This window comes from Natronococcus jeotgali DSM 18795 (genome assembly GCF_000337695.1).
GTDB classification, from domain to species: domain Archaea; phylum Halobacteriota; class Halobacteria; order Halobacteriales; family Natrialbaceae; genus Natronococcus; species Natronococcus jeotgali.
In genome coordinates this window covers 1-57,095 of the sequence record NZ_AOIA01000126.1, presented here as the reverse complement: position 1 = coordinate 57,095, position 57,095 = coordinate 1, and the positions used below count along the sequence as shown (strand labels likewise).

Below are 57,095 nucleotides of genomic sequence, written 5' to 3'. Positions count from 1 at the left end.
GATCACCGGTGCCAGCCCCTCGGTCGGTTCGTCCAGCAGCAACACCTTCGGTCGCTGGATCAGCGCGCGCGCGACGGCGAGCATCTGTTGTTCGCCCCCGCTCATGTTCTGTCCCTGGTTCGACCGTAACGGATCGAGCACCGGGAACAGCTCGTACATCTCCTCGACCGGGCGCGGGTCGTCGGCGAGCTTGTGCGCTAACGTCAGGTTCTCCTGGACGGTCAGCGTGGGAAAGACGCGCCGATCCTCCGGAACGAGGTTGACGCCGAGTTCGTTTCTCTCGTCCGGGCTCAGTCCGTCCAGGTCGGCGCCATCGAATCTGACCGTTCCATCTCGCGGTGGCGTTACGCCCATGATCGAGCGCATGGTCGTCGTCTTCCCCGCGCCGTTTCGGCCGAGCAGGGCGACGACCTCTCCTTCAGCCAACTCGAGGGACACGTCGTGCAACACGTGACTGTTGCCGTAGTACGTGTTGATCTCGTCGAGCTCGAGAACCGTCATAGGGCCTCACTCCCCAGGTAGGCTTCCGTCACGCGTTCGTCCGCCAGCACCTCCGCGGGCTCGCCTTCGGCCAGCACGGCCCCGTCGGCGAGCACCACGATCCGGTCCGAGATGTCGGTGACGACGTCCATATCGTGTTCCGTGACGACGAACGTCGCGTCGATCTCGTCGTTCAGGCGGTGGATGAGCGACACGATCTTCCGGGTTTCCGTCGGATTCATGCCCGCGGTCGGTTCGTCGAGCAGGAACACGGTCGGTTCGATCGCGAGCGCGAGCGCGATCTCGACCTTTCGCTTCTCGCCGTGGCTGAGCTCGTCGCACTCGGTGTCGGCGTACTCGGCGAGATTCGTCAGCTCGAGGAGCCAGTCGATCTGCTCGTTCGCCGCCTCGTTGCTGCCGGCTCTGGAGCGGAAATCGAGCGTCCGCCCCTCGCGAGCGATCCGCGCGACCCGCAGGTTTTCGCGCACGGTGAGCCCCTCGAAGACGTTCGTAATCTGGTACGATCGGGAGAGTCCCCGCCGGGCGACCTCGTGGGGCGGATCGTCGGTGATCTCCCGTAACTCTCCGTCGGACCGCAGCCGGATCGCACCGGACGTCGGCTCGAGCACGCCGGTCAACAGGTTGTAGAAGGTCGTCTTCCCCGCGCCGTTCGGCCCGATGATACTCGTCACTTCCTCGTCGTCGATCTCGAGGGAAACGCCGTCGACCGCGGTTAGCTGACCGAACTGTCTCGTGAGTCCGTCCGTCTGGAGTACCACTGTCATCGTTCAACACCTCCGGTGTCGGACTCGGAGGCGTCCGAGTCTCGACGCAGTTTGTTCGTTGCGGATTCGCGAACGAATCCGACGGCGGCGTTCGCGCCGCCCCGGCGGTACGCGGCCTGAACGTCGAGCAGCCAGGTGCGGAGCATGTAGAGCCCGCCGGCTGCGCCGACCTTGAAGTACAGAACGACGAGAATGATGAGAACGCCCATAAAGAACTCCCAGTGGGCCTCGAGCGCCGGATAGCGACTGATTCCCCACCGGGCGTAGAGGTAGACGAAGGCGCCGATGATCGGTCCGGCGAAGTAGGTCGCGCCGCCGATGACCGTCGCGACGACTGCCGTCGCGCTCTCGGACCAGTGGGCGTGGTAGGGCGATGCGACGTTAGACAGTCCGGCGATCAGCACGCCGGCGATGCCGACGAACGCCGCGGAAACGATAAACGTCATCCACCGATGGAATCGAACGTCGACTCCCAGTGCCGCAGCGCGCTCGGGGCTCTCTCGAATCGACTTACAGATCGTCCCGAACGGGGAGTTCACGATCCGCCAGATACCGTACGTCGACGCGCCGACGATTCCCAGGGTGAGGTAGTAGTAGATCTGTCGGTCACCGAGTCTAAACTCCGCGCCGCCGATCTCGGTGACGCCGAGCAGAACGTTGATCCCGTCGGATCCGGCCGTCAGTCCCTGCGGGTTCTGAATGATAACCGAGTACACCAGCATTCCGAACGCAAGGGTGATCAGCGCGAAGTAGATCTCCTCCAGTCGCACGCTCAGCCAACCGATGGGAACGGCCATCGCGATCACCAGCGAGACGGCGAAGACGGCGCCGAGAACCCACGACACGAGCGGAGCCGGTCCGGCGCCGACGACGTTGGAAACGTACGGCTCGCTCTCCTGTAGGAAGATCGCCAATCCGTACGAGCCGCCGGCGAGAAACATCGCGTGACCGAACGAGAGGAGCCCGGTGTACCCGTACAGGAGGTTGAACGCGAGCGCGAACAGGGCGATGATCAGAAACTCCGTGAACAGGTAGATCTGAAACGATGGAGCGACGACGCCGAACAGGAGCAACCCGAGCGAGAGAAGGACAACGCATCGCTCCCTCGTCCATCCGTTTCGAACCGCGTCCCTGGTGAACTCGCCGATACGTGACGTGACCGAATCGTCGTGCGTACTCATTCTCCTAACCCTCCGAACAGCCCCTCCGGTCGAACCAGCAGAACGAGAACCATCGCGAGGAAGGGAATCGCGATGTGTCCGGCCGCGATGAAGCTCGGTCCGATCGCCTGCATCAGCCCGACGAACATCGCGCCGACGAACGCGCCGAACATCGATCCGAGGCCGCCGATGACGACGATGATGAACGCGTCGATGATGACCTGTTCGCCCAACGCCGGGCTGGTCGACTGAAGCGGCGCCGAGAGCGCTCCGCCGAGTCCCGCCAGGAAACTGCCCAGGAAAAACACGCCGGTGTACAACCGCGGAACGTCGACGCCGAGCATCGACGCCATCTCGCGATCGGAGGACGTCCCCCTCACGAGCGCCCCGAAGTACGTCCTCCTGATAAACAGCCAGAGGGCGGCCATCACGACGAGCGCCGCGACGATAACGAACAGTCGATAGGCGCTGAACGTGCTTCCGGACACCGACACCGAGAACGCGAGCGCGTCCGGCGCCGGGGTCGAGTACGGCTGGGATCCCCAGACGAACCGAACCACCTCGTGGATCACGAGGACGAAGCCGAACGTGACGATCAGCTGATCGAGGTCGGCTTCGACCCTGTCGTACAAGGGTCTGATCGTCCCAACTTCGATCAAAACGCCGATAACGCCGACGCCGATCGCACCGGCTACGACGCCGATCCAGAAGTTGTCGATTACCTGGGTGGTGAACGCGAGCGCGAGGTACGCGCCGATCATGTACAGTGCCCCGTGAGCGAAGTTGAGTACCCCCAGGACGCCGAAGATAAGACTCAGCCCGACGGCGATGAGGAACAATCGACTCCCGAGGCTCAGCCCGATCACCAGGTCCGATACGCTAACGAACGATAGTGTACTGATCATTGGTGGATAGGTGCGATTCGTCGTTCAGACTCCCGTCGGAAGGTCCGAGCCGGCGTCCTCGAGCGCCTGTTGCATCTCTTCGGGCGACGGGTCGGACACCTCGAGCGAGTCGAGGACGTTGCTCTCGTACTCGTCGTCGTAGCTGACTTCGCCCCAGATCGCCGGCACCGTCGCCTGATTCGTTTCCGGCGCGAACGCGTACTCGCCGACCGGGCCCGTGTGCTCGCTCTCCTCGAACGTACTCCGGATCTCGTCGGCGTTGGTACCCGCCTCCTCGATCGCGTTCCGGTACAGGTAGACCGCCCGGTACGCGCCCTCCGCGTTGTACGTCGGCAACGTGTCGTACTCCTCGACGTACGTCTCGCGGAACTCGTTGTTTTCCTCGGTATCGGGTTCGAACGGGTCGTAGCGCGTGGATGCGAGCTCTCCCTCCGGAAGCGGCGATCCGTCCGCCGGGAGGTCCGTACCCATCCCGACGCTGAACAGCGTGTACTCGATCTCGTCGAACCAACCCGACTGCTCGGCCTGTCCCAGGAACGTCGTCAGGTCCGAACCCCACAGCGGGGTAATCACGCCGTCGGGCTCCGCGTCGAGAATCGAACTGATGTAGGGACTGTAGTCGCTCTCCTCGAGCGCCGGGAACTGTTCCTCGGTGAACGCCGTGTCGACGCCGATTCCCTCGCAGTACGCCTGGAAGTAATCCCACGTCTCGTACCCGAACGCGTAGTCCGGTCCGATCGTTGCCCACTCGTCGAGTTCCAGGGTCGCGGCGACTTGCGCCGCGCCGTACATGTCGTGGCTGAGGCTATTGGAGTTGCGGAACACCCACTCGTTCCCAACCGAGTTGTCGTGTTCACCCTCGGGCGACGTCAGAAACGGCGTCGCCGCGTGGGTCGCCATCAGCGGCATCTGATACTCTTGTACCTGCGGCGCTATTGATTGAGCGACGGAACTGCTGTCGAGTCCGAAGAGTCCGTCGACGTTCTCTTCCTCGATCAGGCTCGTCATCTGCCGGATTCCCGCGTTCGGATCGCCCTCAGTGTCGCGCGAGATAATCTCGACGTCCTGTCCGTCGATCCCGCCGTCGTTGTTGATCTCCTCGACCGCGAGTTCGTACCCGCGTTCGGCCTCCTCGCCGTACAGCGATCCGAAGCCGGAAAAGATGTACAGTGCACCCAGGGAGATCGTGTCGTCGCCACCGCCGAGACACCCGGCGACGGTCGTTACCGCTGCTCCCCCCGCAGCCCCCTTCAAGAAGGTTCGTCGATCGAGTCCGTTTCGACCGTTCTGGACGTCGTCCGTGCACGGCTTGCCAGCCATGCGTGTGGTATTACCAGCCATTACGCTCTAGGCTATTAGTGAGAAGGGCACGTATATAATAATAGTGGACATTGGCGATATGTCACGTTGTCTCCGGAACGATCAGGAAGATCCGCAGTCAGGGCCGCCGCCAGCGAGATCCCCGAGACCTGCTCGAGATGTCGACGAAGAACGATCCGTGCGGTAGACGTCCCGGTACCGCTCGGTTCGACGCTCGAGCGGGGACGCCCCCGCCGATCGAACCCGATCGAGTCGGAGTCTGGACAGACATATGGTAACTGATAACAAATATCGCTCTGATGGCGATATAGTTATGTATGTATACCACATTATTATAGAGAACGAACCAAGGCAGTCAGGAACCCCATGATTTGAAAACTCGTAGTCAAAACTCGAGTCTTCAGGCAGTAATGAGCCGCCTTTACGGGTTCGGATCGATCCTCTCGGCTACCCGAAGATCGCGTAACGCGTACACGTCCGGACGACCAATAACGGCCGACAGATCGATGAATACCGCGGATCGTCCGGACACGGAACTTCCGCGTCTATTACCACGATAATTCCTAGTAGTCCCAATTCTAAACTATATTCCTGGTCGTATAGTACCCTATCATAAGCAAGATAATACGTGTCTGGCGGAGTGACGACGCTCTCTCGGCGCGACTCGAGAGGGACTCGCACCTCGAACGCGAACCTGGCGACCGTCGGGTGCCCGCGTGGAAAGGCCACGGGCCGACTGTCACGAACTGATGGCAGACGGTACTTTCAACGTGCTACTCGAAAAAGACGGGACCGAGGGTTTCTCGACGCGAGGGACACAGACGGGGTGTGTCAGAAACCGACGTGACCCGACGCGAGTCCCCCTCCGTCCCTGGGAACGTTTGGCGCCCTTCCCGTATAAGTTTCTGGTTCAACTCCGGCGATAAACCGACCGAACCCCAGAAACCACCGCACGAGCGCTCGAGACGGGCGAGCTTCCCTCGAGCGTTCCACTCGTCTTGCAGTAGCTCCGCCGCAGGCAAAACGGAGGCGAAAGGCCACCCGGAGGCGTCACTCTCTCGAACCACTCGACCCCGAGGCGATTTACGGACGTTCGATTTCGATGCGTCCGCACTGCCCCCAATCGGCGTGGATCTCGCAGACGTACTCGGCCATTCGCTCGTCCGCCTCGATCTCGAGCGACTGCGTCGCTCCCTCAGTTGCCATTAGTTCGGTTTCGTAGTCGTCGACGACCTCGCCGTTGTCGTCCCAGATCTCGACGTTGTGCGGTTGCCCGTCCGCGTTCTTCCAGGTGAGGACGTACTCTCGCCCCGGCGCGAGCACGAGCGCCGGATTTGTCTCGCCCTCGATACGCTTCGGTTCGATCCCCGTCCATCCGGCGGTCGTGGCGCTCAGCACGATCTCCTCCACGCCCGTCCACGCTTCGCCGCCGGTCGGGGTGTCGCGTTCCTCGTCCGCCTCGGTGGCGTTCGTGCGTTCCGTCTCGTTTTCGTCGCCGTCGTCGGGTCCTCCCGTCGGACCGTCGGCGTCGGGCTCTCCCGCCGGATCTTCGTCGCCGTCCCCGCTTGAGTCGCCGTCGGCTCGCTCGTCTTCGCCGCTCGTCTCGGAACCGCCGAGGCAGCCAGCGACGAGAGCAGTCGTCGCCGTTCCCGCGGTGAGCCTCAGCGTCTGGCGTCGGGAGACGTGTCCTGTGTATCTCATAATCTGAGTTTCATTCTGATTGACTATAGCTAGGAGGGAGCTAATGCGGGTTTAACCGACCGTAAATTCACGTCGCGGACCGCCCGTCGACCGTTCGGACGACGGACGAGAAGACCGACACGTACCGCGCTTCGAATCAAAACGCCTTCGTTCGGCTCTCCGAATCGTCCGGTATGCAAGCCGATCGGATCGATCCGCAGGCGAAGGAGGCCCTCGAGCGCCAGGAGCGGTTCTCGCTCCCGCGCAGTCGCCGCGGCCTGAAGGTCGTCCGACTCCTCGCTCGGGCGACGATGTGGTACCAGAACAGATCCCCGCCGAGCGTCGGGAAGACGGTGGACGGCACGATCCCCGGACCCGCGGGGGACCTCGACGTCCGACTCTACCTCCCGAACGCGGACGGTCCCTTCCCCACGGTCGTGTTCTTCCACGGCGGCGGCTACGTCCTGGGCAGCATCGCGACCCACGACTGGCTGTGCCGACGGCTCACCCGCGAGAGCGACTGTGCCGTTCTCTCCGTCGACTACCGGCTCGCCCCCGAGAACCCCTTCCCCGCGGCGGTCGAGGACGCCTACGCCGCCGTCGAGTGGACGGCCGCACACCCCGACGCGGTCGCCGGGAACGGACGGATCGCCGTCGCGGGTGACTCCGCCGGCGGAGCCCTCGCCGCCGTCGCCGCGCTCATGGCCGCCGAGCGAGACGGCCCCGAGATCGAGTATCAGGCGTTGCTGTACCCCAGCGTCGGCATCGAGGCGGACCAGCCCTCGGTTCGGGACCACGCCGGGATCGTCCTCGAGGCCGAGGACATGGAGTGGTTCCGGAGCTGCTACTACGAAAGCGACGTCCACGAGCGCAACCCGTACGCCGACCCGACGAACGCCGGGGACGTCTCGGGCGTCGCGCCCGCGACGGTCGTCACCGCGGGGTTCGACCCGCTGCGAGACGGCGGGCGGGCCTACGCCGAACAGTTCGTCGGCGACGGCGTCGCCACGCGCTACCGGAACTACGAGGCCATGATACACGGCTTCATGACGATGCGAGACGTCGATCGCGCTCGCGAGGCGATCGCTGCCGTCGGGGACGATCTCTCCGACGCCCTCGAGCACGACTGACCGATTCTCGAGCGACCGGGCGAGTACTCCGAGCGCACCCGTGGAGAACGGGTTCCGCGCTCGGTCCTCCCGCCCCGCTGGCGGCCGCTTAGCCACCGGCTAGGTTCCCCTTGGGTTCTCGTTAGATCCCCAGCGGACGCCGTCGTCTCCCTCGAGTCTGCACCGGCGTCGTCGGACGACCGCCTCGAGAGCGAACCGCGTACGCGCGATATATCGAGTCGCTGTCCCGATTGCACGCCGAAACCGCGTTCGTTCACCACAGTTGTAGAATAAGCAACGTTGATATATTCGGTCGATAGTAATGCGCCGTCCGCCGATTCGAACAGGTATGGAAAACTGGAATCGCCGCTCCGTGCTCGCGACTGGTGCGCTCTTCGCGGTCGGAACCGGGCTCGCCGCCGGGAAGCGTAAACGCACCGACGAACTGGCGTTCGTCGAGGCCGACGGCTGGTCGGCGAGCGACGGGGGGGCCCGGAACGCTCGCCGCGTCTCCGCACGCTCGATCGACGCGCCCGAGACCGTCGCCTGGCGGTACGACGGCGGCCGCGAACCGGTCGTCGTCGACGGCACCGTCTACCTCGGCGGGGAGACCGTCCGCGCGCTTGACGCGGCCACCGGGTCGCTCGAGTGGGAGACCGAAATCGACGGAACGAGCCCCGAGCTGGCCGTCGCGGGGGATACCGTCTACGCCGGGGGCGCGGAACTCGTCGCGCTCGAGGCGGGGACCGGGGACGTGCGGTGGTCGCGGTCGGTCGAGTCCGGCGAGGAGGTCGCCGCGCCGCTGCTCGGGTACGGGACCGCGTACGTCCTCGCGGCGGGCTCGCTGTACGCGTTCGACGCGAGCGACGGCACGCACCGCTGGGAGCTGGACGCAGTCAGCGTCAACGGACGGTCCATGCCGTTCCGGACGCACCCGTCCGGGATCGTCGCGGCGAACGGCGCGATCTGGGCGGTCCTCGAGGGAACCGGTTCCGACGGGCTGGCCGAGCTCGACCCCGAGACCGGCGAGACCCGGTGGAGCGGTCCGGTCGACGCCGGAACGGCCGCGCTCTCGGCGACCGAGCGGACGCTGCTGATCCAGAACAACAGCCACGAGGGAGTCTACGTCTTCGACGCCGAGACCAAGGAAACCGGAGCGCTCCTCAGCGACGCCTACGTCACCGCCGCCGCCGACGGCGTCGCGGTCACGCAGGGCCGCTACCAGGTCGGAGCGACCGCGATCGGCGGGTCGGACGCGACCGCGGGGTGGAGCCACGACGGCGCGTACACCCACGGGTTGCCCGTGATTGTCGGGGACACCGTCGTCGTCACGCACTCGACCCCGGGCCCCGAGACGGACGATGCCGTCGTCGGCTTCGACCTCGAGAACGGCGACGAGCGGTGGCGCTTCGTGTTCGACGACGGAGAGAACTGGAACGACGGCGCCGACGCCGACTACCTCGTCGTCGAGAACGACGCGATCTACGTTCCCCGTGGCACCGACCTCGTCGCGATTCGGCCGGACGACTGGGAGGGAGCCGAGCCCGAAGACGAGACCGAGACCGATCAGGAGGACTCGAGCGACGGGGAAGGGAGCGACGAATCAGACAAGGACGACGGGAACTCGAGCGACGGCGGCGCGGACGACGACGCGATCGACGGCTCCGAGGGTACCGGGAACGACACCGAAAACGAACGCGGCGACGAGAACGGATCGAGCGACGGAAACGGGACGGACGACGACGCGGGCGAGACCGGTAGCGACGGGGACGCCGACGGCACGCCCGGCTTTACGGTCGGCGCCGGGGCCGCCGGCGGCGCGCTCGGCCTCGAGTGGCTGCGCCGACGCGGACGCGCCGGGGACGACCTCGAGGAGTGATCGGCCTCCCGGACGCGGCGACGAGTCGCTGCTCCCGATCTCGAGGCCGAACGCGGGTCTCAGTCGTGTACCGAGTCGGCGTTCGCCGACGCCGGGACCTCACCGTCGTCGATCCCGTCCGCGTCCGCAGCGGTCGATTCGTCGTCGCGCTCCGGGAAGTAACACGCCGCCCGGTGACCCTCGTCGCCGGTTTCCTCGATACCCGGTTCGGCCTCCCGGCAGGCGTCTCGAGCCTTCGGACATCGCGGCGCGAACGCACAGCCCGACGGCAGATCGACCGGGTCCGGCGGTTCCCCGTCGAGCAGGACGCGCGTCCGATCGGCTGTCGGATCCTTTTCGGGCGCGGCCGAAAGCAGCGACGCCGTGTAGGGGTGTTTCGGCTGGGTCGCGATACGATCGACCTCCCCTTTCTCGATAACCCGACCCAGATACATGATCGCCAGCCGATCCGAGACCTGCATCAGACTCGCCAGATCGTGGGAGATGTAGACGATCCCGATGTCTTCCGTATCGGCCAACCCCCGAAGCAGGTTCAGCAGGTTGACCTTCAGCGAGACGTCGAGCATCGACGCGGGCTCGTCGCAGATGAGGAAATCCGGGTCGAGGACGAGCGCCTTCGCGACCGCGACGCGCTGGCGTTGGCCCCCCGAGAGTTCGTGGGGGTACTGATCGAGGAACGACTCGGCGGGGGTTAACCCCACCTTCTCGAGCGTCTCCACGATCGCTCGCTCCGTCTCGTCGGTGCGGTAGTCGTGGATCGTCAGCGGTTCGCCGACGAGCTTCCGAACCGTTTGGCGGGGATTCAGCGAATCGAACGGGTCCTGGAAGACGATCTGGACTTTGCGCCGGAACTCCTGTAGATTCCCGTTCTGATAGTGTTCGTAGGGCTCCCCGTCGAACGTCAGCTCGCCGTCGGTCGGATCCTCGAGCAGGGCGATCGTCTCGCCGAGCGTGGACTTTCCGCAGCCGCTCTCGCCGGCGACCCCGAGGATCTCCGACCGACGGACCGACAGCGAAACGCCGTCGACCGCCTTCACGTAGTCGGGTTCCTCGCCGCGGATCTTGCTCAGCAGCGAGCGACTCTGCTCGTAGTGTTTTTTCAGGCCGTCCGTCTCGAGGATGATTTCACCGCGATCGGAATCGGCGCTGCCGTCGTCGGGGATGCCCCACGTCTCCGGGTCGTCGGCCGCCTGTCGCATCTGTGCGGCCTCTTTGACGCGGTGGCAGGCCGAGCGGTGGTTCCGATTGGGGAGAGCAACCGGATCGGGGTGGGACGTCGCACACTCGTCGGTGGCGAACGGACAGCGATCCCGGAACACGCAGGACGTCGGCTCGCCGTTCAGGTTCGGCGGCGAGCCCGGGATCGCGACGGGGTCTTCGTCTTCCTCGTCGATCTCCGGGAACGAGTTCTTCAATCCCATCGTGTAGGGGTTGGTTGGATTGACCAGCACGTTGTCGACGCTACCCTGTTCCATGACCGTTCCGCCGTAGAGGATCGACAGCTCGTCACAGGTCTCGGCGATGACGCCGATCTCGTGGGTGATCAGCAACAGGGAGCTGTCCATCCGTTCCTGGATCTCGAGGATCTTGTCGATGATCTTGTCCTGGACGATGACGTCCAGCCCGGTCGTCGGCTCGTCGGCGATGATCAGGTCCGGCTCGAGAGCCAGCGCCATCGCGATGGTGACCCGCTGGCGCATCCCGCCGGAGAACTCGTGGGGGTAGTCGTCGATCCGGTCCGGGTCGAGGCCGACGATCTCGAACAGTTCCCGGACGCGGTCGCGGGCCTTCGCGTCCGTAACGTTGCGGTGCGTGTGGATCGCCTGCGCGATCTGATCGCCGGTCGACATCACGGGGTCGAGCGAGTCCATCGCGCTCTGGGGAATGTAGGCGATGTCCTCCCAGAGGACGTCCCGTCGCTCGGCCGCCGAAAGCGACGTGAGGTCCGTTCCGTTGAACTCGATCGTTCCGTGCTCGACGGTTCCGTTTCCGGGAAGCAAGCCGAGCAGCGCCTCCGCGACGGTGGATTTCCCGGACCCGGACTCGCCGGCGAGGCCGTAGTTGACGCCCTCGTCGATACTGAACGAGACGTCGTTGACCGCGTGGACTGTTTCGTCGTCGGTCGCGTACGTGACTTTGAGATCTTCGACGTTGAGTAGCGTCATTGGTCGGTCTGAATTTCGGGGTTGATGACTTCCTCGTAGGCTCGTCCGATGAGGAACACCGAGGTGGTTATCGCGGCGATACCGAGGGCCGGCGGGAGCACCCACCACCACGCGACGCGCATGTTGCCCGACTCGAACACCTGCCGGAGCATCCGGCCCCAGCTGGTCATCGTCGGATCGCCGAACCCGAGAAACGCCAGACTCGCCTGCGCGGCGATCGCCCAGGCGACGCCGTACGCGGTGTAGAGAAAGCCGATCGGCAACACGTTCGGCGCGACGTGGTACAGCATCGTCCGCAGGTTGCTCGCGCCGCTGGCTCGAGCGGATCTGACGAAGGTTCGTTCGCGGACCGACAACACCTCCGAGCGGACGACTCGCGCCGGCATCTTCCAGAGGAAGACGACGATGATCGCCGTAATCAGCCAGATGTTCGGCGTCATGAACGTGAGCAACAGCAGCGCCATCGGCATGAACGGCAGGGAAAACGTCAGGTCGGTCAGGCGCATCAGGACCTCGTCGACCCACCCGCCGTAGTAGCCGCTCACCACGCCGATGGCGAAGCCGAGCGCCCCCGTTCCCAGCCCGCCGAACAGGCCGACGATGAGGGTCGGTCGGGCGCCGGCGAGGAACTGGCTCAATACGTCCTTTCCGTAGGCCGTCGTCCCGAGGAACGCGTCCGCGCTCGGCGCCGACAGCCGAAGCACGGAGTTGGCGTCGCCGCGAACCGTGTACTCGATCGGGTCGTGAGGGGCCAGGAACGGCCCGAACAGCCCGAGGAACACGAACGCCGCGACGACGACCATCCCGGCGAACGCGAGCGGGTCTCGCCGGAGGAAGGCGAACTGATCCCGAACGATCGTCCACAGCGCGTCGACGCGCTCGTACAGTTCCGCCTCGGGTTTCGTTTCGGTGCTCATGCCGAGCTCCCTCCGTTCGTCGACACCGTCGGATCGAAGTACGCGTAGAGCACGTCCGCGAGGAGGTTCGCGATGATAACCGCCAGCGCCATGATGAAGACCGCGGCCTGTACCAGCGGGTAATCCTGCTGTTGGATGGCCAACACGAGTTCGCGGCCGATTCCGGGCCAGCTGAAGACGACCTCCAGCAGGATCAACCCCTGGAAGATCATGCCCAGACGCAGCGTGAAGTACGTCAGGATGGGTAGCATCGAATTCCGGCCGGCGCGGGCCAGCTGCTCCATCTCCGAGAGCCCCTTCGCCCGGTGGAGCTTGAGGAACTCCGACCCTCGCTTTTCGACGACGCCGTTGCGGGCCAGCAAGAGGAAATCGCCGCTGTAGTACAGAACGGCGACGGTAAACGGAAGGACGTAGTGGTGGAGGAAATCAAGCGAGACGAACGTCTCGAGGTAGCCGTCCGGCGTCGCCCGTATCGAGCGCATCCCGAGCGCCGGCACCACCTCGAGGTTGTACGCGAAGACGATGATGAAGAAAATGGCCGTGATGAACACCGGCGTCGAACGCAGCAGCGTCGTCGAGATGATGCTTCCCTTCTCGAGGCCGCTTCCTCGATTCCAGCCGGCGTACATCCCCAGTGCCGAACTCAGGATCGCCGTCGTCACCAGCGCGGGCACCAGCAGAATCAGCGAGTTGATCAGCCGCGGCTCGAGGACGTCCCAGACCGGCTGACTCCGGAGAATGGAGTAGCCGAACTGGAACGTCAGCAGGCTCGTCAGGTAGTTGACGTACTGCGCCCCGATCGACTGGTCGAGGCCGTACATCGCGCGGATCTCGTCGATCTGTTCCTGGTTCAGGTTCCCCGAGGTCACGAGCGCCTCGAACGGGCTCCCCGGAAGCAGTCGCAGGACGACGAAGATTATCGAGACCGCGACCAGCGTCAGCAGGATCGAGACCGCGAGTCGCTTGAACAGGAACCGCTGGAACTTCGTCATCGGTGCTCCCTCCCGTCGGCGGCTCGGCTCGAGGTCGTCGATCGCGGCGCGGCGATAGGCGATTCGTTACGGCCGCGCGACGTGTACTCGGACGGAACAGTGACGCGACCGGAGTTGTCCGCTCCGGATCGGTTTCGTCGGTCGGTCGTGTGTATCATCGTGATTCCTCCGTCTGTGAGAAGTCGGGTTGGTCGAGTTCTTCGCGGCGCCGATGCATGTTTCCGGGCTGAATGCGCTCGACGAACGCGCCCCACGCCTCGCCGTTCGGGTAGCGCAGGTTCCCGTCGTCGTCGCGCGTGTAGCCCGCTCGCTCCAGGACGCGTCGCGCCTCCTCGGGGTCGTAACTGTAGTCGCGTACGTCGGAGTTGTGCCACTGGGTGAGCGACGAGATCAGGTTCTCCCCGGGCGGCACCGTCGCCTGTCCCTGCAAGTAGTCCTCGACGAACCCGCTCGAGTCGACCGCCTTCGCGAGGGCGACGCGGAACTCCTTGTCCCGGATCAGCGGACACGAGAACATGAGTTTCATGATCAGCGGCGCGTAGCTACCGGCGGACATCTTCTCGACGCCGTCGGAACCGGCCGCGCGATCGGCCTGGAGGTCCGAGAGGTTCGTTCCGACCGCGTCGATCGAACCGCTCTGTAACGATCCGATCAGCGCGTCGACGTTGCTCACGTTGAGCCAGACGACGTTGTCGACGCCGGGGCCGCTCGCGGCCTGCTCGCCGAGCGCCTCGGCCCGCCACTCGTCGTCGAACATCCAGTGGCCGCCGTTGCGCGACGCCTCGAGTCGAGTCCCCTGCTCCCAGTTCTCGAACTGGAACGGACCGGTTCCGATCGGAGCGTCCGGATTGTGCTGGGACGGGTTGTCGACGGATTCCCACCGGTGTTTCGGGATGATGACGCTTCGGACGACCCGCTGGGTCATGAACGCCGCGTCTGGCTCGGTGAGGGTGAACCGTACCTCGTGGTCGCCGAGGACGTCGACCGATTCGATCGGTTCGTAAAATGGTACCTGGCTCGTCGACGCGTACTCGTCGTACAGTTCGACGGTGAACTTCACGTCCTCGGCGGTAAAGGCCTCGCCGTCGTGCCACTCGACGCCCTCGCGGAGCGAGAGTTCGACGGTCGTCTCGTCGACGAATTCGCCGTCCGTCGCCAGCGCGGGAACGACGTCGAGGTCCGGCGTCGCGTCGAACAGCCCGTCGTAGATGAACGTCAGTCGTTTCGCTTCCGCGCCGCCGGCGGCCCACGGCAGGTTCAGCGAGTTCATCGACGTCGAGACGCCCTTGACGTAAGTGCGGCTGTCCGTCTCGGGTTGGAGGTTCACCTCGGTCCAGACGAACGAATCCCCCGTGGGACCGTTCCCCGGCGTCTTCACGTACCCGGTCCACCGGTCCGTATTCGCCGCCGTGACGATATTCGGGAACAGCGTGACGAGCGCTCCGACGTCTTCGGCGAAGATCGCCTGGGCTTGATCGACGAGTTCCTCGCGTTCGTCCCGCTCGGTGGTCCGGGCCTGCTCGGTGAGAAGCTCCTGGAGCTCCGGGTGGTAGTAGTTGTCGTAATTCGAGAGCGATTCCTCGGTTACGCGCATCAACAACGGGTTGGGATCGAGGCCCCGCTGCGGATCGGGGCCCTGCGTACTCATCGAGATCGCCGCTTCGAGCCCCTTCGCCGTCCAACTCTGGGCGTAGAGCTGGTTCAGCGGGCGATCGTTGAGCTGGGCGGTGATTCCCAGATCGCTGAGACCCCGCTGCACCATCAACGCGTGCTCGCGCATCCAAGGATCGTCCTCGCTCGAGAACTCGACGGGCAGCGACTCGAGCGCCGCGCCGGCCGTCGCGCCGTAGTCCAGCGGCGGCGACTCCGCATCGACGGTGTCCCACTCCCGCCAGTACTGCGTCTCGACGGTTTCCGGAACGCCCTTGGGTACGTCCGGCTCGAGGCTTTGCGCCTGACCCCCGCTACAGCCCGCGAGCGCGCTCGACCCGAGCGCCCCGGCGGCCGCGGCGACGTACCCGCGCCGTGTGAGTCGATCGCCGCCCCCGGCGACCGATCCTTCATGATTTTCTTCGGCTGTCATCCACCACCACGTTACGGGCTATTCGGGATCGGTCTACTCCCGATCGGCGCCGATAGCTATCGTTCTTGAAGTGAGGGCAGATAGTAGCACGCCGTTCGGGACGAACGACGCGATCGCGCGAGCGAGGGAACGCCCGCGAGTTCGACCGTTCGAGGAGGTCGGCGCTCGAGTCGTTCGTACCAACCGCCGGTAGCGGACTAGCCTCGGTGATCGCGGTACCGGACAGCGGTACACGATCGTCGCGAAAGTCACAGACGAACCGACGACCCGACTGCTGTCGGCTGATCGCCAGGAGGAATCGTTGACCGTCTGTACGACGGCTCTCGAGTGTACGAACCACTCGAAGAGGACGACGTATTCGACCGCAGTTACGTCGTCCACGGCGGCGAATACGCTGACGATGAGGTCCACGTCAACACCTGCGAAAGCCACGCGTCGCTGACGCGAGGAGAGCTCTCATCCCTCGAGGGTTCTCGAAAGACGAGCTGACGCAGTATCTCAGAACGGTTCAAACTGCGGTGGAAGGTATACGGAAAGCCGGGACGAAACGCGCTCAAACACGCTATTCAAACGACGCTCTGAAATCAACGATATGCTATCTCGGCACAGTTGTCACGACCCGTCAGCATCCACCAAGCGAAGCGATAACACTCCCTGAAGAAGTTCGTTGATACGACTCTCCACTGGGAAGTACCCCGAGGCACTCGCCTTGTTACCCCTGTAGAGTCCGAACAGAATCACCCGCTGATCGGCACCCCGCCGAACACGAGGATCGCGATCACCCAGTAGGCGACGTACATCCCGCCGAGCAAGACGCCGTGCCACCGCTTTAGCTTGCCTCCGTAGAGGAAGTACGCGGCGAGGGCCGTGACGATGATCACCGACGGGAGGTGAAACGTGAGCACGGAACGGGAGATCTCGAGATCGCTCAGGAGCATGATGATCCCGACGTTTCCGGTGACCGAGAAGAGGACGCTCCCGATGACGTTTCCGACGCCGATCTCGGGGACGCCGCGCCGAACCGGCTCGATCGTCAGCATGACGTCCTCGAAGGTGAGAATCACCGTCAGTATCGTCGCGCCGAAGACGGTCTCCTCGACGCCGAAGCCGTCGACGACGACCTCCGAGCCCGCTTCCAGCAGCATCGACGCGAGGACGATACCCGCCAGCGCGAGGATCGACAGCGAGAGCCAGATCCATCCGGCGGCCGAGCGACCGCTCACGAGGCGGTCCTCGGGGATCTGCGAGACCGACGACGGGAGGACGACGCCCCCGTCGGCCTGGATCTCCTCGCCGAGTTCGGTGTTTCGGAAGACGGGGGTGTCGCGTCGGTACTCGCGGACGATGATGTACGCGAACATCGCCACGAACGCCCCGAGCAACAGGAGACCGTGAATCAGCGTCAGCGTTCCGGCGAGAACGAACGGGATCAACAGTAGCGGCGCCGCCGCGAACAGAACGACGTAGTCGGTCGGGATATCGACCGGGAACGGCCTGATGATCGCCGCGAGCGCGAGCGTCACACCGACGATGGCCAACCCGGTGCCCAGCGCCGTCCCGAGTGCGGCCCCCTCGAGACCGCCGGCGGACAGCACGAGCGCGAGGATCGTATCGTCGAACTCGAAACCCGTAAACACGATCGCGAGCGCGAACAGCGACACTTTCAACCCGAAGGCCGTCCGGGTGAGATAGCTGATCAGTTTCTCGACGCAGACGGTCAACAGGAGCGCGCCCGCGACGAGAACGAACACCGCGCCGAGTACCCCCTGCCCCTCGACGAACTCCTCTATCGCACCCTCGATGCCGCCTTCACCCTCTTCTTCCTCCACCTCACTTCCCTCCTGTGCGAGGACGGGAGATATCGTCAGCGAAACGGCGAGTACCAGCGCGAGCCCAACGGTGAGGATCTTGACCCAATCCATGCTGGCACACTCCACGTGGTGTGTTATTAATGCTCGATATCATGTACGGTATCCCGTTGAACAACCGTACACGCGCTCGTCGCGTACGCTGGAACGGGCGCCGTCTCCGCTCCGGAGGCTGCGGTGTTGCGCCCGTTCGAGGGTCGATCTCCGAGTATCCGACGGCGGGGCGCGATCCGCTCCGAGGGTGACTTACTCCCGCGGCCCGTAGATCAGCTCGAGCAACGTTCGTTCGGCCGTTCGGAGGCGCTCGCTCGCCGTCGACTGGGCGACGCCGAGTTCCTCCGCGAGGTCGGTCGCGGACGCCTCGCGAGGGATATCGAAGTAGCCGTGGTCGTACGCCGTCTCGAGGACCGCCAGCTGTTCCTCGGTGAGCTTCGAGACGAGGACCTCGGTCAGTCGACCGCTGTCGAGCGGTTCGCCGGGCTCCTCGTTCCGGCTTACCGCCAGGAGGTCGAACTCGCCGAGCGTCTCCTGGACGGCGTCGGCCATCGAGCGGAACCGGTCCCAGTCGCGCGTCGTCGCCACGATTTCGAAGCTGCCGTTCTGGAGGACGATGCGGTTCGGAATCGCCTCCTGGCGCAGGATCAAGCTCAGAACGAACGGGTAGGACTCGGTGGCGAGGATCGTCAGCCGCCGGAGATCGAGATTCTCCGACGCGGTCGGCACGGTACTGGCGTAAAACAGCGAGGTGCCCGGGATCTCCGCGAGGATCGTCTCCGGATCGAAGTCGGCGTCCGACGCGACGGTCAGGGATTCGATCCACGTGCCGTCCTCGACGTAGAACGCGTTGTCGAGCTCGATGCTCCGTGGCTCGTCCAGCTCCCGGTAGAGCTTCGCCATCACGCCCGTCGGCGCGGTCGTAAACTCGACGCGTAGAATTGGCGGTCCCCCTACGCGGACGAATCGAGCCCGATTATATATATCTCACGATGGGGTGGCCGGGGGAGACGGCGCTCGATACTCGAGGGCCGAACGAGACGAGGTCGCGTGCGCCCGTCGGATATCGGCCGAGGCGACCGCGCTGTTCGTTTGAACGATTATCGCGCGAGTACCGGTACTAAACAATCATATACGGTACTATTTAGGCACTATCAGTACGTATTTCTGATCGAATGCGACAGTTAACCGAGACACCGCTCGTACGGGACGGGAAGTCGATCATTCTCGCACACGACCACGGACTCGAGCACGGGCCCGCCGCCTTCGAGGACGTTCCGGAGCGGCTGGATCCGCGGACGGTGTTCGAACTGGCCACCCACGACGCCGTCACCGGGTTCGCGGTCCAGAAGGGGCTGGCGGAGACGTACTACCCGTCCTACGAGGAGGACGTAAACCTGCTGGCGAAGCTCAACGGCACCAGCAGCCTCTGGATGGGCGAGCCCTACTCCCCGCAGACGTGCTCGGTGGAGTACGCCCTCGAGCTCGGCGCCGACGCCGTCGGGTACACGGTGTACCCGGGGACGAACCGCGAGACGGAGATGTTCGAGGAGTTCCGGGACGTCCAGGAGCGAGCCCGCGAGCGAGACGTCCCCGTGGCCATGTGGTCGTACCCGCGCGGGCAGGCGCTGAAGGAACACCGCAAGCCGGCGGTCATCTCCTACGCGACCCGCATCGCCCTCGAGCTCGGGGCGGACATCGCGAAGGTGAAGTACCCCCGCAGCGGTCGGGCGATGGCCGACGCGGTCGCCGCGGCGGGCGACGTCAACGTCGTTCTGAGCGGCGGATCCAAGACCGACGACCGCGAGTTCCTCTCGCTGGTCGAGACGGCGATGGACGCCGGCGCCAGCGGCCTGGCGGTCGGCCGGAACGTCTGGCAGCGCGAGAACCCCGAGCGGATCCTCGACGCGCTCGAGGCGGTGGTCTTCGAGGAGGCGACGGCCGACGAGGCGCTCCCCGAGTGAGCCCGCGTCGACCCGGGGCCGTCACCGCCGGAACCGGTACCTCGCCCGACCGAAATCGATCAGAAACGATCACAGACAGATAACGATATGAACGCCGCCGCGCTAGAAGCGCACAAGCGACTCACTATGCTACCTGCAGTCAGAAAGCGCGAGATCGTCGAGTTGGTCTCCGAACGAGGGGAGTGTTCCGTCGCCGAGCTCGCGGATCGGATGGACTGTTCGAAGGCGACGATCCGACGCGATCTCAGCGACCTCGAGGACAGGCAGCTGATCGAGCGCTCTCACGGCGGTGCGGTCCCGGTGACCACCGTCGGGAACGAACAGACCTACGGCCAGAAGGAGGTCCAAAACCTCGACGCCAAGATGCGAATCGCCGAACGGGCGGCCGAGGAGATCACCGAGAACCAGGTCGTCTTCTTCGACTCGGGGTCGACGACGATGCAGGTGGCCAAGAACGCACCCGGCGACAGGTCGTTTCTCGCGGTGACGAACTCGCCGGTGCTCGCGATCGAGCTGGGCGAGCAGGCCCACGACGTGAAACTCACCGGGGGATCGCTCCGGCACGAAACCCGCGCGCTCACCGGTCCGAGCGCGGAGCGGTTCATGGAGCGAACGAACTTCGATCTGTTGTTTCTGGGGACGAACGCGATCGGGCCGTCCGAGGGGCTGATGACGCCGAACGAGGACGAAGCGCGGTTGAAATCACTCATGATCGAGAACGCGGGTCGGGTCGTCCTCGTCTCGGACGGCTCCAAACTCGGAAAGCAGAGCTTCGTGAAGTTCGCCGAGCTGACGGAGATAGACATGTTCATCACCGATACGACGCTGACCGACGAGCAGTACGAACCGTTCGAAAGCGCCGACGTGGAGGTCGTCCGGGTGGTCGAGCAGTGATCCTCACGGTAACGCTCAACCCGGCGGTCGACCACACGGTCGGCGTCGATAGCCTTCCCGAATCCGGCCGGGTCGCGCGGGCCAACGACGCGCGCATCGATCCCGGCGGCAAGGGGATCAACGTCTCGAAGTACCTCGTCGAGTTAGGAACCGAGACGGTCGCGACGGGCCTCGTCGGCGATTTTCTCGGGGAGTTCATTCGAGACGGCCTGGCCGACGGACGGATCGAGAGCGATTTCGTCGAGATCGACGGACGAACTCGGCTCAACACCACGGTCCTGACCGAGGACGCGGAGTTCAAGATCAACCACGCCGGGCCGACGGTCTCCGAGCGCGCGATCGACGACCTGCTGCGTACCGTCGAGCGCAACGAGCCCGATACCGTCGTCGTCGGCGGGAGTCTCCCGCCGGGTCTCGACTCCGACGCGATCGATCGGATTTCTCGAGCCGGGGAGTGGGAGACCGTCGTCGACGTCGGCGGGGACCGCCTCGCGGAGCTCGACGCGTCCTACGCGCTGTGCAAACCCAACCGCGAGGAGCTCGCGGCGGCGACGGGGCAACCGACTCGCACCCTCGAGGAGTGTTACGACGCGGTCGCGCAGCTCCGAGAACGGGGGTACGATCGGGTCGTCGCGTCGCTGGGGGCCGACGGGGCGATCATGGCGACGCCGGACGATCGCTTTCACGCGGCGGCCCTCGAGACCGACGTCGTCGATACGGTCGGCGCCGGGGACTCGTTGCTGGCGGGGGTGCTGTCGGCGCTGGACCGGGGCGCTCCGGACCGCGAGGCGCTCCGGACGGGGATGGCGGTTGCGTCGCGCGTCGTCTCCGTTCCGGGCACCGATATCCCGCCGCTCGACGACGCGGCGGGTTCGATCGATCGCGTCTCGATCTCGAGCCCCGAGGTCGGCTCCCGGTAGCCGACGACTGGTTGTGAGCGAGCGCTCGTGCAGTGTGCATACTACTTTCGTTTTTGATCGAACATCAACGCGACCACCAAGCCGGTTTCTCGACGCGATATCCCGGTAATTTCCGTGATATTCGCGTGAATATCCGATCGTAGCGTGAACATCACGGATATTAATCCATACTAGACGATCAGAAAAGATCGTATTCGAAGACTACTTTGAATAATAGGTAGGAACTAGGGTAGAGCATGGCACCAGCAGACAAAGCAGAGAGCGCACTCCGGTCACACGTCACCTCGGTTAAGGAAGACGTAATGACCGGCGTGTCGTTCATGATTCCGTTCGTCACGATAGGGGGGATTTTCCTGGCCGTGGCGTTCATGGTCGCCGAACTCCCGTTCACGGAGGCGACTACCGAGACGGTGTTCGAAGCGGAGGGGAGCTTCGCGTGGTACCTGGCCGAGATCGGAAACCTCGGCCTGACGATCATGATCCCTATTCTAGGGGCCTACATCGCCTACGCGATCGCTGACAGGCCCGGACTCGCGCCCGGTTTCATCCTCTCGTGGGCGATCCAGCAGGAACAGCTCATCGAGGCCGCCGGGACTCTCGTCGGGTTCTCGGCCGACGGCGCCGTCGCCGGCTTCCTCGGTGCGCTGGTCGCCGGTCTCCTCGCCGGTCACGTCGCCCGCTGGATGAAGGGGTGGCCGGTTCACTCCGTCATCGAACCGATGATGCCGGTGCTGATCATCCCGGTACTCACCACGGCGTTTCTGGCGCCGCTCGTCATCGTCGGCCTGGGGGTGCCGATCGCGATCGTCGACGACGCGCTGACGACGTTCCTTCAGGGGATGGAGGGAGCGAACGCGCTCCTTCTGGGCGCGATCCTCGGCGCGATGATGGCGGCGGACATGGGCGGCCCGATCAACAAGGTCGCCTACGTGTTCGGCGCCGCGCTCGTCGGCGACCAGATCTTCGGCCCGATGGCCGCGGTGATGATCGCCGGCATGACGCCGCCGCTCGGCCTGGCGCTGTCGAACTTCATCGCACCCCAGAAGTACTCCGCCGAAATGTACGAAAACGCCAAGGCGGCGGTTCCCCTCGGCCTGGCGTTTATCACCGAGGGTGCCATTCCCTACGCCGCGGCCGACCCGCTGCGTGTGATCCCGAGCGCCGTGATCGGCAGCGCGACAGCCGGCGCCACCGCACTCTGGCTCGGCGTCACCATGCCCGCACCCCACGGCGGGATCTTCGTGTTCCTCCTGTCGAACAGCGCGTTGCTCTTCCTCGCCTGCATCGCACTCGGGACGATCGTTACCGCGGTCGTCGCGACGGCGATCAAACCGGACTTCGAGAAGACCGTCGCCGACGTCGAAACCGAAACGGGACCGAACGCTCAAGCGACGGCCCGGACTAACGACTAACGAATCGACGCGACCCGATGTCGACTCCACGACACCATCATGACCGAAACACTCAACGAAGACCGCATCGACACGCTCGCCCCGACCGACCACATCGCGCTCGATTCGGCGCCCGCGGACAAGCGCGCCTGCATCGAGTACCTCCTCGACTTGCTCGTCGACGCGGGGCGCGTCGAGGACCGCGACGCGGCCCTCGAGGCGCTGCTCGCACGCGAAGAGGAGACGACCACCGGCGTCGGCATGGGAATCGGGATTCCCCACGCCCAGACCGACGCCGTCGCGGAACCGTCCGTGGCGTTCACCCGTTCGGAAACCGGCGTCGACTTCGGCTCGATGGACGACGAGCCCGCGCGCCTGATCTTCATGATCCTCGTCCCCGAGTCCGGCGCCGACGACCACCTCTCGATCCTGAGCACGCTCTCGCGGGCGCTCATGCACGAGGAGACCCGCGAGGCGCTGTACGACGCGGACACGCCCGCCGAGGTACAGGCCGTGCTGAAGGAGGCGGTAGCATGAGCAGCGAACGCACCGTGACGATCGTCCCCGAGGCGGGACTGCACGCCCGTCCCGCCGCGAAGTTCGTCGAGACTGTCAACGAGCACGACTCGGACGTGCGGATCGGATACGGCGACGACGAGCCGATCTCGGCGGGCAGCATGATCGCGGTGACGAGCCTCGGCGCCGAATCCGGCGAAGACGTCCGGCTGATCGCGGACGGCCCCGACGAGGAGGCGGCGCTCGACGCCCTCGAGCGCGTCCTGACCACGCCCGAGGACGAACTGGCCGACGCCGAGGGCTAATCCGATGACCGAACGCACGCTCACCGGAACCGGTGCGACGCCGCGCTCGGGCGTCGGGACGGTCGTCTGGTACAGCCCGGACGCCGACCTTCCCGACCCCGACGAGGCGACCGCCGACCCCGACACCGAACGCCGACGGTTCGAGGACGCGCGCGAGACCGCCCGAAGCGAACTGGAAGCCGAGCGCGAACGGACCGCCGAGCGCGTCGGCGACCAGGAGGCCGAGGTCTTCGACGCGCACCTGCAGTTCCTCGCGGACCCGCAGATCGAGGACGGGGTCGAGGGCGCGCTCGAGGACGGACTGCCCGCCGAACACGCGGTGCAGCGCGCGTTCGCCGACCCGATCGAGCAGTTCGAGGGGATGGACGGACGCACGGCCGAGCGCGCCGACGACCTCCGGGACGTCCGCGATCGGCTCGTTCGGATCCTCGTCGGCGGCGACCGGGTCGATCTCGGCGACCTTCCGGAGGGATCGGTCGTCCTGGCCGAGCGGCTCACGCCGAGCGACACCGCCCAGCTCGATCCGGACCGCGTCGCCGGGTTCGCCACCGCTACGGGAGGACGGACCTCCCACGCCGCGATCTTCGCCCGATCGCTGGCGCTCCCGGCCGTGGTCGGCGTCGGCGACGACCTGCACGACGTCGACGAGGGCGCGACGGTCGTCGTCGACGGCGAGGGCGGCGAACTCGTCGTCGAGCCGAGCGACGAGCGCCGCGAGGCCGCACATGAAACCCACGACGTCGAGATCCGTGAAGAGGCGGTGACGACCGCCGACGGCGCCGAGATCGAGGTCGCCGCGAACGTCGGCCAGCCGGCCGAACTCGAGGGTGCGAAGGCCCGGGGCGCCGACGGCGTCGGGCTCTACCGCACCGAGTTCCTGTTTCTCGACCGCGAAACCCCGCCCGACGAGGACGAACAGTACGAGACCTACCTCGAGGCGCTCGAGACGTTCCCGGACGGTCGCGTGGTCGTCCGGACGCTCGATATCGGCGGCGACAAGCAGATCCCCTACCTCGAGCTGCCCGAGGAGGAGAACCCGTTCCTCGGCGAGCGCGGGATCCGCCGCTCGCTCGGCCCGGACGCCGACCTCTTCGAGACGCAGCTCCGGGCGCTGCTCCGGGCGGCCGCGGACGGCGACGGGCGGCTGGCGGTCATGTTCCCGCTCGTCGCGACGCCCGAGGAGCTGACCGCCGCGCTCGAGACCGTCGACGCGGTCGCGGACGCCCTCGAGGACGAGGGGGTCGACTACGCGATCCCCGAACTCGGCGTCATGATCGAGACGCCCGGGGCCGTCTTCACGGCGCCCGAGCTCGCCGAGCGGGTCGACTTCCTCAGCATCGGGACGAACGACCTCACCCAGTACGTGATGGCCGCGGCGCGCGAAAACGAACGCGTCGCCGAGCTCCGGGATCCGCGCCACCCCGCCGTACTGCGAGCCGTCGCCCGAGCCGTCGAGGCGGCCCACGAGCGCGACGCCTGGATCGGGATGTGCGGGGAGATGGCCGGCGACCCCGAGCTGACCGAACTCCTCGTCGGGCTCGGGCTCGACGAGCTCAGCATGAGCGCGGTCACCGTCCCGGACGTCAAGGCCGCGGTGGAGGCGACCCGCACGGACGAGGCGGCCGAGCTCGCCTCGGCGGCGCTCGAGGCGGCAACCGGCGCACAGGTTACCGAACGCATCGAATCTACCACACCAGACCAATGAAACTCGTCGCAGTCACCTCCTGTCCGACCGGTATCGCACACAGCCAGATGGCGGCCGAAAACCTCGAGACGACCGCCGAGGAGCGCGGTCACGACATCAAAGTCGAAGTCCAGGGCGCGATGGGCGCCGAGAACGAGTTGACGGCCGCGGAGATCGAGGACGCCGACGCGGTCATCGTCGCCGCGGACACGGCGGTCAACCGCGACCGCTTCGAGGGCAAACCCCTCGTCAAGGGAACGGTCAAGGACGCGGTCAACGACGTCGACGGGCTGATCGAACGGGCGATCGAGAAGGCCGAGGCCGGTGAAACCGGCGTTACCGACGTCTCCGAGGGCGAAAGCGCCGAAGGGACCGAGGAGGCCGGATCGACCTCGACGGACGATACCGACGCCGAACGCGAACAGCTCGGGGGCGACCCGTCGAAGGGACTGTTCGCCCGCATCCGGAGGCTGTTCTCGTGAGCGGTGCCGACGGAGTCGAATCCGCCGCGGAGACGAGCGCAGGTCCGACGGGACGGCGGTGGTCTCGGTGACGGACGTGCGTCCGATTCTGAACGCGCTCGCGGGGGCGACGCCCACGGTTCGCGAGCAGTTGCGGACGTCCCGCGGGAAGACCGCCGGCGAGAACCCGAGCGGCGACGCGCAGTCGGCCGCGGACCTGGAGATCGACCGCACCCTCCGCGATCGACTGGCGGCGCTCGACGGCGTCGGGACGTTCGCCAGCGAGGAGCGCGACGCCGTCGAGGACGTCGGCGAGGGATACAGCGTCGCCGTCGATCCGCTCGACGGCTCGTCGAATCTCCGCTCGAACAACACGGTCGGCACGGTCGTCGGCGTCTACGACGCCTCGCTCCCGGCGAGCGGTCGCGAACTCGTCGCCAGCGCGTTCGTCCTGTACGGTCCGCTCGTGACGATGACCGCCGCCGTCGACGGGATCGTCACGCGGTACGTGATCGACGACGGCGAGATCGTCGAGTCGGCTCCAGTCAGCTTCCCCGCCCAGGGCTCGATCTGCGGGTTCGCCGGTTCGACCGCCGAGTGGTCGACGTCCGTCCGCGACGTCTGGTCCGACCTCCAGCGCGACTCCAAACTTCGGTACACGGGTGCGATGGTCGCCGACGTCAACCACCTCCTCGTCGACGGCGGCCTGATCGGGTACCCCGAGCGAGCGACCAGTCCCGACGGGGACCTCCGACTCCAGTACGAGGCCAACCCGATCGCACACCTCGTCGAAACCGCGGGCGGACGGTCCTCGACCGGTCGCGGATCGATCCTCGAGCGCGAACCCGAGGACCTCCACCAGCACACTCCCGCCTACTTCGGGAACGCCGAGCAGGTCGACGCCCTCGAGTCGGCGCTGGAGTAGCGTCTCGGCTACTCGCTCGCGTCGCCGCCGTTCTCCAGAATTCTCGTCTCGAGCGGCGCGGACACCCCTCGAGCCGACTCCGTTCGGCGCGCGAGGGGGCGACACAATATTCAAAATAGTCTGAATATATTTGTACCTGATGTTCGATGGAGCGGTATGAGCGATTGGAGCCGGCGATCTGTACTGGCGACGGGTGTGGCGCTCTCGACGGGGGCGCTCGGGTCGGCTCGAACCGACGGCGAGGCCCGGACCGAGGCGCTCCCGGATTCCGCTCTCGAGCCGAACCCGGGACTCGAAGGCGAGTGGCCCTCCCACCGCGGCGGGGCCGGACACGCCAGGTACGCGGACGGTCCCGGGTTCGACGGCGGCGCGCTCGAGGCGGCCTGGTCGGTCGACCACCACGACGAGATCGCCGTCGCGGACGGGACCGTGTACGCGACGATCGATAACGGCGTCGTCGCCCTCGAGGCGGCGGACGGCTCGCTCGTCTGGGAGAACCCCGACGTCGCGGCGACCGCACCCTCGGTCGACGCCGAGCGCGTGTTCCTCACCGGGACGGAGGTCGTCGCGCTCGATCGGTCGAACGGGCGCTTCCGCTGGCGGACCGACTTCGGAACGGACGAGGCGGCCGCCTGGCAGACGGTCGCGTACGGCGGCGTCTACGTCGTGGTCAACGGAGCCCTGTACGCGCTCGAGCCCGCCGACGGCTCGGTCCGGTGGGACGTCGGCTCCGTGATCGACGGGAACGGCGACGAGCGCGCCTTCGCCGAGGGGACCGCGGCCGCCAACGGGGTGGTGTACGCCGCCGCCGGGAACGTGCTGCTCGCGTACGACCCCGACACCGGCGAGGAGGTCTGGCGCCGCGAGTCCGACGGCACCGCCCGGGGGACGGCGATCCAGGCGAACGAAACCGCCGTCGTCTCCGCGGGCGGTCCGGACGGCGATCGACGGCGCTACGACGCGCAGACGGGCGCCGTCCTCGGAACGGCGACGCCCGACTCGTCGAGCGAGGTCGCGCTCGGCGAAACGGGGCTCGTCGCCGGAGCGGGCGACGCCTACCGCGGTCGCTCGCTCGAGGACGACCGAATCGACTGGACCCTCGAGGCCGAACGCGCTTACGGGCCGGCCGCCGTCGGCGGCGACGCCGCGTACGTCGCCGTCGCCGACGGCGACGGCCAGCGACGGCTCGTCGCGCTCGGTCTCGAGGACGGCGGCGAGCGGTGGTCGGTCGCCGAGCGCGAGGTCCCGGTCGGACCGATCCGGGCGCTCACCGCGGACGCGATCTACGTCGCTCGCGACGGCGACCTCGTCGCGCTTCGGGAACCTGCCGACGACGGTGACGGTCGGGACGACGACGGTCGAAGCGATCGCACCGGGGGCGAGGACGGCAGCAGCGACGGCGACGATACCCGGAGCGATCCGAGCGAGGGGGGATCCGAGCGCCGGATCCGGAACCGAAACGACGACGGCGGAGCGGACGACGGCAGCGCCGACGCGACCGACGACACCGACGACGACGACGAATCTGGTGATCGAGAGGAAATCGGCGGTAACGCGACCGACGATGGCGACGGTAACGACACTGCCGACGGAGGGACGGGCAACGAAGTCGACGAGGAGACGACCGACGAGATCGACGGCGGGAGCGAAACGGAACCCGGCTCGCGAACGGACGACGATCCCCTCGAGGACGGTGCCGAAGGCGACGGCGCCCTCGATCCCGAGGGGACCGAGCGCAACGGCGCGACCGACTCGGCCGACGGCACGGAACGCGACGCCGCCGTCGACGCGGGCGCCGCCGAGCGGACGCCCGGCTTCACCGCGGGCGCCGGGATCGCCGGCGGCGCGCTCGGCCTCGAGTTGCTCCGGCGCCGCGCGGGCGCCGAGAGTGATCCCGCGCTCGAGGAGTGACGCCGATCGGACGCCGTTCCCACCGCCGCTCAGTACGGCAGCGAGAACCGCTTCGGGTCGGAGACCGACGAGTTGACCACGACGAACCCGGTTCTGTTCGTCAGGACCGACAGATCGACCCGCGGGTCGGCGCGGATCTCCGCCCACGCTTCGTCCATCCCGTCCGAGTAGCCGTTCACGTCGTCGAACGCGATGATCGCGTCCTCGTTCGCGAACTCGTACAGCGCGTCGAAGTACTCGAGCGTCGCGTCCTTCTGGTGGTGGCCGTCGAGGAACGCGACGTCGAAGTTCGGCGCGGTACCGTCCTCCAGGAGCACGTCCTGGAACAGCCCCTGTCGGGCGGTAACTCGGTCCTCCAGGCCAGCTTCTCGATCGTTTCTCGAGCGATCCTCACCTGCGGTTCGCCGGCCTCGATAGTGGTGAGGTGGCCGCTGTCCAGCCCCGCGCCCATGTACGCGGCCGAGGTTCCGAGACACGTTCCGAACTCGACGACGCTCGGCGAGTGGTACTGCGTGAGCAGCGCCGTCAGCAACGTTCCGTACCTCGACGGACAGTGCGGGAACTCGGAGACGGTCACGGTGCTCGAGCGCCCGTCGTACACGTCCTCGGTCACCCCCTCGTCGCTCGGCCCGTGAAACGAGTACGTGACCTCGGAATCGTCGTTCTGCAGGGCGGACTTGCGATCCGAAATCCGCGCGAACGTGGCCCGCTGGTCCGCGGTGAACGAATCCCGCAGACAGATCCGAAACCCGTCGGCGAGTCTCCGCGCAGCCGGATCGTCGACGGCCCCGATAGCCCCGGCCGTTCGTCGAACCCGCGACCGCCGTAGCGACTCGGCGAGGCGGCTTTTCACCCTGCCGGCGACCCGCCCGTACTCGTTGTGCCCGGCTAACCGCTTGGCCTCGAGGAGGTCGGCGTACAGACTTACGGCTCACGCGTTTCCGCCGTGTGGTTGTGGTTTTGATGGTCGGTGCCCCGCTCGGACCCGAGGACGGAGAATCGCAGGCGTCGTCCCGACGGGGTGGTCGAGCCGTCGCGTCCGTGCAGCGGGCGAGCTACCGGGCGGTTCGCTGCGCTTCCTCGGCCTCGAGGAGCTGGGCGCTTATCGCGACGAAGTAGACGAGCATGAACAGGAAAAACCCGACGGTGAGCGGGAGGAGTCGCCTGTCGACGATGGCGAGGTCGAGCAGCGCCGCTGTGACGATAGCAGCGGTGTAGACCAGGATCACGAACCCACCCACGGCGTAGTAGAATCGGATATCCGATTCGAACTGCTCCTGGAGGTCCATACGGGCACTTCGACGGCGGCTGAGAAAAGAATACTGATCCGACAGTCGAATCGTCGCGTCCCGTTCGACAACCGTCGGTGGGACGGCCCCGTTCACCTCGCCGTCGGTGCGGCCCCGACGAACCGCTCTCGGTCCGCGACGGCCGACCCGCCCTCGCGGAGCGTTCGATCCGAGCCGTGCGAACGATATCCACGGGGTATATGTACGTAACGGGAGACGCCCGAAACGAGTATGACGGGCTGGAGGCGGCGAACGATACTGGGAACGGGCGCGGCGCTGTCGATCGGTGTCGTCGCGACGGGCGCGAGCGGTGCCGCAGAAACGGGCGATACGGACGCGTCGCTCGAGGAGTCCGACGGTTGGTCCTCCTACCGTGGGAACGCCGGAAACACCGCGTACGTCCCGTCGGACGGGTCGTTTCCGAAGCCGGAGACGGTCGCCTGGGAGTACGACGAGGCCGGCCGGGCGGCGATCGTTGACGGAACGGTCTACCTCCGGACGGGCGGGGCGGTGCACGCGCTCGACGACGCCGACGGTTCGGTGCGCTGGGAGAGCGAGGGCGTCGGCGCCGGCGGAACCCCCGCGGTCGCCGGGGACGCGGTAGTCGTCGGCGGAGACGCGCTGACCGTCTTCGAGGCCGACACCGGCAAGGTGCGCTGGAGCGAGCCGTTCGACGGCGAATCGCCCGTGACGAGCCCGACCGTCGCCGACGGGACCGCCTACGCCGTCGCCGACGGAACGCTGCTGGCGTACGACCTGGCCGACGGCTCACCGCGCTGGAGCCGGGACTCGGTCTCCCTCGAGGCGTCGGCCGAGGGGGCCGCGGCCGACGCCGACGGGCGGGAGGCCGGGTTCGAGGCGATCCCCGTCGCGGTCGCGAACGGACTCGCGTACGCGGTCGCGGACGGGTTCGGGATCGCCGCCTTCGACGCCGAAAGCGGCGACACCGAGTGGACCCACTGGCGTCGGGACTACGACGGGCTGTCGGTTTCCGGCGTCGCGGCGACCGCCGAGCGGGTGTACGTCGGCGGGAGTCCGGAGGACGACTTCCCGATCCTCGACGCGGCCACCGGCGACCGCATCGGGGCGGGCCCGAGCGTGTTCCCGCCGGCGGCGACCGACGCGGTGCAGGTCGCGGCCAGTCGCAACGGCCTCCGGGTTCGCGACTACGAGGCCGACGGGGGCTGGGAGGACGTCGGCGGGACGAGCGGGTGGCGCGCTCCCGCGGTCGTCGGGGACACGGTCGTCCTCCCGTACTACCCCGGGTACAACGAGCGCGCGGTGGTCGGGCTCGCCCTCGAGGACGGCGGCGAGCGGTGGGAGTTCACGCACGCGGTCGTCGACGGCGACGCGCTGGCCGACTGGTACGCCGTTACCGAGGAGACGATCTACACGAACGGCGCGAACGGACTCGTCGCGCTCCGGGCGGAGCACGGCGATGACGGCGAGAGCGACGAGGCAGATGGAAACGACGAGCCGACAGACGACGACGCTGACTCGGGCGACGGGGAAAGCGGCGACTCGAGCGACGGAGACGAGAACGCGACCGAGGAAACCGGCGACGACGAAACCGACGCCGAGAGCGAGTCGGATACTGGCGACGACGGCGGGAACGAGACGAACGACGACGGAACCGAGAGCGACGACGAAAACGGAACCAACGGGGACGACGCCGCGGAAGCCAACGAGGACGAGTTCGAGGGCGAGGAAACCGGGAGCGACGGCGAAGAAAACGCTTCCGAGAGCGGGACTAACGGAACGAACGGAACCGACGGCAAGAATACCGGCGACGAAGCGGACGGCGGGAACGGAACCGTCGACGGCGACGGTGACGACGGATCGAACGGGGCGACGGACACGTCCGACGACGAGGGGATGCCCGGCTTCACGGCCGGCGCCGGGGTCGTCGGCGGCGCGCTCGGTCTCGAGTGGCTGCGCCGCCGCGCGAGCGACGAATCCCCGGAGTCGACGACGCGGGACTGAGACTGCGGTTCGGCCGTATCCGTTTCGACGACGCAGTGGGAACGCCAGCGGCGCTTCGAACTCGGTCGCTCTCGCGCCACCGTCGTTGCGGTTCGCTCCCGCTCGAACGCTGACCGAACGCGAGTGCGTACGTAACATATTGACACAAAGTATTTATTACATGGTAGTATAGTATGAATTAGTCGGAGGGTCCCGCCGCTGACGCTCGCCCGTATGCATGCGGTCTCCGGCTACTCCCCCACTCCCCCGAACCGCCACGGGTTTTTTGTCGATCCGTTCGAACTCGAGCGTGTGCTGTCGAACTCGCGGGCTGTACTCGTCGACTCGACGATCGGCTCGAGACCGTTCTCCGCTCGCGGATCGAGAACTCGCGAACGCGAAGCTGCGTCTCGCCACGTCCGTCCGCGACAAAAAGTCCGCCGCAGCTGCGGGGCCGTCGGGACGCTCTCGGTGTCCGTCGGCCGCGAGTCGATCACCGGCGCCGCTCGAGGCGACCGTTACTGGTCGATGACGTCCCCGCGGACCGAGTACGTGCGGACGTTGCCGCAGTTTTCCGCGCCGAACGTGACCGTCTCGGTCCCGCCGGCCTCGAGGGGGATCTCGGTGCTCTCCTCCTGTGCGTCCCGGTCCCCCTGGATGTTGACCCAGATGAAGCCCGTGATCTCTTCGGGGGTCTCGTTGTAGACCTCGACCTCGACCTGGCAGTTCTGCCCGTCGAACGAGTGCGATTGGACCGAAAAGACGTTGTCGGTGCCGCCCGCCATGGCGACGTACCCCTCGATGTCGTCGCCGGCGCGTTCGATGGCCTCGTAGCCGTGGAGTTTGAATCCGAAGTGGGTGGCCTCGTCGCAGTCCTCCAGCACCGCGGTGAGCCGGTGGCTCGCGTCGTCGCCGTCGAGTTCGTAGTCGTTGTTCCGCGACTCCGCGAGAACCTCGTCGCCGTAGTAGACGACGAAGTCGTACCGGATCCGGGCCGTCTCCCCGTCGGGCCGCGTGATCCGCGCAGTCAGCTCGCAGCCGTCGCCGACCTCGAACGCCGCGACCTCGAGCGGACTGTCGTTGACGATCTCGTTCTCGTAGTCGCCGGGATCGAGTTCCTCCTCGCCCCCGCTTTCGTCGTCGCTCTCTCCGTCGTCTTCGGCCTCGTCGCTCTCTCCGTCGTCGCCTTCCTCGCCGTCTTCACTCTCGTCGTTGCTTTCCTCGTTCTCCTCGTCGGCTTCCTCGCCCTCGAACTCGTCCTCGTCGCCGTCGGTTTCGTTCTCGCCGTCAGTCTCGTTTCCGTCGTCACTCGTCTCGCTTTCGCCGTCGCTCTCGGTTCCGTCGTCGTTCGTCTCGTTCCCGCCGTCGTCGCCGGTATCCGACTCGTTTTCGGGGTCGGTTTCGTCGTCGCCGGTTTCCTCGGACGTCCCCTCGTCCTCGGGCGCAGTGTCTCCGTTTTCGTCTCCGTCGTCGCTGCAGCCCGCGATCACGGTTGCTGCACCCGTTGCACCGATTAGGAACTTTCTCCTGTCCATGAAAACAACATATGTTCATGGATAAAAAATATATCGAATATGAACTCAAAAAAGTACCTTTGGTCGGTATCGGCTATTCCCGTTCGCTATCGTCTCCGGTCGAGTCGGTCTCCTCTTTCGGTACTCGGCCCGGTACGCGTTCCGTCACTTCTCGAGCAAAATAGGCTAAGTGACCTCGAGTGTTATGAATGCACATACCATGGATACCATCATCATCGCAGTGGTGGTCCTCCTGCTCGGGGGCTGGTGGACCGCACTCATGTTCCGTCAACACGAGGCGGACGAGGACGAAAGCGACGACGCCGCCGAGTCCCTCGACGGGTTTGCCCCCGGAGCGTACCACCCGACCGGCGCGGAGTACTGGGACCGGACCCACGACCGGTCTTCCGGCCCTCACCCGCCGGCGCCGGGTGTCTGTCCGAGTTGCGAGACCGAAAACGACCCCTTCTACACGTACTGCCGCAACTGCGTCGAACGTCTCAGCCCCGCTTGATCGAACCTCCTCCGCGTAACGTCTACCGCCGTCGTGCCATCCTCCGGCGTTCCCGCTTCCGCGCCGCGGCGGCGACGGCCCCGGCCCCGACGTCGGCGAACCGGGTTACGACACGAACCGAAATAGCAATGAGCAGTCGCTCGGGTTACTACGAGAACGAATGTCCGCGTTCGGTCGCCCCCTGATGGCTCTCGTCGTGTTCGTCCTCGTCCTCGCAACGCTCGGTGCCGGGTCGGTCGTCTTCGATGCGGCAGGGGACGGCTCCGAACCCCCTCGAGAGTTCGCTACCGTCGACAACGAGACGTCAGCGCTCTGGCCGTACACCAGCCGTGCGACCGCGTTCGACGGGCGGACGCTCGCGCTCAACCTGATCGTGTACGGGGACACCGAGGAGACGGCCCTGCACCTGACCGAGCAAAGCGAGGGCGACTGGAACGAAACCGACGAGGAGGAGGCGGACGTCGGAGGCGCCGAGGACGACGAAGCCGTCTTCGGAACCGCGACCGCCTGGGGGAACGCCGAGGGCTCGACCCGATACACCTACGCCTCGCCGACTCCGGATCCGGACGACGGGATCTGGCTCGCGGAGAGCTACGAACTCCACGACGGCACCTACCTCGGAACGCGCCACCACATCCGCGCGTACGAATCGCCCGCCGACGAGAACTGGACGGCGATGCAGGCCCACCAGGAGCACTGGGACTGGTTCCACCTCAGACACACCGTCGACAGCATCGAGGAGTCACAGCAGTACGTCGAGACGGAGTTCATGGGCCGCTGGTTCGTCGACGACGTCACTCGCGTCCACATGGACAACGATCGCAGCTCCGACGGCGACGGATGGGTTACCGTGGTCGACCTCGCGGACCGTCCGACGGCGCTTACCGTCCCGTTCGTCGGCCTCCTCGGCGCGTCCGTGCTGCGGCGGTTCGATCGCGCCAGCGTCGTCCGATACTGGGGGACGCCGCGGGTCCGAAACGCGATCGCCCTGCCGGTCTCGCTGATCGCGGTCTACCTCTTCGTCAGGTTCGGCGCGATCGCGCTCGAGGGCGCGCTCCCGTCGCTCGATCCGCGGATCGTCGCGGCGCCGTTCTACCCGCTGATATTCGGCGGACTCCCAGTCTGTACGTACGTCTTCGCGCGGCGGCTCGATCGACCGACGGCGTTTTCGGCCGCGTCGATCGGCTTCGCGGTCGCGATTCTGCTCGATTACACCCTGCTCGGCGTCACGCAGTTGCCCGTCAACGTCCTCGTCCACCGGTTCTCGGCGGCGGTCGCGCTCGGCTTCGTCGCGGTCGGCGCGTCCCACGCAGAGCGGTTCGACTCGGAGCGACACGGCTACGTCAGAACGGGCGTCATACTCTGGGTAGTCATCCTGTTGCTCCCGCTTCTCCAGTTCGTCTGATTCGCTCAGTCCGGACTTCGGTACGGCCGCGACCACGGCACGGTCGTCCGCGTGTACACGACGATTCCGACGAAGACGACGATGTAAAAGAACCATCGGGGGAGCGAGAACCACTGGGCGACGCCCGAGGCCAGCAGGATCCAGGCGCTCACGAGCAGGACGTCGACGAGGATCGAATCCCGGTTGAATCGGAGGTACGCGACCAGCCGTCGGTATCTGGACTCGAGGAGCGGCTGGTTCTCGGGCGAGCCCCGGCGGTCGCTTCGGTCCATGGTGATCGACTCGTTCGAGCGCACTTCTGGCTTTTCAAAACGGGTCGACGGGCGAGACGTCGGTCCGCGCCGGATTCGAACTCGCCGAGATAGAACGAACGGCGGCCGCAGAACGCGGAGAGCGCGGCGGGCGTTAGTAGCCGAAGTAGACGTCGAACGCGAGTCCCGTCGAGACGAGGAGAACGAACGCGACGACGAACGCAAGCAGCGCGGTCTGGCGCTGCAAGAGCGGCTCGTACGATTCTACATCGAAACTTCCTGGCAGGTACGGTCCTGTACTCATAGATAGACGTCGGTGTGGCAGGCATAAAATTCTGTTTCGAGCCGCGTCACCACTCATCATTTGTGAAACGGTCCTACGAGATGTGATACCGCACGACGATCGACGCCCGTTCCGTGTCAGGAGTTTCGTTCCGGAAGCGGCGCGGTCCCGTACGGTTGGCGAGTACGGCTACCGACAGTTAAGCGTGGGGGTTCTCCGACGACCGCCGTTTCGAAGCGGACGCCGACGTACCGCCGCGATGCCGACGCCGACGGAGGAGACGCTGCACCGCCGTTCCCGTACCGACCGACTCGCAGATCCACTGAAATGGCAATAATATAACAATACCTCCATCATGCTGTGTTAGAATTGCTAATATTCGAAAACACCACTATCCACTGCGATCTCGGAACAGAATGGATGAACGAACCGAAAATCTGCCTCTGAAACGGGATATGAGGGCCGATAGCACGAACTGTTCGTCATCTTGATAGCTTTCTGGCCGGTACCTAGATAGCGGTCACTCACACCGTTATTCCCGATATCCGGGACAGAAAGCACCGATAACGGAAGAGAATCGATAGCGACTGACTGAACATTTATTGTACAATATTCACATTATTACCACTAGTCGGATACTCGAGCATTTGGCGGGCAGCGAGCGAACGAGGATCGTGTCCGTCCCATCGGGAGCGACGAGGTGAACCGTTTTGTACGCGCGTTCTCGAGATACCGGCATGAGCAGCGTACTCGTCCTCGCCGACGACTTCACGGGCGCGATGGACACCGGCCAGGGGTTCGCCACCCGCGGGAGTTCGGTTCGGGTCGTCGTCGCCGACCCGGACGCTCCTCGATCGCTCGAGGCCCGCCCGGACGTCCTCGCGGTCGACCTCGACAGTCGCGATCTCGATCCCGCGGCCGCGGCGTCGGCCGTTTCCGCGTGGCTCGAGCGGGACCCCGTCCCCGAGGTCGTCTACAAGAAGATCGACTCGACGCTACGGGGAAACGTCGCCGCGGAGGTCGACGCCGCCCTCGCGGCCACCGAACGGGAGCTGGCGATCGTCGCGCCCGCTTTCCCCGGAACCGGTCGAGTGACGGTGAACGGCCGCCACCTCGTCGACGGACGGCCGCTCGAGGACGCCGACTACGGTACCGACTCCGACCTCCGTGCACTGTTCGCCGGGTCCGAGTACGACGTCGTCGGGCTATCGCTGGAGACCGTCCTCGAGGGAGCCGACGCGGTCGCGTCGGCGCTTGCGGACCGAGGACGTGACGGCCCGGAGATCGTCGTCTGTGACGCGATCCACGACCGGCATCTCGAGGCGATCGCGGACGGCGCCCGTCGCTGCGAGCGCGAGGTCCTCTACGTCGGCAGCGGCGGGCTGGCGAGTGCGGTGTCGGTGCCGAACTCGTCGCGGTCGCTCCCGGAACCGACTCGCGAGGGGACGGACGCGCTCGGGATCGTCGGCAGCGTCAACGACCGCACGCTCGAACAGTTCGGGGCCGTCCCCGACGACTGGCTCGTCGAACTCGATCCCGCCGCGGCCGTCGCCGACCCCGAGGCCGCGGGACGGGAGGCGGCGACGGCGCTCGCGGAGGCGCGTCGAACCTGCGATCGAGTCGTCCTCACGGGCGCGACCTCGCGGGACGACGTGCGGCGGGCGAGGACGGCCGCGGCCGACCGGGGCGGCGACCCCGGCTCGAGAGTCGCGCGGGCGCTCGGCGTCGCGGCCGCGGAGGCGACCGCGGACGCCCCACCTGCGGGACTGCTCCTGACGGGCGGTGCGATCGCGCGGGCCGTCCTCGAGGAACGCTCCGCGAGGACGATCGAACTCACCGGCGAGGCGGTCGTCGACGGCGTTCCGGAGGGCGTGATCGGGGACGGCCCGGCGGCGGGAACTCCGATCGTGACGAAGGCGGGCGGGTTCGGCGACCGGAGGAGTATCGTTAACTGTCTGAACTTCCTTGCTTCGAGCCATGAGTCGGAGTGAGCGACCAGTCGTCGCCGTAACGATGGGCGACCCCGCCGGCGTCGGGAGCGAGATCGTCGCCGCCGCCTACCCGATGTTACTCGAGCACGCGAACCCGATCGTCGTCGGCGACGCGAGCGTGATGCGCGCCGGCGTCGACGTCTCGGGCGCCGACCTCGAGATCGAGACTGTCGGCGCGGTCGCGGACGCCACGTTTTCCGAGAGCGCGGTTCCCGTCCTGGATCTCGACGCCGTCGACGACCTCGAGTACGGCGTCGTCCGCGAGGACTACGGCGAGGCCAGCCTCGCATACGTCGAGCGCGCGATCGAACTCGCGGTCGACGGCGAGGCCGACGCGATCGCGACCGCGCCGATCAACAAGCAGTCGACGCGTCTGGCCGGCAGCGAGTACGCCGGCCACACCGGGATGCTAGCGGACTACACCGATACCGAGAACTACTCGATGATGCTCGTCGAGGACGACCTCGTCGTCACCCACGTCAGCACGCACGTCCCGCTGCGGGAGGCCTGCGACCTGGTGACGACCGAGAACGTCCTCGAGACGATTCGGGTCACCGACGAGGGGCTGCGCGACCTCGGCATCGAGGAGCCGACGATCGCCGTCGCCGGGCTCAACCCCCACGCCAGCGACGGCGGGCTGCTCGGCGACGAGGACGACGAGGAGATCCGTCCCGCCGTCGAGCGCGCCGCCGAGGCGGGGATCGACGCCCACGGACCCGAATCGCCCGACACCGTCTACGTCCAGGCCGCCCGCGGGAGCTACGACTGCGTCGTCTCGATGTACCACGACCAAGGCCACATTCCCATCAAGACGCTGGGCTTTTCGAGCGAGGACGCCGTCTCCGGGGTCAACGTCACGATCGGGCTGCCGATCGTCCGCACGAGCGTCGACCACGGGACGGCCTTCGATATCGCCGGCGAGGGGATCGCCAGCGAGGCGAGTCTGATCGACGCGGTCGAGGTCGCCGCGGAGATGGCCGAGCGGCGACGCGAGCGGGGGGAAGCGCCGCCGAGGGGTGAGGAATGAACCTCGAGTTCCCCGACGCCGACGTCCTGCGGGCGACCAACGACCACACCGTCGCGGACCTCCCGCGGTTCGCCGTCGCCCGCCGGAAACGCGACCTCGAGTCGATCGACGACGTCGAGGGAGCCGCCAGGGCCGCGGTGGACGACATCGACGCGTTCGAGTCGCTCCCGGAGGGGGCCGAGGTCGCCGTCACGGCCGGCAGCCGCGGGATCCACGACATGCCCGCGACGCTTTCCGCCGCCGTCGACGAACTCCAGGATCGGGGCCTCGAGCCCTTCATCATCCCCGCGATGGGCAGCCACGGCGGCGCGACCGCCGAGGGCCAACGCGAGACCCTCGCGGCGCTGGGAGTCACGCCCGAACGGATGGGGTGTGAGATCCGCTCGTCGATGGCCGTCGAGGCCGTCGGTGAGGACGCGCTGGGCCGTCCCGTCTACGCCGCGAAGGACGCCCTCGAGGCCGACGCCGTCCTGCTGGCGAACCGCGTGAAGGTCCACACCGATTTCAACGGCGCCGTCGAGAGCGGGCTCTCGAAGATCGCGGTCATCGGACTCGGCAAACACCGCGGGGCCGAATCGCTGCACAACGCGGCGATCGCGACCGAGTTCGCCGACGTGATCCGGGACCGGGCGGGAATCCTGTTCGAGGAGACGCCGATCGTCGGCGGCATTGCCCTGCTGGAGAACGCGGCCGACCGCGCGGCCCACATCGAGGGTGTACCCGCCGCCGAGATCCCCGAACGCGAGCCCGAACTGCTCGAGAAGGCCCGTGATTACTTCCCGCAACTGCCCGTCGACGACCTCGACCTGCTGGTCGTCGACGAGGCCGGGAAGGACAAGTCCGGCACCGGGATGGATACGAACGTCCTCGGACGGTACTCCTTCCACGGCGAGGACGAGCCCGAGTCGCCGTCGATCACGCGGGTGTACGTCCGCTCGCTGACCGACCCCTCTCACGGGAACGCCTTGGGCGTCGGGCTCGCGGATTTCGTCCACCGGGAGTACGTCGCCGACATCGATTTCGAGGACACGTACGTCAACATCGTCACGAGCGGCGAGACCGATCGAGCGAAGATTCCCTTCGTCGTCCCCGACGACGCGACGGCGTTCGTCGTCGCCTGCTCGACGACCGGGATCGCCGATCCCGAGGAGCTTCGGGCCGCACGGATCCCGAGCACGATGGAGCCCGATTCGCTGGTCGTCTCGGAACCCGTCGCCAGGGAACTCGCCGAGCGCGAGGACGTCGAGGTTGGCCCGCTCGAGGCGCTGTCGTTCGAGGACGGCGAGCTTCCGCCGGATCCGTACTGAACCGCTGACACGTCTGACGCTCCCGACGGACGGCGAACCAGTTCCCGTCGCTCTCACTCTCCTGACAGAAACCGCGCGGCCGCACGCGACGTGTGCGACGTGCCGCCGAGAAACGGTGTTCGGCGTTCGCTCACGCCAACGGCACGAGCAGTTGCAGAACGAACACCAAGATCAGGCCGCTGGTCGACATCACGGTACAGACCGCCGAGTACGTCTTGAACGTCTCCATCTGGGTGATGCCGGCGACCTCGCTGACGACCCAGAATCCGCTGTCGTTGTACCACGGGGCGATCATGCCGCCGAAGCCGATCGCCATCATCAGGTAGACGGCGTTGGCGTTAAAGTCGCCCGCCAGCGGGGCCATGATCCCCGCGCCGGTGAGGATGGCCACCGTTCCGGACCCCTGGGCGACGCGGATGACCGCGGCGATCGCCCAGCCGGTAAACAGCAATCCGAGGCCGAACTCCTCCAGGCCGCCCGCGATCCACTCGCCGACGCCCGCGGTGGCCAGCATCGCCCCGAAGGTCCCGCCGGCGGCGGTGATGGCGATAATGTTGCCGCCGCTTTTGATCGCCTCGGTGAGTTCGTTGTTGAACAGCTCGCGGTTGCCCCGCATCTCCATCCGGTAGTAGGTGTACGCCGCGAGGATCGCCGCGACGGTGAGCGCGAAGTTCGGATCGCCGAGAAAGGAGGCGGCCGCGACGATCGGGCCGTCCGCCGCGATGACGCCCTGGTCCGCGAGCACGTTCGCAGTCGTGTTTCCGGCGATCAGCACGACCGGCGCCGCGATCGGCAACGAGGATTCGAGCAGCCCCGGCAACTCCGAGGTCGGACGGTCGGTACGCTCCTGGAGGTCTTCCGGATCGGATCCCATCGCCTCTCGCAGGGGGAACTCCTCGCGGCTATTCAAGAATCGGCCGTAAACGATCCCGCCGAGCATGGAGGTCGGTAACGCGACGGCCGCACCCACGAGCATCGCGAGCCCGAGGTCGACGTCGAGTTCGGCGGACATCGCCAGCGGCCCCGGCGTCGGCGGCACCAGCATGTGCGTCGCGAGCGCGCCCGCGGCCAGCACCGAGATGTACAGCGAGAACTTCACGCCCGTTCGGGCCTTCATCGATCGCCCGAGCGGGGCGAGCAGGTAGAACACGTTGTCGAAGAACACCGGGATGGACAGCACGTAACTGCTGCCCATCAGCGCGTACTCCGAGCGTTTTTCGCCCGTCAAGGAGAGGAAGGCGCGGACGACCCGGTCCGCGGCCCCGCTGTCCATCAGACACTTTCCGATGATCGCGGCCATCAGGATGGGAATGCCGATACTGACCATCACGCCACCGAACTCCTCTGCCGTCTGTGCGGGGACCTCCCCGGTCGCCAACTCCGGCGTGGCCAATCCGATCGCCATCGCGGCGATGATCAGCCCGACGAACGCCGGCAGTTTTAGCCACACCAGTAACGCCACCACGACGACGAGACCAACCGCGAACGGCACGATCGGGCTTTCCAGTACCATCGTGCTAGTCAGTAACAACTATCTATAATAAAGATTGTGTATGGCGTGAGTGTCACTACCAGCGATTATCGGCGGCGGACGAGGATCGACGAGAGCAGTCGAGCGCGAAACGGCTACCCGAGGCCCAGACTCCGCAACTGCAGCCGCACCTCGTTGGCGGTCCCGACGGTCAGTTCGGGCAGCGTCTCCTCGAAGTACTCCCCCTGGAGCCGGTTCTTCGGGCCGGCGACCGCGATCGCGCCGTACAGCCGGTCCTCGAGGACGACCGGGCTGGCGACGGCGCGCCAGCCGTCGATGTTCTCGCCGTCGTTGAGCGCGTACCCCCGCTCCGCAATTCGCTCGCGGGCCTCCTCGAGCTCGTCGCGGGTCGTGATCGTTCGCGCCGTCTGGCGCTCGAGCCCGCGCTCGGCGACGATATCGTCGACGCGGTCGTCCGGCAGCGCCGCCAGAATCGCCTTCCCGCCCGCGATGGTGTGGAGGGCGCTTCGCGTTCCGATCGAGGCGTAGGGCTGGAGCGCGTCGCTGCCGATCCCCCTCCCGGCGTAGACCCCCCGACCACCCTCCTCGACGATGTACCAGACGATCTCACCCGTCTCGGCGGCGAGCTCCTCGAGCGCTGGCTCGACGCGATCCGCGTAGGCGACGTTTTTCCTCGCGTAGGTTCCGTGTTCGAGAAACGCGAGGCTGAGATCGTACTCCCCGCCGTCGTTCGTCAAATAGCCCAGTCGAGCCAGCGTGGTTACGTAGTCGTGAACCGTACTCTTCGGCACGTCCAACGCTTCGGCGAGTTCGCTCACGCTCGCCCCGTCCCGATCGCGGATCGAGTCGAGTATTTCGAACGCCCGCGCGACAGTCGTTAGCGGTACGTCGGCTGTCATCGGACCATGCTGGCGCGCTCGAGCCAATAAGCGTACCGTCTTCGTGGATTCGATCGAGCCGTCCCTGCCGGACCGTTCACGCGCTCGCGGCTCACCGTCGGACGCGGCTGCTGTATCGCTGCCGAAAGAACGGGCCGACCACACTATGGTATCCGAAATAATCGGACAGCCTGACTCATCGCTCGGCGACGTCGCGGGAGAAGTTCCCTTACCGCTCTCGAGACAGCCGAGAACTCGCCGAAGGACCGATAGTCGAACTGTGAAGGGATTTACATTCATATATTCGTAAATTCGAACCTGTGTCCTGCGGCGAGTGGACGCGCGTATGCGGGGGAACCGAGCGGCTGGGGTACCCGGGCGGAGGGATCTCCGACCGGCCAATTTGCGAAGTGGCTCGGACGGATCCGTCGGACGGCCGACTCGTCGGCGTCCTCGCCGTCGCTCAACTCACGTCCGGTAATTCCGGACGCGAGTGACGAGGGGAAATCTCGCACAGCACGAGCGTTTCACCCCAACGGCGCGGAACGAGACGAGCGACGGTGAACGTCTCGACTCCGTCCCGACACCTACTCCGCTTCCTGCGCGTCGACCGTCGCGACCGCCGCCAGGTTCACGATGTCCCTGACGTCGTCCTCCCGCTGGAGGACGTGGACGGGACGATCCATTCCCGCCAGCATCGGACCGACCGCCTCGGCGCCGCCCAGCCGCTGGAGCAGCTTGTAGGCGATGTTGCCCGCCTCGAGGTTCGGCAGGACCAGCACGTTCGCGGGCTCCTCGAGCTCGGAGAACTCGTAGGTTCCCTCGAGGAGGTCCTCGACGACGGCGGTGTCGGCCTGCATCTCGCCGTCGACGGGGAAGTCGGTCGCCGGATCGTCGCGCAGCTGCCGGGCCGCCCGCCGGGGCTTTCGGGTCCCCTCGTTGTCGACGCTGCCGAAGTCGGAGTACGACAGCAGGGCCGCGCGCGGCTCGACGTCGAACCGCCGGGCGATGGCGGCGGCGTGACGGGTCACCTCCGCGAGCGTCTCGGCGTCGGGATCCTGGTTGACCGTCGCGTCCGCGAGGAAGACGACGCGGTTCTTGAAGGTGAGCATGTAGACGCCCGCGGCGTGTGCGACGTCGTCGGCGGTGCCGATCACCTGCAGGGGTGGGCGCAGCGCCGACGGGTAGTGGTTGGTCAGCCCCGTCAGCATCCCGTCGACGGCACCCTGCTGGACCATCACCGAGGCGAAGTAGTTGCTGTCCCGGACGAGGTCGGCGGCCTCCCGTCGGGTGACGCCCTTGCGCCGTCGTTGCTCGTAGAGCGCCTCGGCGTACTCGTCGGTCGCTCCCTCCGCGGGGTCGACGACCTCGGGGTCGAACGCGAGGCCGAGGTTCGCCGCGGTGCGGTCGATCTCGGCCTCGTCGCCGATCAACACCGGCTCGGCGAGGCCCCGCTCCTCCAGCTGGTAGGCCGCGCGGATGATCTTCTCGTTGTGCCCCTCCGCGAGCGCGATCCGCCTGGGGTCGCTTTTCGCCTTGTTCCGGACGATCCGCGTCATCTCGCGGGACTTGCCCAGTCGGGCCTCGAGCTCCTCGACGTAGGGCTCACGCTCGAGGGCGACGCGGGCGGCCCCCGATTCCATCGCGGCCTCGGCGACCGCAGGTGCGAGTTCGAACAGCACGCGGGGATCCATCGGCTTCGGCAGGATGTACTCGGGGCCGAACTGCAGCGGTTGATCGCCGTAGGCCTCCCGAACGCTGTCGGGGACGTCCTCGCGGGCCAGCGCCGCCAGCGCCTCGGCGGCGGCGACTTTCATCGGCTCGTTGATCTCGGTCGCCCGGACGTCCAGCGCCCCGCGGAAGATGAAGGGGAAACCCAGCACGTTGTTGACCTGGTTGGGGTAGTCCGATCGGCCGGTAGCCATGATGACCGTGTCGTCGCGGGCAGACTTCGCCGTCTCGTAGTCGATCTCGGGATCGGGGTTGGCCATCGCGAAGATGATGGGGTCGTCGGCCATGGACCGCACCATCTCCTGAGAGACGATCCCCCCCGCGGAGAGCCCGACGAAGACGTCGGCGCCCGCCATCGCCTCGGCGACCCCGCCCGCGGGCACGTCGCGGGCGAACTCCCGGCTGTGGGGATCGAGGTCGCCCGACTCCGCCCGCTCGGTCGTGAGGATCCCGTCGATGTCGGCCATCGTGATGTTGTCCCGTCGAACGCCGAGCGAGACGTAAAACCGGGCGGTCGCGACGGCGGCCGCCCCGGCGCCGGCGAACGCCACCTCGAGCTTCTCGAGGTCCTTGCCGGCGATCTCGGCAGCGTTCAACAGTGCGGCACCGGTGATGATCGCCGTGCCGTGCTGGTCGTCGTGAAAGACCGGAATATCCATCCGCTCGCGGAGGCGCCGCTCGATGGTGAAACACTCCGGCGCCGTGATGTCCTCGAGATTGATCCCGCCGAAGGTCGGCCCCATGCCGGCGACGGACTCGACGAACGCGTCGGTGTCGTCGTGCTCGAGTTCGAGGTCGAAGACGTCGATGTCGGCGAACCGTTTGAACAGGACGCCCTTCCCTTCCATCACGGGTTTCGAGGCCTCCGGGCCGATATCGCCCAGCCCCAGCACGGCGGAGCCGTTCGAGACGACGCCGACGAGGTTTCCGCGGGCGGTGTAGCGGTAGGAGTCGTCGGGATCCTCGTCGATCGCGCGACACGGCCCGGCGACGCCGGGCGAGTACGCGAGACTCAGCTCTCGCTGGGTGTTCGTCGGCTTCGTCGTCTCGACGGCGATCTTGCCGGGCGGGTCGTCCTCGTGGTAGTCCAGGGAATCGCCTTCCAGCGACATGGACGGACGTTTTCCGTAGATCGACAAAAGCGTACGGATTACTCCGAATACGGCCTGTAATTGAAACGAATCCGGCGCTCGAGTACCACTCTCGAACGATTTTGACGAGAACGGGTTCACGTTTCGTCGACGCCCGCCGCGAGGCGGCGGTCCTCGAAGGTCGCGACGATATCGCTGCCGTGCTATCCGAATTCGGCACCGGGGTATCGACCTGTCGGCGGGTTACGGGGCGGTAGTATCGACAGATATAGTTTATTTCTGATAATTATGGGAATGAGACGGTCTTCAGATACTTTCGACTCGGGACGGTTTCGAACGGCGGCGCGACGAAACGCGACCGACATCGCGAACTCCGTCGGCCTCCGCTCCCGGCTGTCAACCCGTCGGCCGCCGCGTTCGCGGACGCTACCCCAGGCGGGCGAATCCGGCGTCGCCGCGGCGGTGCGATCCCGGATCCGCACCGAAGGCGCCTCGCCCCGCGAGGGTCTCGAGCGACCGACGAACACGCGATCCGACGACGGGTCCGATCGCGACCCGCCCACTTCCTCCGGCAGAATACCCAAAGTACGAGATATTCTCTAGTACTGATTGAATTCGGTTCCGGTGCGTTCGTCAGTCCGAACCGGCATCGCGGATCCGAGCCGGATCCCGCACCCGCACGAGGGCGAACGTCGGGTCCGAGGCCCCATCGTCGGCTCCGAACCGCACTCGATTCGAGTTCTTCCCTTATATTCTCCGTATCCGATCAAATACTGGCGACGGACACGGGTTTTGAAGAAAAAACTAACGAATAGTAAACGATTACCGTTTAGTACCTCCGTTCGTTTGCTATTAACATGATATCGAGCACAGAACAGTCACTATCTATCGATAGTGAATTCATACGTAGATATCTTACCTGCAGATTCGAACACGGGGTGGGGACGCGGTGACCGATCTCGTTCCGACGACGTGCATGCGGTGTGCGGTCGGCTGCGGCCACGTCCAACAGGCCGTCGACCGGGGGTACGGCCTCGAGAGCGTGCGCGGCGACGCCGCCCACCCCGTTTCGAACGGGCTCGCCTGCCAGCGCGGGATCAGCGAGAGCGCCGATCCCGACGGCGAGTGGCTGACCCGTCCGCTCGTTCGCCGGGACGGCGAGCTGGTGGCGACGACCCGGGAGACCGCCCTCGAGCGGGCCGCGGAAGGACTCGGAACCGCACTCGAGGGCGGACGGGATCGCGTCGCGGTGCTCGGGAGCGGCCAGCAGACCAACGAGGCCGCCTACGCGCTGGGCAAGTTCGCCCGCGGCGGGATCGGCACGCGGTACTACGACGCCAACACGACGCTGTGTATGGCGTCGGCGGTGACCGCCTACTACGACGCGTTCGGCAGCGACGCGCCGCCGCCGACCTACGACGACGTTCCCGAGGCAGAGACCCACCTCGTCTGGGGGGCGAACCCGGCCGCGGCCCACCCCGTGCTGTTCCGGTGGATCAACCGATCGGCCGACGCCGAGGACTCGGAGCTGCTCGTCGTCGACCCGATCGAGAGCGAGACCGCCGAGGTCGCGGATCACCGCGTCCCGCTCGAACCCGGCGGCGACCTCGCGCTGGCCCGCGCGGTCCTGGCCCGAATCGTCGAAACCGACCGGGTCGACGAGGCGTTCGTTGCTAAGGCGACGACGGGATTCGACGAGCTTCGCGAGGAGCTGCCGGACCCCGCTCGAGCGGCCGAGCGCGCGGGCGTCTCGATGGCCGACGTCGACCGACTCGCCGCGGCCCTCGAAAACCGCACGCTCGTCTACTGGGGAATGGGAATCAACCAGAGCGTCAACGGCACCGACGCCGCGGGCGCGCTGATCGACCTGTGTCTGGCGACGGGCAACCTCCGACCGGGCTCGGGCCCGTTCTCGCTGACCGGGCAGGCGAACTCGATGGGGACTCGGGTCTGTTCCTCGAAGGGGACCTGGCCCGGCCAGCGACCGTTCGACGACCCCGGAGCCCGCGAGCTCGTCGCGGAGACCTGGGACGTTCCGGCCTCGCGGCTGCCGGACGACCCGGGACCGGGTCCGGTCGGGATCGTCGACGCGGTCGGCGACGAGGTCGAGGCCGTCTACGCCGTCGCGACGAACCCCGTCGCGGGGATGCCCGACGCGACGAGCGTCCGCGAGGCCCTCGAGGACGCCTTCCTCGTCGTACAGGACGCCTTCCGCAGCGAAACCGTCGAGTTCGCCGACGTCGTTTTGCCCGCGGCGACCTGGGGGGAGTCCGAGGGGACGACGACCAACATGGAACGCACCGTCTCGCGGGTTCGGGCCGCCACCGAGACGCCCTCAGGGGTCGGATCCGATCTCGAGTTGATCGCCGCGGTAGCCGATCGGCTCGCACCGGGACTGTTCGACGGGTCCCCGGCGCCCGAACCCGTCTTCGCGGAGCTCGCCGCGCTGACCGAGGGGACCCCCGCCGACCTCTCGGGGATCTCCTACGACCGCCTCGAGGCCGAGCTGGCGGTGCGGTGGCCCGCGCCGGAACCCGACGCCGCGGGCGGCTACCGGTACCACGAGGGGACGGGGACAGGGACGGCGGACGGCGAAACGGAGACGTGGTCGTTCCCGACCCCGTCGGGCCGCGCCCGCTTTTCGGACGCGCGGGCGGCACCGCTGCCCGAGCGGACCGACGACGACTACCCGCTCACGCTGACGACCGCGCGCCGCCCCGACGCCTACAACACCGGCGTGCGCGCCCGCGATGACGGTCCGCCGACCGCGCGGGTCAGTCCCGCGACGGCCGTCGCCGTTGCCGACACCCTCGAGGGCGGTCCCGACGGACGGTACGGGTGCGTCGTCTCCCGGCGGGCGTCGGTCACCGTTCGCGTCGAGGCCGACGAGTCGATCCCCGACGGCGTCGTCTGGCTGCCGATCCACCACCCCGCGGTCAACGACCTGACGGTCGCCGCGGTCGATCCGCGCTCGAGGGAGCCCCACTTCAAACAGTGCGCGGTTCGGGTCGCACCGCCGCACGATCGGGACGTCAAGGCGATCGCGGGAGCGAGCGCCTGACGGGCGTGCACGGCGGGAGTACGCGACTCAGAGCGTTCGCTTCCGTCGAGGACAGGATGAAAGTTGACATTCGTAAGTTCATAGTAGCAGAAGCGAGACGCTCCACGTAGTGACGTACGAACACCTAGACAAAGACCTGGTAAACGCACTGCTCGAAAACGGACGGGCCAGTCTTCGGAGCCTCGCCGAGGAGCTCGACGTCTCCGTCACGACCGTCTCGAACCACCTCTCCGACCTCGAGGAGGAAGGCGTCATCCGAGGGTACACGCCGATCGTCGACTACGACGCGGCCGGCTACGACGTGACCGCCGTGATGCAGCTCAAGGTCGAGGGCGACGCCCTCGCCGAGATCACCGAGTCCCTGCGAGAGCACCGACAGATGATGTCCGTCTACGAGGTCACGGGCGACTACGACGTCATCGCGATCGGGAAGTTCAGGGACACCGACGACATGAACGACCAGATCAAGGCGCTGGTTACAGATCCCGACATCAACCAGTCCAACACCAGCATCGTCCTCAACGCCGTCGCCGAGAACGAACAGTTCGAGCTCGAGACCGACGAGAGCTAACTCGGCGGCGGGTTCGACGGTCGTCAGTCGTCGCTCGAGACGACCGACTCGCCCGCGGGTCGTCCGTCGACGAGCCAGCCGTCCTCGGTCGCGCCCTCGGCGACGGCGGGCTGGAACGCCCACGCCGCCAGCGCGAGGATCGGAAGCATCGTGGCGGCGACGACGGCGTACCCGAGGTGGAGCGAGGGGAGAAACGGCGCGGCGAACACGAGCGGGTAGACGGTGCCCCCGATCGTGCCGATCCCGCCGACGACGCCGGCGACGCTGCCGGAGTTGTTCGGGAACATCGCGGGTACCTGCGCGAAGATCGCGCCCTCGGAGAACGCGCAGCCGACCCCGACGAGAAAGCCCGCGGCGACCGCGAGGGAGACGCTCCCCGTCAATCCGGCGGCGGTCATTCCGACCAATGCGACGACGACGAACCCGAGCGTCGCGAAGGTCCACTGCTCGCGGTACCGCCCTTCGAACCACGGCAGGACGTCCCGCTCCCGGCGCGCCGCGACGTCGCTGACGTAGCCGCCGATCGGCCGGAGCAGTCCGGCCGCGATCGAGAACGTCGCGGCGAACGTCGCCGCGACGACGACGTCGCCCTGGTCGAACCCCTCGCGGTAGTAGGTTCCGAGCCAGCCGTTCATCGCGACCTCGAGACCGAAGGTCATCACGTACGCCGCCGCGAGGACGACCGCGCCGTGGCGCGTGCCGACGTAGAGGAACTGCTTGAAGCTCGCGTTCTCCCTGGTCGCTCGCCGCTTGGCCTCGCTTTTGGCGGCGTCGCCGAGGGCGTAGTAGGCGACCCCGAGAACGACCGCGAGGACGCCGGTGTAGAAGAAAGCGGCGCGCCAGTTCGTCGCGAACAGCGGTCCCGCGTACCCCTCGCCGAAGATCCGAGGAAGGGTGAAGTACGCGCCCAGACCCGCGCCGGCGTTTCCGACCCCGGCGAAGACGCCCTCCGCCAGACCGAGGTTCTCCTCCTCGAACCACTCGGCGACGTGCTGGATCCCGATGACGAACGTGATCCCGGCCAGCGAGGCGATCACCCGCGAGGCGGTAAAGACCTCGTAGGTCGTCGCGAACGCGCTGACGATCGAGAACGCGCCGACGACGAGAAGCGTTGCGCTGGCGGTAACGGGCGCGCCGTACCTGTCGGTCAGCGGGCCGATCAGAATCCGTCCGGCCGGGACGGCGATCACGGCCGCGCTCGAGACGAGCCCCAGCTGGGCGACCGAGAGGCCGAACTCGTCGGCGATCCCGCCGGTAAACGGCGCGAAGGAGAACCAGATGACGAACCCCAGGTTGAACATCGCCGTCGCCAGCAGGAGGTTCTTCCACTTGCCGTCGATCACGGCTTCTCACCCCCAGCTCCGACGAACGGCCGTCCGGATACATTGTTAGTAATCGTACGATCTAGCTTCGGGATCGGTCCAGAGGTAACGATTCGGCTCACTTTCCTACACGATCTGGACGTGCGACCTCGCATAAGCCTACTTATTAGCCAGACCAAACAATCTTATCGCCCTCGGTAACCAGTAATCAGTATGTACTTCGATAAAGATTGGACGGGCGGTGGAGATCCGAATCTCTTATTTCAATACCGGAACCCGATTCGAGCGGATCGAACGGTCGGATCGCGTCGGCTGCCGACCCGTTCCCTTCCGTCGCCGATTGCGGGTCACTCCCCGTCGCTCGCGTCCGTTCCCCACTTATCGTCGGGGTCGACGGGCTCGACCGCGCGTGCCAGCTCCTCGTCGACGTACTCCCGGTCCTCGAGGCGCATGCTCTGGAGGCGCCACTGGCGGCTCAGCTCCGGTTCGCCCTCGGGGCCGACGCGGGCGCCGTGGGTCCTGAAAAAGCGCCCGTTCCGCCCGAGGGCCTTCCCCTCGTAGGTGTGCTGGTCGAACGCGACGTCGTAGCGCCCGCCGGGCTCGAGCTCGTCGGCGGGGTGGTCGTACCGCGGCTCGCGTCCCTCCTCGCGGGCGAGTGCACGCTCCGCCGAGAGTTCGCCGAAGTAGTCGTCGGCGTGGGAAGCCTCCCGGCTCGAGGGCGCCCGGGCGGCCGCCAGCGCAGCGTGGACCGCACAGAGCCGTCCCTTCCAGGAGGTTTCGGACCACCGCTCGCGGGCCAGCTCCTCGTAGCGGTCGATCACGAGCGCGACCTCGTGGCCGGCCCGGAGGTCCTCGACGACGTAGAGGTTGATCCGATCCCAGAAGTTCCAGGCGAATCCCGACCGCACCAGCTCCCAGGCGGCCCACGCCGCGACCTCCTCGTCGGACCGACGCACCGCCTTCTGGAGCAGGCTCGAGACGTCGTAGCGGTTCGCACCGCATTTCGTCTCGTTCTCGCCGCGCTCCTCGCCGAAGTCGTTTTCCGCCGGTCCCGAGTCCACGGCGCCGTCTTCCTCGTCGTCGCCGTCGGTTCGAAGCTCCCCTTGGGAGCCGAACGTGGCCTGTTTCCCGTCGTCCATACGCCAACCTCGTGGCGGTCGGTGGAAATAGCTACCCCCTCGAGCGGCGCCGCGGCGGTCGGCTCTCCGGGCGCCGAACCGATTCGGCGAGTCGGCCGCCGCGGCGCCCGCGTTCCGCGAGGTCGGCGATGGATACATTCATTGCGTATGTAACCGTCCTCTTCCGTAGCATGAAAACGACGACGCGGTTCGGCGCGATCGGGCTCGCGGTGGCGCTGGCAGTCACCCTCCTCTCGGCGGGGGCGGTCGCAGCCGGCGGGGCCGACGGCGTCCACCAGGTCGGCAGCATCGACGCCTCCATCGAGGACGAACACGTAACTATCGACGGCCTCGAGCTCTCGGCCGACGGGCTCCCCACCTACGAGATCGACGAGCGAACGTACGAGATCGACTCGGCCGGGATCCAGACCGACGGCGTCACCGTCGACGTCAACGACCGCACCTACGAGATCAGTTCGATCGATCTCACCGTCGAGAACGTCTCGGTGACGGTCTCGGACGTCTCGATCGACGGCGGACGGTAAGCGGCAATCGACGCCACAGGTCTCTTCTTTCGGCCCTCGACGTCGTTCGATTCCTCGCGCACGTCTCGGCGAACGAGATCGCTCTCGGAGTAGGACCGCGTTACTCGGCCGAGGCCTCGGCCCCGCGGGTCACGTCGAGCGACCGCCGCGGGCGGCGATAGAGTTAAGCCAGATACTGTCATGTGATAACATGTGACGTGATCCCGATGCGAACCTGCCACAACTGCGACGCGCCGATCTCGGCGAACTTCGTCCGCGTCTTCGGGGATAACGACGGCACCCTCGAGGGCTGTATCCACTGCCTGAGTTCGTCCGAGCTCACCGGGACCGACGCGGGTCGCGACGCCCCGTCCCTACAGTACTGATCGTCGGACTCGACGTTTCGCGTCCGGACCGTGCGAGTCGATAGCAATTTCTATGGCGCTCTCTCGAGACGGGTCAGACATGAACACCGTCTCCGGGCGGCTCGCGCCGACCCGCGATCGGATCGGAATCGCGCTGGTCCTGGCGTCGGGGGTCGGGTTCGGAACCCTCGGTATCTTCGGACTCTACGCTCAGCGGGCCGCGCTCTCGATCCCGACGGTGCTCGCGTTTCGGTTTCTGCTCGCGGCGCTCGCCGTCTGGATGCTGCTGGCGGTTCGCGGTCGGCTGACGGTGCTTCGCGGACGGACGCTGGCGATCGCGCTCGGGCTGGGGGCGTTCGGCTACGCGACCCAGAGCGGACTGTACTTCCTCGGCCTCGAGTACATGACCGCGGGGCTGGTCGCGATCGTCCTCTACACCTATCCGGCGTTCGTCGTCGTCATCGCGGTGGCCGGACTCGACGAACGCGCGACGCCCGCGATGGGCGTCGCGCTGTGTCTGGCACTCGGCGGCGTCGCGCTCGTGACGGGCGCCGACCCCGCCGGCGCCTCGCCGATCGGCATCGCCGTCGTGCTCGGGGCCGCGGTCGCCTACGCCGGCTACATCTCGGTCTCGCGGGCGCTGCTGGTCAGCGTGGATCCGCTGGTGCTCACGGCGCACATGTTGCCCGCCGCCGGCGGAGTCTTCGTCGCGATCGGAGCGGCCACGGGCGAGCTCTCGGTCCCGACGGCGCCGTCGGCCTGGCTGCTCCTGGCGTGTCTCGCCGTCCCCGCGACGGCGCTTCCGGTGATCGCGTTCTTCGCCGGCCTGCGGTACGTGGGCGCGAGTCGCGCGGGGATCGTCAGCACCGTCGAACCCCCGGTCACGGTCGGGCTCGGCGCCGCGCTGTTCGCCGAACCCGTCACGGCGGCGACGGTCGTCGGAGGCGCGCTGATTCTGCTCGGGGTGGTGGTCCTCGAGCGCGAGTAGCGCAAGATCGGCGTCGGTCACAACACCGATACCGCTCCGATGCGTACCGGTGGTATGGATAGCGATAGCACGCAGGTGCGGGACGTAATGTCGACGCCGCTGGAGACGGTCTCGAAGGACGCGACGCTGACCGAGGCGGCGACGGCGATGCGCGACAGCGAGATCAGCGCGCTGGTCGTCCGGACGGATCCGCCCTCGATCGTGACCAGCACCGACCTGGTCGAGGCCGCCGCGGAGGGCCACGATCCGACGGCAGTCGACGTCGACGCGGTGATGACCGAGTCCGTCGAGACCGTCCCGCCGGATCTCTACCTCGAGGAGATCGCCGCCATGATGACCAGCCTGGGCATCACGCACCTCCCGGTCGTCGACGGCGACGACTACGTCGGAATGGTTTCCGCGACCGACGTGACGGCCCAGCTCTCCTAAACGATAGCTATTGTTAGCTGGGGGTCGAAGCGACCACCATGACCGAACGGTTCTCCCTCGTCGGCGTCTACGTCAACCGACCGGTCGCCGACGCGCTCTCGGCGGCCGCCTACGAGTCGGCCGGTGTCGTCGACCTCGAGGACTACTTCGCGGAGACGGCGGAACCGGTGCCGGCGGGCGATCCCGGAGCCGAGGCCACCGACGAGATCGTCGCCGACGTACTCGCCGCGTTCCCCCAACTGTACGACGCGGCCGCGTTCGACGCGGTCGCCGGGCTCGAGCCCGACGCCTTCGAGCTCGTCCGACTCGCCGCGGCACCCGATCGAGCCGCGGGGCTCCGCGAGCGGTTTCGCGCGGCGGCGACCGTCCGCGGGACGGATCTACGGACGGTACAGACGGCGATGCTGGCGGCCGCGCTCGAGGTCGATCCCGCCCCCTCGTAACTCGATCGCAACACCGCAGGACTCGGAACGGCCGAGCGGCTATCGGGTACAGTACGGGAAAGGAACGATACCGGAATCGCGCGGGGAGCACGCGACTCCGGCGGACGACAGGGGTGTGCGAGACGCGGGAGCGTCGTCGCGGTAGGGTGGTGGGTGCGGGTGAACGACAGTACCGAAGTCGTTCGGCTGGCAGGGTAGCCGTCGGTGGGTGGGTGGGTAGGTGGTGGGTGGTGGATGGGTGATGTGGAGCGGCGTCCTGCCGATTACGGGTAGGAGCGGGATCGTAAAAACACTCATTCCAAACTGTGTTGGTAAACTGCGGCGACGGCGCGAATCGACGCGAGCGCGGCGGCGGATGGACGCCCGCTCTTTCGCGGCGTCCGGGCGCTCGAGACGGGGTCGGATCGGCGCGCTCGGCTCAACACGCGCTCGCGTTCGTCGTCTCGTATCCGTACTCCGAGACCGCGATCTCGGTTCGGGCCGCCGCGCAGTCGGCAGACCGCGTCACCGTCGTCTCGCTCCGCCCCGCGTCCGTCTCGACGGCCACGTCGTAGGTGCCCGCCTCCCGCAGCGTGACCTCGAGGGCGTCTCCGGCCGGGAGCGTCTCGGCTCGCTCGATCACCGACTCGCCGTCGCAGCTGATCGAAACGTCGACCGTCCGCTGCTGGGAGCCGGCGTTGCGGACGACCACGTCGACCGCGCCCGCCGTATCGTCGCTCGCGCCCGAATCGGGCGACTCCTCGCCGCGCCCGTCGGCCTCGCTCGTGCCGGACCCGTCGGCCACGTCGGGTTCGTCGCCGCTTCGCTCCTCGGAACCGGTCGCGTCCGAGAACGCGCCGAGACAGCCGGCCAGCGCCGCGGTTCCGACCCCGGTCGCCAGCCCGATGAGAGTGCGTCTGTTCATACCGGCGGCACACGGCCTCCCCTAAAACGTTCTTTTCACGGGATCCGGACTGTCAGCTCGTCGAACGTCGGTATCGGTTGCCTAACCGAACGCCGCCGATCCGACCGCGGACGCGGAAAGTCGGAATGGTTAACTTACCGCCCGAAGCCACTCGAGACGGCAATGGGGCGTCACCACCGACGGCTCGGGAAGGCGGCGGTGATCGTCCTCACGACGGCGGTCGCGGTCCGGCTGGCGCCGCTGCTCTGGACGCCGTACCCGTTCAACCCCGACGGGTTCGTCTTCGCCGCCCGGGCTCGAGACGCGCTGGCGTCGGGCGCGCTTTCGCTCGAGGCGATCGGTCCCCACGGCTACGCGTTCCCGACGCTTTTGACCGCGGTCGCGGCGATCGCGGGCGTCGCCCCGCTGTGGCTCGCCCAGCCGACGATCGCCGCCGTCGGAGCCGTCCCGGCCGCGCTGGCGGTGGGGTTCGTCGGCCGGCTCGCCGACCGCCGCGCGGGCGGCGTTGCGATCGCGGCGGCGCTGGCGGCCGGACTCACCCTCGCGCTCGAGGGCGTCTACCTCCGCCGGACCGTAACCGTCAGCTACGAGGTGCTGGGACTGTTGTTCGTTCCCCTCGTCGCGATCGGAACCGCCCGGTTCTGTCGGCGCGGCCGGCTCCGGTGGGGGGTCGCGCTCGGAGCGCTGCTGGTCGTCTTGCCGATTACGCACCACCTGAGCGCGTTCGTGGCGGCGCTGACCGCGACGGCCGTCGTCGCGGTCGTCGTCGGCCGGCGCTACCGGCCGGCGCGGGAACTGGGGTTCGGCCTCCTGTTTCTGGTCCCGTTCTGGCTGTACGTGCTCGGCTACTACGGCCTCACCCGACCGCCGTTCAGCGAGAGCCTGGCGGCGAACCTCGGACTGTTCGTCGCCTGGGTCGTCGTCGCGGCCGTCGGCGCGGCGTGGCTGGCCGACGCCCGCGATCGGTCGGTGCGATTGCTCGCCGGAGCGGTCCTGCTGTCGGGGTTCGCGATCCTCGGCGCGAACGCGGCGGTCGATCTCTTCCCCGGTACCGCGACGACACCGAACCGACTGCTCGCCCACGTCGCGCCGCTTTCGGTCCTCGCCGCGCTGGCGAGCTGGGGACTGCCCCTCGCGATCGGCCGCGTCGGCGACCGCGCCGTCGTTCTGGGGCTGTTCGTCGCACCGATCGCGTGGGTCGGGTTCGCCGTCACCGCCGGAGTCGATCCCGTCTACGCGCTGTTCGCTCGCCGGGGGCAGACGTTCGTCCACCTCGCAGTCGTCGTCTGTGCGGGCCTCGGGATCGTCGCGCTCGCGCGCGCTGCCTCACCCTCTCGGCGGCGGGTCCTCGCCGTCTGGCTGCCGATCCTGCTGTGTTGCTGCGCGCTGGCGTCGCTGCCGCTCGCGTTCGCCGGTCTCGAGGCGCTGGCCTATCAGGGAACGACGACGAGCGAGGAGTTCGCCGCGACGGAGTTTGCGGCGTCGGCTCTCGGCGACGCGTGGACGAGCGACGATCACCTCACCCGCATCGCGAACAACTACCGCGACGCCGGGGTCTCGCCGCGGGCGACCGACGAGTGGCTCCGCGGCGGCGAGTTTCGGTGTCCGACCGCGGCACAAGAGTCCTGGCGCACTGTCGGCGCCCAGCGGTACCCCGCTGACCCGATCGCCGTCGACGAATCGCTCCTCGTCGCGGCTCGAGCGGACGGGCACGCGATCTACGCGTCGGGCGGATCCGACCCGATAACGATCGTCGCCCCGACGGGCGCTCGAGCCTGCTAACGGCCTTCAGACCGGTTCGAACCGGTAGCCGTCCCAGTCCTGGCTGGCGGGTTCCCTGATGCCCGCGCCGGGTTCGCGCAGCTCTTCCGTGTAAACGGGCTCGACTTCGTCGCCGGTCTCGACGTCGCCGTCCGCCAGCTGGACGAGCGCCCGAACCGACGTCTCGTCGCCGTCCTCGAGGGCGTCGCGGAGGTCGAACTCGACGATCGCGAGGTGGTTGGGTTCGCGGACCCCCGGTGGCGTCGCGGTGCTGGTCGTCCAGGTCACGACCTCGGCGGTGTATTCGCTCAGATCGATCGTGCCGACCGGCTCCGCACCGTTTCGACTACGGGGATGGCCGGGGTAGCTGATCGTGCCGTCGTCGTATCGGGTCGCTTCCATCGTCATCGTGCTGCCTCCATGATCGTGGTGATAACGCAGTTGCCGAAGCCGCCGACGTTACAACAGAGGCCGACCTCCGCGTCGACCTGGCGGTCGCCGGCCTCGCCGACCAGTTGTTCGTAGATCTCGACGCCCTGGGCGACGCCGCTGGCGCCCAGCGGGTG

Annotated in this window: 52 protein-coding genes and 1 pseudogene (1 of these 53 running past the window's edge); 28 read left to right on the top strand and 25 right to left on the bottom strand. The window is 67.0% G+C overall.

What is annotated here, in order from left to right; all coding sequences use genetic code 11:
* The 6 genes from C492_RS14345 to C492_RS14320 all read right to left on the bottom strand — a co-directional run.
* Positions 1-501 carry the 5' portion of an ABC transporter ATP-binding protein gene (locus tag C492_RS14345; RefSeq protein ID WP_008424799.1) on the bottom strand. Its footprint begins 216 nt before the window's first position, so the window shows 501 of its 717 coding nt (coding positions 1-501); it begins with the start codon at positions 499-501; its stop codon lies beyond the left edge, outside the window.
* The gene (locus C492_RS14340) at positions 498-1,265 is read right to left on the bottom strand and encodes an ABC transporter ATP-binding protein (protein ID WP_049893076.1); all 768 of its coding nucleotides are present in this window, start codon (positions 1,263-1,265) and stop codon (positions 498-500) included. The genes C492_RS14345 and C492_RS14340 overlap by 4 nt, the downstream gene beginning before the upstream one ends.
* Positions 1,262-2,446, bottom strand: coding sequence for a branched-chain amino acid ABC transporter permease (locus C492_RS14335; RefSeq protein ID WP_008424794.1), 1,185 nt, complete (start codon positions 2,444-2,446; stop codon positions 1,262-1,264). Before C492_RS14335 ends, C492_RS14340 begins: the two co-directional genes overlap by 4 nt.
* Positions 2,443-3,330, bottom strand: coding sequence for a branched-chain amino acid ABC transporter permease (locus tag C492_RS14330; protein ID WP_008424793.1), 888 nt, complete (start codon positions 3,328-3,330; stop codon positions 2,443-2,445). The genes C492_RS14335 and C492_RS14330 overlap by 4 nt, the downstream gene beginning before the upstream one ends.
* 24 nt (positions 3,331-3,354) lie before the next feature.
* Positions 3,355-4,650: an ABC transporter substrate-binding protein gene (locus C492_RS14325; RefSeq protein ID WP_008424788.1), complete on the bottom strand. Its 1,296-nt coding sequence runs from the start codon at positions 4,648-4,650 to the stop codon at positions 3,355-3,357.
* 1,083 nt (positions 4,651-5,733) lie between these two features.
* Positions 5,734-6,351 carry a plastocyanin/azurin family copper-binding protein gene (locus C492_RS14320; RefSeq protein WP_008424786.1) on the bottom strand — a complete coding sequence of 206 codons (618 nt, stop codon included), beginning with the start codon at positions 6,349-6,351 and terminating at the stop codon, positions 5,734-5,736.
* Positions 6,352-6,524: 173 nt separating this feature from the next.
* On the opposite strand from C492_RS14320, the gene C492_RS14315 reads away from it, so the two are divergent.
* A complete protein-coding gene (locus C492_RS14315) occupies positions 6,525-7,460 on the top strand; it encodes an alpha/beta hydrolase (RefSeq protein ID WP_008424784.1) in 936 nt (311 codons plus the stop codon).
* A gap of 328 nt (positions 7,461-7,788) precedes the next feature.
* On the top strand, positions 7,789-9,318 hold the full coding sequence (locus C492_RS14310) for an outer membrane protein assembly factor BamB family protein (RefSeq protein WP_008424782.1): 1,530 nt from the start codon (positions 7,789-7,791) through the stop codon (positions 9,316-9,318).
* A gap of 59 nt (positions 9,319-9,377) precedes the next feature.
* Here the strand turns inward: C492_RS14310 and C492_RS14305 are convergent, their stop codons facing one another.
* From C492_RS14305 to C492_RS14290, 4 genes are all read right to left on the bottom strand, one after another.
* A complete protein-coding gene (locus C492_RS14305; RefSeq protein WP_008424780.1) occupies positions 9,378-11,483 on the bottom strand; it encodes a dipeptide ABC transporter ATP-binding protein in 2,106 nt (701 codons plus the stop codon).
* Complete coding sequence (locus C492_RS14300; protein ID WP_008424779.1) at positions 11,480-12,400, bottom strand: ABC transporter permease; 921 nt, start codon at positions 12,398-12,400, stop codon at positions 11,480-11,482. The genes C492_RS14305 and C492_RS14300 overlap by 4 nt, the downstream gene beginning before the upstream one ends.
* Positions 12,397-13,392: an ABC transporter permease gene (locus tag C492_RS14295; RefSeq protein ID WP_008424776.1), complete on the bottom strand. Its 996-nt coding sequence runs from the start codon at positions 13,390-13,392 to the stop codon at positions 12,397-12,399. Before C492_RS14295 ends, C492_RS14300 begins: the two co-directional genes overlap by 4 nt.
* Positions 13,393-13,546: 154 nt before the next feature.
* On the bottom strand, positions 13,547-15,475 hold the full coding sequence (locus C492_RS14290) for an ABC transporter substrate-binding protein (RefSeq protein WP_008424774.1): 1,929 nt from the start codon (positions 15,473-15,475) through the stop codon (positions 13,547-13,549).
* Between the two features lie 202 nt (positions 15,476-15,677).
* Between C492_RS14290 and C492_RS14285 the strand changes: the two are divergent.
* Positions 15,678-16,057, top strand: a pseudogene (locus C492_RS14285) (transposase); the annotation flags it as partial.
* A gap of 155 nt (positions 16,058-16,212) precedes the next feature.
* Here the strand turns inward: C492_RS14285 and C492_RS14280 are convergent.
* Together C492_RS14280 and C492_RS14275 are read right to left on the bottom strand one after the other, a co-directional pair.
* Complete coding sequence (locus C492_RS14280) at positions 16,213-17,397, bottom strand: sodium:calcium antiporter (protein WP_083898853.1); 1,185 nt, start codon at positions 17,395-17,397, stop codon at positions 16,213-16,215.
* Positions 17,398-17,589: 192 nt separating this feature from the next.
* On the bottom strand, positions 17,590-18,240 hold the full coding sequence (locus C492_RS14275) for a helix-turn-helix domain-containing protein (protein WP_008424758.1): 651 nt from the start codon (positions 18,238-18,240) through the stop codon (positions 17,590-17,592).
* 272 nt (positions 18,241-18,512) lie between these two features.
* Between C492_RS14275 and C492_RS14270 the strand changes: the two genes are divergently transcribed.
* The 10 genes from C492_RS14270 (at position 18,513) to C492_RS14225 (ending at position 28,308) form a co-directional block, all read left to right on the top strand.
* A complete protein-coding gene (locus C492_RS14270; RefSeq protein ID WP_008424756.1) occupies positions 18,513-19,301 on the top strand; it encodes a class I fructose-bisphosphate aldolase in 789 nt (262 codons plus the stop codon).
* A gap of 126 nt (positions 19,302-19,427) precedes the next feature.
* Positions 19,428-20,195 (top strand): HTH-type transcriptional regulator GlpR, encoded by a 768-nt coding sequence (gene glpR, locus C492_RS14265; protein WP_049893080.1) that lies wholly within the window; start codon positions 19,428-19,430, stop codon positions 20,193-20,195.
* Positions 20,192-21,115 (top strand): 1-phosphofructokinase, encoded by a 924-nt coding sequence (gene pfkB, locus C492_RS14260; protein WP_008424753.1) that lies wholly within the window; start codon positions 20,192-20,194, stop codon positions 21,113-21,115. Before glpR ends, pfkB begins: the two co-directional genes overlap by 4 nt.
* 236 nt (positions 21,116-21,351) lie before the next feature.
* On the top strand, positions 21,352-22,527 hold the full coding sequence (locus tag C492_RS14255) for a PTS fructose transporter subunit IIC (RefSeq protein WP_049893075.1): 1,176 nt from the start codon (positions 21,352-21,354) through the stop codon (positions 22,525-22,527).
* A gap of 39 nt (positions 22,528-22,566) precedes the next feature.
* A complete protein-coding gene (locus C492_RS14250; RefSeq protein ID WP_008424750.1) occupies positions 22,567-23,043 on the top strand; it encodes a PTS sugar transporter subunit IIA in 477 nt (158 codons plus the stop codon).
* Positions 23,040-23,327: an HPr family phosphocarrier protein gene (locus C492_RS14245; protein ID WP_008424747.1), complete on the top strand. Its 288-nt coding sequence runs from the start codon at positions 23,040-23,042 to the stop codon at positions 23,325-23,327. The genes C492_RS14250 and C492_RS14245 overlap by 4 nt, the downstream gene beginning before the upstream one ends.
* 4 nt (positions 23,328-23,331) lie before the next feature.
* Positions 23,332-25,032 (top strand): phosphoenolpyruvate--protein phosphotransferase, encoded by a 1,701-nt coding sequence (ptsP, locus tag C492_RS14240; protein WP_008424745.1) that lies wholly within the window; start codon positions 23,332-23,334, stop codon positions 25,030-25,032.
* Entirely contained in the window at positions 25,029-25,493 is a 465-nt protein-coding gene (locus C492_RS14235; RefSeq protein WP_008424740.1) for a PTS fructose transporter subunit IIB, read from the top strand. The genes ptsP and C492_RS14235 overlap by 4 nt, the downstream gene beginning before the upstream one ends.
* Before the next feature lie 58 nt (positions 25,494-25,551).
* Positions 25,552-26,397: a class 1 fructose-bisphosphatase gene (locus C492_RS14230; protein WP_008424736.1), complete on the top strand. Its 846-nt coding sequence runs from the start codon at positions 25,552-25,554 to the stop codon at positions 26,395-26,397.
* 156 nt (positions 26,398-26,553) lie between these two features.
* On the top strand, positions 26,554-28,308 hold the full coding sequence (locus C492_RS14225; protein ID WP_049893074.1) for an outer membrane protein assembly factor BamB family protein: 1,755 nt from the start codon (positions 26,554-26,556) through the stop codon (positions 28,306-28,308).
* Positions 28,309-28,337: 29 nt separating this feature from the next.
* On the opposite strand, the gene C492_RS24250 is transcribed toward C492_RS14225, so the two are convergent.
* Positions 28,338-28,784: an O-methyltransferase gene (locus C492_RS24250; protein ID WP_160166997.1), complete on the bottom strand. Its 447-nt coding sequence runs from the start codon at positions 28,782-28,784 to the stop codon at positions 28,338-28,340.
* Between C492_RS24250 and C492_RS24695 the strand changes: the two genes are divergently transcribed.
* Complete coding sequence (locus C492_RS24695) at positions 28,758-28,943, top strand: hypothetical protein (RefSeq protein ID WP_049893073.1); 186 nt, start codon at positions 28,758-28,760, stop codon at positions 28,941-28,943. The two genes, C492_RS24250 and C492_RS24695, sit on opposite strands and share 27 nt — an antisense overlap.
* 420 nt (positions 28,944-29,363) lie before the next feature.
* On the opposite strand, the gene C492_RS14210 is transcribed toward C492_RS24695, so the two are convergent.
* Positions 29,364-29,597: a hypothetical protein gene (locus C492_RS14210; protein ID WP_008424729.1), complete on the bottom strand. Its 234-nt coding sequence runs from the start codon at positions 29,595-29,597 to the stop codon at positions 29,364-29,366.
* A gap of 231 nt (positions 29,598-29,828) precedes the next feature.
* On the opposite strand from C492_RS14210, the gene C492_RS14205 reads away from it, so the two are divergent.
* On the top strand, positions 29,829-31,580 hold the full coding sequence (locus C492_RS14205) for an outer membrane protein assembly factor BamB family protein (protein ID WP_008424728.1): 1,752 nt from the start codon (positions 29,829-29,831) through the stop codon (positions 31,578-31,580).
* A 497-nt stretch (positions 31,581-32,077) separates the two neighbouring features.
* Here the strand turns inward: C492_RS14205 and C492_RS14195 are convergent, their stop codons facing one another.
* Positions 32,078-33,094 (bottom strand): hypothetical protein, encoded by a 1,017-nt coding sequence (locus tag C492_RS14195; RefSeq protein ID WP_049893072.1) that lies wholly within the window; start codon positions 33,092-33,094, stop codon positions 32,078-32,080.
* Between the two features lie 199 nt (positions 33,095-33,293).
* On the opposite strand from C492_RS14195, the gene C492_RS14190 reads away from it, so the two are divergent.
* Together C492_RS14190 and C492_RS14185 are read left to right on the top strand one after the other, a co-directional pair.
* A complete protein-coding gene (locus tag C492_RS14190) occupies positions 33,294-33,587 on the top strand; it encodes a DUF7577 domain-containing protein (protein ID WP_008424722.1) in 294 nt (97 codons plus the stop codon).
* Between the two features lie 160 nt (positions 33,588-33,747).
* Positions 33,748-34,992, top strand: a complete 1,245-nt coding sequence (locus tag C492_RS14185; RefSeq protein ID WP_008424720.1) for a hypothetical protein — start codon at positions 33,748-33,750, stop codon at positions 34,990-34,992.
* Between the two features lie 5 nt (positions 34,993-34,997).
* Here the strand turns inward: C492_RS14185 and C492_RS14180 are convergent, their stop codons facing one another.
* Both C492_RS14180 and C492_RS24245 read right to left on the bottom strand, forming a co-directional pair.
* Positions 34,998-35,264: a hypothetical protein gene (locus C492_RS14180; protein ID WP_049893078.1), complete on the bottom strand. Its 267-nt coding sequence runs from the start codon at positions 35,262-35,264 to the stop codon at positions 34,998-35,000.
* Between the two features lie 133 nt (positions 35,265-35,397).
* Positions 35,398-35,547, bottom strand: a complete 150-nt coding sequence (locus C492_RS24245) for a hypothetical protein (protein WP_160166996.1) — start codon at positions 35,545-35,547, stop codon at positions 35,398-35,400.
* Positions 35,548-36,263: 716 nt separating this feature from the next.
* Between C492_RS24245 and C492_RS14175 the strand changes: the two genes are divergently transcribed.
* From C492_RS14175 to C492_RS14165, 3 genes are read left to right on the top strand one after another with little or no spacing between them, the layout of a single operon-like run.
* Positions 36,264-37,517, top strand: coding sequence for a four-carbon acid sugar kinase family protein (locus C492_RS14175; protein WP_008424716.1), 1,254 nt, complete (start codon positions 36,264-36,266; stop codon positions 37,515-37,517).
* Positions 37,504-38,544 carry a 4-hydroxythreonine-4-phosphate dehydrogenase PdxA gene (gene pdxA, locus C492_RS14170; RefSeq protein ID WP_008424714.1) on the top strand — a complete coding sequence of 347 codons (1,041 nt, stop codon included), beginning with the start codon at positions 37,504-37,506 and terminating at the stop codon, positions 38,542-38,544. The genes C492_RS14175 and pdxA overlap by 14 nt, the downstream gene beginning before the upstream one ends.
* The gene (locus C492_RS14165) at positions 38,541-39,851 is read left to right on the top strand and encodes a lactate racemase domain-containing protein (RefSeq protein WP_008424712.1); all 1,311 of its coding nucleotides are present in this window, start codon (positions 38,541-38,543) and stop codon (positions 39,849-39,851) included. Before pdxA ends, C492_RS14165 begins: the two co-directional genes overlap by 4 nt.
* A 130-nt stretch (positions 39,852-39,981) precedes the next feature.
* On the opposite strand, the gene C492_RS14160 is transcribed toward C492_RS14165, so the two are convergent.
* The 3 genes from C492_RS14160 to C492_RS14150 all read right to left on the bottom strand — a co-directional run bounded on the left by C492_RS14160 (position 39,982) and on the right by C492_RS14150 (position 45,064).
* Entirely contained in the window at positions 39,982-41,364 is a 1,383-nt protein-coding gene (locus tag C492_RS14160; RefSeq protein WP_008424711.1) for a GntP family permease, read from the bottom strand.
* 113 nt (positions 41,365-41,477) lie between these two features.
* Positions 41,478-42,242 carry an IclR family transcriptional regulator gene (locus C492_RS14155; RefSeq protein ID WP_008424710.1) on the bottom strand — a complete coding sequence of 255 codons (765 nt, stop codon included), beginning with the start codon at positions 42,240-42,242 and terminating at the stop codon, positions 41,478-41,480.
* A gap of 566 nt (positions 42,243-42,808) precedes the next feature.
* Positions 42,809-45,064: an NADP-dependent malic enzyme gene (locus C492_RS14150; RefSeq protein WP_008424709.1), complete on the bottom strand. Its 2,256-nt coding sequence runs from the start codon at positions 45,062-45,064 to the stop codon at positions 42,809-42,811.
* Between the two features lie 928 nt (positions 45,065-45,992).
* Between C492_RS14150 and nasA the strand changes: the two genes are divergently transcribed.
* Complete coding sequence (nasA, locus tag C492_RS14145; RefSeq protein ID WP_008424708.1) at positions 45,993-48,104, top strand: assimilatory nitrate reductase NasA; 2,112 nt, start codon at positions 45,993-45,995, stop codon at positions 48,102-48,104.
* A gap of 109 nt (positions 48,105-48,213) precedes the next feature.
* Positions 48,214-48,675 carry an HTH-type transcriptional regulator Lrp gene (gene lrp, locus C492_RS14140; RefSeq protein ID WP_008424707.1) on the top strand — a complete coding sequence of 154 codons (462 nt, stop codon included), beginning with the start codon at positions 48,214-48,216 and terminating at the stop codon, positions 48,673-48,675.
* Positions 48,676-48,698: 23 nt separating this feature from the next.
* On the opposite strand, the gene C492_RS14135 is transcribed toward lrp, so the two are convergent.
* Both C492_RS14135 and C492_RS14130 read right to left on the bottom strand, forming a co-directional pair.
* Entirely contained in the window at positions 48,699-50,018 is a 1,320-nt protein-coding gene (locus tag C492_RS14135; RefSeq protein WP_008424706.1) for an MFS transporter, read from the bottom strand.
* Between the two features lie 326 nt (positions 50,019-50,344).
* Entirely contained in the window at positions 50,345-51,136 is a 792-nt protein-coding gene (locus tag C492_RS14130; protein ID WP_008424705.1) for a hypothetical protein, read from the bottom strand.
* A 128-nt stretch (positions 51,137-51,264) separates the two neighbouring features.
* Here C492_RS14130 and C492_RS14125 point away from each other — a divergent pair, with 128 nt between their 5' ends.
* The 5 genes from C492_RS14125 to C492_RS14110 all read left to right on the top strand — a co-directional run bounded on the left by C492_RS14125 (position 51,265) and on the right by C492_RS14110 (position 53,864).
* The gene (locus tag C492_RS14125; RefSeq protein ID WP_152424917.1) at positions 51,265-51,660 is read left to right on the top strand and encodes a hypothetical protein; all 396 of its coding nucleotides are present in this window, start codon (positions 51,265-51,267) and stop codon (positions 51,658-51,660) included.
* 206 nt (positions 51,661-51,866) lie between these two features.
* Complete coding sequence (locus C492_RS24690; RefSeq protein ID WP_008424703.1) at positions 51,867-52,025, top strand: DUF7563 family protein; 159 nt, start codon at positions 51,867-51,869, stop codon at positions 52,023-52,025.
* 79 nt (positions 52,026-52,104) lie between these two features.
* Positions 52,105-52,992, top strand: coding sequence for a DMT family transporter (locus C492_RS14120; RefSeq protein WP_008424702.1), 888 nt, complete (start codon positions 52,105-52,107; stop codon positions 52,990-52,992).
* A gap of 87 nt (positions 52,993-53,079) precedes the next feature.
* Entirely contained in the window at positions 53,080-53,421 is a 342-nt protein-coding gene (locus tag C492_RS14115; protein WP_008424701.1) for a CBS domain-containing protein, read from the top strand.
* Positions 53,422-53,459: 38 nt separating this feature from the next.
* The gene (locus C492_RS14110) at positions 53,460-53,864 is read left to right on the top strand and encodes a hypothetical protein (RefSeq protein WP_008424700.1); all 405 of its coding nucleotides are present in this window, start codon (positions 53,460-53,462) and stop codon (positions 53,862-53,864) included.
* Between the two features lie 418 nt (positions 53,865-54,282).
* On the opposite strand, the gene C492_RS14105 is transcribed toward C492_RS14110, so the two are convergent.
* The gene (locus C492_RS14105; RefSeq protein WP_008424698.1) at positions 54,283-54,768 is read right to left on the bottom strand and encodes a hypothetical protein; all 486 of its coding nucleotides are present in this window, start codon (positions 54,766-54,768) and stop codon (positions 54,283-54,285) included.
* Between the two features lie 162 nt (positions 54,769-54,930).
* Here C492_RS14105 and C492_RS14100 point away from each other — a divergent pair, with 162 nt between their 5' ends.
* On the top strand, positions 54,931-56,550 hold the full coding sequence (locus C492_RS14100) for a hypothetical protein (RefSeq protein ID WP_008424697.1): 1,620 nt from the start codon (positions 54,931-54,933) through the stop codon (positions 56,548-56,550).
* A gap of 6 nt (positions 56,551-56,556) precedes the next feature.
* Here the strand turns inward: C492_RS14100 and C492_RS14095 are convergent, their stop codons facing one another.
* Positions 56,557-56,937, bottom strand: a complete 381-nt coding sequence (locus C492_RS14095; protein WP_008424695.1) for a hypothetical protein — start codon at positions 56,935-56,937, stop codon at positions 56,557-56,559.
* Positions 56,934-57,095, bottom strand: a 162-nt coding sequence (locus C492_RS23790; RefSeq protein WP_008424692.1) for a thiolase C-terminal domain-containing protein, incomplete at its 5' end; no start/stop codon positions are given. The genes C492_RS23790 and C492_RS14095, both read right to left, overlap by 4 nt.

Excerpts from the sequence above, each read along its gene's own strand:
- C492_RS14340 (WP_049893076.1), bottom strand. The coding sequence starts at position 1,265 with ATGACAGTGGTACTCCAGACGGACGGACTCACGAGACAGTTCGGTCAG.
- C492_RS14335 (WP_008424794.1), bottom strand. The coding sequence starts at position 2,446 with ATGAGTACGCACGACGATTCGGTCACGTCACGTATCGGCGAGTTCACC.
- C492_RS14330 (WP_008424793.1), bottom strand. The coding sequence starts at position 3,330 with ATGATCAGTACACTATCGTTCGTTAGCGTATCGGACCTGGTGATCGGG.
- C492_RS14325 (WP_008424788.1), bottom strand. The coding sequence starts at position 4,650 with ATGGCTGGCAAGCCGTGCACGGACGACGTCCAGAACGGTCGAAACGGA.
- C492_RS14320 (WP_008424786.1), bottom strand. The coding sequence starts at position 6,351 with ATGAGATACACAGGACACGTCTCCCGACGCCAGACGCTGAGGCTCACC.
- C492_RS14315 (WP_008424784.1), top strand. The coding sequence starts at position 6,525 with ATGCAAGCCGATCGGATCGATCCGCAGGCGAAGGAGGCCCTCGAGCGC.
- C492_RS14310 (WP_008424782.1), top strand. The coding sequence starts at position 7,789 with ATGGAAAACTGGAATCGCCGCTCCGTGCTCGCGACTGGTGCGCTCTTC.
- C492_RS14305 (WP_008424780.1), bottom strand. The coding sequence starts at position 11,483 with ATGACGCTACTCAACGTCGAAGATCTCAAAGTCACGTACGCGACCGAC.
- C492_RS14300 (WP_008424779.1), bottom strand. The coding sequence starts at position 12,400 with ATGAGCACCGAAACGAAACCCGAGGCGGAACTGTACGAGCGCGTCGAC.
- C492_RS14295 (WP_008424776.1), bottom strand. The coding sequence starts at position 13,392 with ATGACGAAGTTCCAGCGGTTCCTGTTCAAGCGACTCGCGGTCTCGATC.
- C492_RS14290 (WP_008424774.1), bottom strand. The coding sequence starts at position 15,475 with ATGACAGCCGAAGAAAATCATGAAGGATCGGTCGCCGGGGGCGGCGAT.
- C492_RS14280 (WP_083898853.1), bottom strand. The coding sequence starts at position 17,397 with ATGGATTGGGTCAAGATCCTCACCGTTGGGCTCGCGCTGGTACTCGCC.
- C492_RS14275 (WP_008424758.1), bottom strand. The coding sequence starts at position 18,240 with ATGGCGAAGCTCTACCGGGAGCTGGACGAGCCACGGAGCATCGAGCTC.
- C492_RS14270 (WP_008424756.1), top strand. The coding sequence starts at position 18,513 with ATGCGACAGTTAACCGAGACACCGCTCGTACGGGACGGGAAGTCGATC.
- glpR (WP_049893080.1), top strand. The coding sequence starts at position 19,428 with ATGCTACCTGCAGTCAGAAAGCGCGAGATCGTCGAGTTGGTCTCCGAA.
- C492_RS14255 (WP_049893075.1), top strand. The coding sequence starts at position 21,352 with ATGGCACCAGCAGACAAAGCAGAGAGCGCACTCCGGTCACACGTCACC.
- C492_RS14250 (WP_008424750.1), top strand. The coding sequence starts at position 22,567 with ATGACCGAAACACTCAACGAAGACCGCATCGACACGCTCGCCCCGACC.
- C492_RS14245 (WP_008424747.1), top strand. The coding sequence starts at position 23,040 with ATGAGCAGCGAACGCACCGTGACGATCGTCCCCGAGGCGGGACTGCAC.
- ptsP (WP_008424745.1), top strand. The coding sequence starts at position 23,332 with ATGACCGAACGCACGCTCACCGGAACCGGTGCGACGCCGCGCTCGGGC.
- C492_RS14235 (WP_008424740.1), top strand. The coding sequence starts at position 25,029 with ATGAAACTCGTCGCAGTCACCTCCTGTCCGACCGGTATCGCACACAGC.
- C492_RS14225 (WP_049893074.1), top strand. The coding sequence starts at position 26,554 with ATGAGCGATTGGAGCCGGCGATCTGTACTGGCGACGGGTGTGGCGCTC.
- C492_RS24695 (WP_049893073.1), top strand. The coding sequence starts at position 28,758 with ATGTACGCGGCCGAGGTTCCGAGACACGTTCCGAACTCGACGACGCTC.
- C492_RS14210 (WP_008424729.1), bottom strand. The coding sequence starts at position 29,597 with ATGGACCTCCAGGAGCAGTTCGAATCGGATATCCGATTCTACTACGCC.
- C492_RS14205 (WP_008424728.1), top strand. The coding sequence starts at position 29,829 with ATGACGGGCTGGAGGCGGCGAACGATACTGGGAACGGGCGCGGCGCTG.
- C492_RS14195 (WP_049893072.1), bottom strand. The coding sequence starts at position 33,094 with ATGGACAGGAGAAAGTTCCTAATCGGTGCAACGGGTGCAGCAACCGTG.
- C492_RS14190 (WP_008424722.1), top strand. The coding sequence starts at position 33,294 with ATGGATACCATCATCATCGCAGTGGTGGTCCTCCTGCTCGGGGGCTGG.
- C492_RS14185 (WP_008424720.1), top strand. The coding sequence starts at position 33,748 with ATGTCCGCGTTCGGTCGCCCCCTGATGGCTCTCGTCGTGTTCGTCCTC.
- C492_RS14180 (WP_049893078.1), bottom strand. The coding sequence starts at position 35,264 with ATGGACCGAAGCGACCGCCGGGGCTCGCCCGAGAACCAGCCGCTCCTC.
- C492_RS24245 (WP_160166996.1), bottom strand. The coding sequence starts at position 35,547 with ATGAGTACAGGACCGTACCTGCCAGGAAGTTTCGATGTAGAATCGTAC.
- C492_RS14175 (WP_008424716.1), top strand. The coding sequence starts at position 36,264 with ATGAGCAGCGTACTCGTCCTCGCCGACGACTTCACGGGCGCGATGGAC.
- pdxA (WP_008424714.1), top strand. The coding sequence starts at position 37,504 with ATGAGTCGGAGTGAGCGACCAGTCGTCGCCGTAACGATGGGCGACCCC.
- C492_RS14165 (WP_008424712.1), top strand. The coding sequence starts at position 38,541 with ATGAACCTCGAGTTCCCCGACGCCGACGTCCTGCGGGCGACCAACGAC.
- C492_RS14160 (WP_008424711.1), bottom strand. The coding sequence starts at position 41,364 with ATGGTACTGGAAAGCCCGATCGTGCCGTTCGCGGTTGGTCTCGTCGTC.
- C492_RS14155 (WP_008424710.1), bottom strand. The coding sequence starts at position 42,242 with ATGACAGCCGACGTACCGCTAACGACTGTCGCGCGGGCGTTCGAAATA.
- C492_RS14150 (WP_008424709.1), bottom strand. The coding sequence starts at position 45,064 with ATGTCGCTGGAAGGCGATTCCCTGGACTACCACGAGGACGACCCGCCC.
- C492_RS14130 (WP_008424705.1), bottom strand. The coding sequence starts at position 51,136 with ATGGACGACGGGAAACAGGCCACGTTCGGCTCCCAAGGGGAGCTTCGA.
- C492_RS14125 (WP_152424917.1), top strand. The coding sequence starts at position 51,265 with ATGGATACATTCATTGCGTATGTAACCGTCCTCTTCCGTAGCATGAAA.
- C492_RS24690 (WP_008424703.1), top strand. The coding sequence starts at position 51,867 with ATGCGAACCTGCCACAACTGCGACGCGCCGATCTCGGCGAACTTCGTC.
- C492_RS14120 (WP_008424702.1), top strand. The coding sequence starts at position 52,105 with ATGAACACCGTCTCCGGGCGGCTCGCGCCGACCCGCGATCGGATCGGA.
- C492_RS14115 (WP_008424701.1), top strand. The coding sequence starts at position 53,080 with ATGTCGACGCCGCTGGAGACGGTCTCGAAGGACGCGACGCTGACCGAG.
- C492_RS14110 (WP_008424700.1), top strand. The coding sequence starts at position 53,460 with ATGACCGAACGGTTCTCCCTCGTCGGCGTCTACGTCAACCGACCGGTC.
- C492_RS14105 (WP_008424698.1), bottom strand. The coding sequence starts at position 54,768 with ATGAACAGACGCACTCTCATCGGGCTGGCGACCGGGGTCGGAACCGCG.
- C492_RS14100 (WP_008424697.1), top strand. The coding sequence starts at position 54,931 with ATGGGGCGTCACCACCGACGGCTCGGGAAGGCGGCGGTGATCGTCCTC.
- C492_RS14095 (WP_008424695.1), bottom strand. The coding sequence starts at position 56,937 with ATGACGATGGAAGCGACCCGATACGACGACGGCACGATCAGCTACCCC.